This is a genomic window from Vibrio sp. T20, from assembly GCF_007858795.1.
GTDB lineage: Bacteria > Pseudomonadota > Gammaproteobacteria > Enterobacterales > Vibrionaceae > Vibrio > Vibrio satsumensis.
Genome location: NZ_VFEB01000005.1, coordinates 1 through 57671 on the forward strand (window position 1 = coordinate 1; position 57671 = coordinate 57671).

Sequence of the window (57671 nt, forward strand, 5' to 3'; positions counted from 1 at the left end):
ATACCGGCCTGTCACGCCGGGGGTCGCGGGTTCGAGTCCCGTCCACTCCGCCACTTATTCAGAGTTTCAGCTCTTTAAAACTGAAAATAGGGGTGTAGCTCCAATTGGCAGAGCAGCGGATTCCAAATCCGCGTGTTGGGAGTTCGAATCTCTCCACCCCTGCCATATACGAAGCCTCAGCAGAAATGCTGAGGCTTTTTTGCATTTGTTGCTTCTACGAAGCAATGTTGAGAGCTGGATCGCCAGCCCGGTCGAATCTCCGGAGTGCCGGCCCAGTCCACCCCTGCCATATTTAAGGCTCTAGACTGCGCGTCCCGGCAGAAATGCTAGAGCCTTTTTACTTTCTGAATCTAACATACGCCATTAGCAGAGTAGCGGATTCTCCTACTTACCAAAACAGCGCGTGTTGGGAGTTCGAGCGCCAGCCCTGTCGAATCTCCGGAGTGCCGGCTCAGTCTCCCCTGCTATATTTAAGGCTCTAGACTTGCGCGCCCCGGCAGAAATGCTCGAGCCTTTTGCTTTCTATGATTTGAACATTACCCTCTCTCCAAATGAAAATCCCTCTTTATCTTCAAAATATCATCCTCGATATGCACCTATTTCCTAATGACGACTAGTATGAAAATAGAGATCATTTATTTGGAATTGTTATGAGGTTATTTTGTACATCAGCTCTTATCTTTTGTTCGTTTTACGTATCGGCAACCCCATGGGAAAAAGAAAAGAGCCCGACAAGAAATTCAACCTCATCTATCGGTAGTTACGCTAATGGCTGTCTAGACGGTGCGCAGGCTTTGCCAATTGACGGTCAAGGTTACCAAGTGATTCGTCCTCAGAGAGAGCGCTACTATGGACATACAGAGGCCATTCAGTTTATTGAAAGGCTAGGTGTGACCGCGAGCGAACAGCTCAACACTAATTTATTGGTTGGTGATATTTCTCTACCTCGAGGAGGGCGCTTTTCGTCTGGTCATTCAAGCCACCAGACTGGCTTGGATATTGATATATGGTTAAGGCTCACCGATAAGAGGCTGTCCGAAAATGAACTCGCTGTTCCTAAGCCAATCAGCGTTGTCGATCTCACCAACTACAAATTGCGCAAATCGAATTGGACTGATGATCACTTCCAAGTCATTCGCTATGCCGCGAAAGATGAAAAAGTGGTACGTATCTTCGTCCATCCTGTTATTAAACAAACTCTTTGTGACCAAGAAAGCTCTGACGCTAATGATAGAGCTTGGTTAGGCAAAATAAGGCCTTGGTGGGGGCATCATTCACATTTCCACGTTCGTTTAAAGTGTCCTGAAGGCAGTTCAAATTGTATAGCTCAAGCAAACCCTCCTCAAGGTGATGGCTGTGGAGATGAACTTGCCAGTTGGGCTCCAAAGACCATTCCAGTTCCACCTCCCCCAAAAGTAGCGAAAAATAAGAAAAAGAAAAAAGTTAAAGTGATGCCAAGTCAGTGTTTGGCCTTGATATCGAATAAGTAATCCTGTTAATCGAGGCTTTTTACAGTGGTACAGCCACTGGTTTTCTCGACTCTAAAACTGGAGAAATATCACACTTTTGTCTAGTGTTTATAAACACGAGATTAAGAACATCGTTTGATATTAATAAAACTAATAACGCTATCAGCAAGGGCGATGACGAATTTGACACGGCTTGGTCAAGGGTGGAGTGTTTTTGGGGTGAAAGATGCGGCTTATATGCAGTATGTAAAATCAGAGTCTGATACCCGTAGATAGATAATTCAAGGATAAGACTATGACTATGATTTGTGCAAAGGAATTTTCAGGATGGTTAAGACATAGGTTCAACGCTGAAAGTTCGGGTATTTCTATTTCGAGGGATGACATCACTCAATTGACGGGCAGACAACGTCTAGACCCTAGCTTCGTAAATGACGTGCACTATGAATTGATGCAGTATGGAATGGCATTTGTGACAGATACCAGCAGGGAAAACTTTTATCTTGTTCCTGTATCTCAGTCGATAAACTGGCGAGAGAGACTCGAGTACCAATTTGAAAAAGAGCTCTTCTGCAATATTTACCCAATCGAAAAATCAGGTTAAAAAAAAGGTTCAACTTATGGTTAAGTTGAACCTTTCTTCTTTTAGGTCAAGCCTTGAATGATAACAAACTTCTCTAGTAGCTCATCTTCAGTTTCAATATGGTTTGGATCAGTGATGATGCACTTGGTAATTGGGCATACAGACTGACACGTTGGCTTCTCATAGTGACCTTTACATTCAGTACATAAATCTGGGTCGATTTCGAAAATGCTGTCACCCATAGTTATTGCGCCGTTTGGGCATTCAGGGTCACACATATCGCAGTTTATGCACTTGTCAGTGATTAACAGAGCCATTGCTTTCTTCTCAGTTGAGTTTCTAAGTAAAGTTACTTACCTGAAGCGTTACGTGTATCTTGGCCTTCGCTCAAGTTACGCATCAGTAAGCCATACTCTAAGTCTAGATCTGCTGGTACCGGGATAAAGACAAAGTGACCGTTACCTTTTGCGTCTTCGACAGCTTCAGATTTACGGTTTTCCATAACTTCCAGTTTGAAAACAACGTTACCTTTCGGTGTCATCATTTCTAAGCTGTCACCAACTAGGAATTTGTTCTTCACTTCTACTTCCGCTAGGTCACCGCGGCGCTTACCTGTGAATTCACCAACAAACTGTTGAGTGTCAGAGATTGAGTAACCGTATTCGTAGTTTTGGTATGTATCATGAGTGTGGCGGCGTAGGAAACCTTCAGTGTAACCACGGTGAGCTAGGCTCTCTAGTGTGCCCATTAGGCTTTCATCAAATGGCTTGCCTGCTACGGCGTCATCGATAGCTTTACGGTAAACCTGAGCTGTACGTGCACAGTAGTAGAAAGACTTAGTACGACCTTCGATTTTCAGTGAGTGAACACCCATCTTCGTTAGACGCTCAACGTGCTGGATTGCGCGAAGATCTTTTGAGTTCATGATGTAAGTACCATGCTCATCTTCAAACGCAGCCATTTTCTCTTCAGGCTTGTGTGACTCTGAAAGTAGAACCACTTCATCTGTTGGTTTACCTAGACCTAGTGTGTTGTCTGGACGTTCGTCTTGAACTTCAACATCCTGAATCTCAACACCAGTAGGGTTTGCTTCAACAATCTGACCGTTTTCGTCTTCTTTTGCCGTTTCTGCTTTGTATTCCCAACGACAAGCGTTAGTGCAAGTGCCTTGGTTAGGATCGCGCTTATTCATGTAACCAGAAAGTAGGCAACGACCAGAGTACGCCATGCAAAGTGCACCGTGAACAAAGATCTCTAGTTCTGTTTCTGGACAGTGTTCGCGGATTTCTTCGATCTCTTCAAGTGATAGCTCACGAGATAGGATGACACGCTCAACGCCTTGTGTAGCCCAGAATTTTACCGTTGCCCAGTTTACAGCGTTAGCTTGAACTGAAAGGTGGATAGGCATTTCAGGGAATGCTTCACGAACCATCATAATAAGACCAGGATCAGACATGATAAGAGCGTCTGGGCCCATATCAACAACTGGCTTAAGGTCGCGAATGAAAGTTTTTAGTTTAGAGTTGTGTGGCTGAATGTTACATACAACATATAACTTTTTGCCTTGAGCATGAGCTTCATCGATACCGATTTGTAGATTTTCGTGGTTGAACTCATTATTACGAACGCGAAGGCTGTAACGTGGCTGACCCGCGTAAACTGCATCTGCGCCGTAGGCGAATGCGTAACGCATGTTTTTAAGGCTTCCTGCCGGTGATAATAGTTCAGGTACAAATGGTTTTTGTGTAGTCATTGCTTCGTTCTCTAATCTGATCTCAAGTCAGGTTGATACCACCAAGTGATATCAAAGGGGCGCAAATTTTACGCTAAAATGAGTTTGGTTGATAGCCCTAAAGATAGCAATGATATTAAGAAGAGAGTGAAGGGATAAATATACAGCGGGAAATGTAGGGAAAATAAGCTCAGGCACGGTGCACCTGAGCTTTGAAGTTACTTATTAAGCGTTTGGTTGAGTTAAGCCACCTAGTGATTCGAACAGGTTCGGAAGGAACACGCTGAACTCACCACATAGCAATGAGAAATCTGCATCAAAGCGTGCAGCTTGGTCCTCACGAGGAATATCGTCGTTTTCGTCTTTTAGTTCATCACTGAATTTTAGGCGTTTGATACTGCCATCTTCTGCAAGAATGAATTCAATACGGTCTTGCCAGTTGATAAGAAGTTTCGTCACCATCTTATTGGCTTCGATGTGGTTCTTAATTTCATCCGCTTCTAGTTCTTGCTTCTTAACTCGGACAATACCGCCGTCTTCTTGGATAGACTTTAACTCTGCTTCATCAAGCATAGTGATACCTTGAGGCGTATCGCCTGACTTAACCCATTCAGTTAACGTTGTTTCAATCGCTTGCTCTGGAATCGCAGGAACAACCGGTAGGCTACCCATTGTCTTACGTAGCAATGCCAATACATCTTCTGCTTTTTTATAGCTGCTCGCATCAACTACGATAAAGCCTTCTTTTGGCATGATCAGCGCGTAAGTGAAGTTGCTGCGGCTGAATGCGCGAGGAAGTAGATCAATGATGATGTCTTCTTTTAGGCTGTCTTTCTCTTTCTTTTTCAGAGGTGTGCCAGACTCTGCCTCAAGCGTTTCTACTTTTGCGTTCAATGATTCTTTGATCACAGAAGCCGGTAGCATTTTCTCTTCTTTCTTTGCACAGATTAGAATGCGGTTTTCTGATACGTGCGTCATCATATCGCCATGTCGACCCATTGCGTGTACCCAACCAAATTTCTGTTTGTCTTGGCTACCACAAGGAGTAAAACGGAATTCTTCAAGTTGTTTCTCTAGCTGATCTGCGTTGAAATCAATATCACGGTTGAAGCGATAGACTAGGCAATTTTTAAACCACATAATTTTTCTCATACCTTTTTAGAAGTGCTTCATGATATGAGATCTAATTCGATTTGTCCTTAGCTCTGTATCAAAAGTTATAAAGTGAAATGTTTGAGACAGTTATATGAAAATTTGTTTTCAAAGGTCACAAAAGTGTCATAATTAACTCAGATAATGCAATGCGTTGATTAAATACAAAGGCTATTCAATTATGTCGAGAAGGATTCTGGTTGTTGAAGATGAAGCACCTATTCGTGAGATGCTGTGTTTCGTGCTTGAACAAAAAGGCTACCAAGCAGTAGAGGCTGAAGATTACGATACAGCGGTAAACAAGCTATGTGAACCTTTCCCAGATCTAGTATTACTAGATTGGATGCTACCTGGTGGTAGCGGGATAAACTTTATCAAGCACATGAAGCGTGAAGAGTTAACTCGCAACATCCCAGTGGTGATGCTGACGGCTCGTGGCGAAGAGGAAGATAAGGTTCGTGGTTTAGAAGTGGGTGCTGATGACTACATTACCAAACCATTTTCACCCAAAGAGCTCGTCGCTCGTCTGAAAGCGGTTATCCGCCGTGTAACACCAACGGCATTGGAAGATGTGATTGATGTTCAAGGTCTTAAATTAGACCCAGTATCACACCGCGTTACCGCAAGCGAAGGTCCAGTTGATATGGGGCCAACAGAATTCAAAATGCTGCATTTCTTTATGACGCACCAAGAGCGTGTATACAGTCGAGAGCAGCTGCTTAACAACGTTTGGGGTACTAACGTTTACGTTGAAGACCGCACGGTTGATGTACATATTCGACGCCTGCGTAAAGCGCTTGAATCTGCAGGTCACGATAAGCTAATCCAAACGGTTCGTGGCGCTGGCTACCGTTTTTCTACAAAGGCTTAATGTGGCTTCGCTGCCCAGTTTACGGAGTCCTGAATGGTTGAAAAGTTAACCTGGAAAAAGCTGGCTTGGGAGCTGGCTTTTTTTTACGCACCATGGGTTTTAGTCGGATGGATATTCGGTTATCTACCTTGGTTACTGCTGGCTGCTACGGTATTGCAGCTCGGCTGGCATCTACACAACCAAATGCGTTTGTCCGCGTGGTTGTGGGATGAGAAGCGTCTAACACCACCATCAGGCTCTGGAAACTGGGAATCTTTGTTTAACGGTATTTATCGTATGCAGCAGAGACAGCGTCGCAAACGTAAAGAACTGACCAACCTTATTCGCCGTTTCCGCAACGGTGCAGAATCCCTTCCCGATGCCGTTGTGGTATTTCGTGGCGAAGGCAATATCGTTTGGTGTAACAAACTGGCTCAGTATTTGTTGGGCTTTCGTTGGCCAGACGACTCTGGACAACCGATCTCGAATTTGATCCGCACTCCAGATTTTATTAAGTACCTGAATAAGCAAGATTTCTCTGAGCCATTAGAGATGCCTTCTCCACTGAATGTGGAGCGTATGCTCGAACTGCGTATTGTGCCGTATACTGAGGGTGAACACCTGATGGTGGTGCGTGATGTCACTCAGCTTAAGCAGTTGGAGGGCATGCGTCGTAACTTCTTCGCTAACGTATCTCATGAGCTACGTACTCCAATGACCGTACTTCAGGGCTACCTTGAAATGACGGAAGATCCAGATATGATCGTTGGGCCTATGTGGCCTAAAGCTCATGGTGTGATGACCGAGCAATTGAATCGCATGAACAGTCTGGTTAATCAACTACTCACGCTTTCTAAAATTGAAGCTGCGCCAATGCATGAGCTCGATGAAGTGGTCAACGTTCCGGCGATGCTTGAGGTTCTTGAAAAAGAGGCTGCAAGCCTAAGTGGTGAGCGTGAGCATAAGCTGGAATTTGATATCGATAAGAGCCTACGAGTTTTAGCTGATGAAGATCAACTGAGGAGTGCGATATCTAACTTGGTGTACAACGCAGTGAAATACACACCACCGGGCGCTACGGTTAAGGTACGTTGGTATCAGACTAGTCAAGGTGCCTGCTTAGACGTGTCAGATACGGGGGATGGTATTGAACCTCAGCATTTACATCGACTCACAGAGCGTTTCTATCGTGTAGATAAAGCACGTTCACGTGATACTGGTGGTAGTGGTCTTGGATTAGCTATTGTGAAACATGCGCTTAGTCACCATGACTCACATTTAGAAATTCAAAGTGAAGTGGGTGTCGGTAGCCGCTTCTACTTCACGCTTCCAAATCGATTGACTGTGTCATGATTTCTCTCATACGCAGGGTGCGTTTCCCCGTCAGTTCATTGTTAGCGTTGGCTTTGGTTAACTCTGTCCATGCAGAACAAGGTGTCGATTCTCTTCCTGATTATTCTAAGGTTCCAGGCATTTCCGGGAGTTTATTGTCGGTAGGTTCGGATACCTTGGCAGGCATGACAACGCTATGGGTGGAAGAGTTCAAGTCTTACTATCCGAATGTAAATGCTCAAGTCCAAGCATCTGGCTCTTCTACCGCTCCTCCAGCCTTAACCGAAGGTACTGCTCACTTAGGGCCAATGAGCCGACCGATGCGCCTAAGAGAAGTCGAAGCATTCGAAAGAGAGCATGGTTATAAGCCGACGGCACTGCGAGTTGCTATCGATGCCATTGGCATTTTTGTGCATCGTGATAACCCTATTGAAGGGCTCAATTTTCGCCAAATTGACGGTATATTTTCAGAGACACTGCGTTGCGGTGCAACGAAACAGCTAACCGATTGGCAAGATTTAGGAGTCGATCAGCCATGGGCAAAACATCGATTCCAACTGTTTGGTCGTAACTCCGTTTCGGGAACCTACGGCTATTTCAAACAAAACGCCTTATGCGGTGGTGACTTTAAGAACCGAGTCAATGAACAGCCAGGTTCTGCATCGGTTGTACAGTCGGTCGCTTCATCAATCAGCGGGATTGGCTATTCGGGTATTGGCTATCGAGTGGCTGGCGTTAAGTTAATTCCTATTACCGAGCATGGTTCTGATTATGTAGAGCCGACTCGAGCGAATATCTTGAGTGGTGATTACCCTCTATCACGCTTTCTTTATGTATACGTGAACAAACACCCAGATAAACCGCTTTCTCCTGTTGAGAGAGAGTTCCTCACTTTTGTGTTCTCAAAGCAAGGGCAAGAACTGGTAGAGAAAGATGGCTATTTAGCGATACCGTCTGAGTTCGCAGAGCAAGAGTTGGCAAAAGTCGGGCTCTGATTGAGGCTACTACAAACTTAGAAAAGAAACATATGAACAGCTTGCGATGCCGCAGGCTGTTTTTATTTTGATGGTTCGTTATTTTAGCTTCAACAACCATCCAGCATTTTGCCAACGTCGTTGCTCTTCTCTGAGTTCACAATCAAGCAGTTGGTTATGGGCCAACCAATCGCTGTTAGATCCTTTCAATTCCCAGTTATCTTGTTGTTTTATAGTTAGCGATACGTCTGGGGCCTGTGCTTGATTTCGCTGACGGTTGAGTAAGATAGCGAGTCTCAATACACGAATCAGCAGGGTGATTTGTTGCAGGGTAAACAGAGAAAGTTCCGGCAAATCTTGTAGCTTGAGCGCTTTTCTTTGATAGCGAACCAATGTTGATATAAGACGTTGTTGCTCAGTATTAAAGCCTGGCATTGTCGTGTGCTTAAGTAGATAAGCCGAATGGCGATGATAGCCTTGGAATGCAATACTTTGTCCTACCTCATGAAGTAATGCAGCCCAACTAAGCAGATCATACAGCTCATTAGTGACCGCCGTTGTCACTTGAGGTTGTATTTGTTTCAGCAATGAAAGAGAGAGTTCTTTCACTTTCTTGCCATGAGTTACGTCTACATGGTATCGAGAGATGAGCGTTTCGGCAGTTCTTGTTCGAACACCTATATCTTTAAATCGATCCTCCATGTCATAAAGAACACCTTCTCTCAGGGCTCCATCAGAAACATGTAACTCTTTGATGTCTAGCGTATCCATGGCTGCTGAAAGAATGGTAACGCCAGCAGCAAACACTGGCTTTCTCTCATCACTTAAACCTGAAAGATTTAAGGTTTTGGATGATGAAAATTCACATAAGTGATTCTTTAAATAGGACAGGCGTTGGGGCGTAATGAGGCCATCGGTGAACCCTAAGCCAATGAGTACCTCTTTTATTGATTTAGCCGTCCCTGATGAGCCAAAGGCGATTTCCCAAGGGGCTTTTGTATATTCTTCAATTAATGGCATCAATAGACGAGTAGCCGCGGTATTAGCATCTGAGAAGTGTTTTGAGGTTAGTCCTCCGTCAGCAAAGAAACGTTGAGTGAAACTGACGCATCCCATAGGTAAACTGCGCATAATTAAGGGAGTAAAACCTTGTCCTGCGACGAGTTCGGTACTCCCTCCACCAATATCAATAACCAATTTAGATTCTGAGGCGGTTTGAGTGTGTTCTACGCCGTTATAGATTATTCGAGCTTCTTCTTGACCGGAAATGATCTCGATTGGAAAAGGGAACAATGGTTTAGCTTGCTCTAAGAAGTCTTTAGCGTTTTTGGCTTTTCTTAGAGTATGAGTCGCAACAACTCTGACATCATCAAGTTCAAAATCTGCTAGTCGCTCTGCGAATACTTTAAGGCATTCTAGGCCTCGCTCGATAGCGCTTTCGGATAGGAAGTTACGTTCATCCAATCCATTACCTAATCTCACTTTCTGTTTGTGTCTGCTGACTAATTGCAGGTGTTGATCGAATACTCGGGCAACTACCATGTGAAAGCTGTTCGAGCCCAAGTCTATAGCGGCAATACATCGAGAATGTCTGTTATCAATTAGCGGCATGATTTCTTCTCTTGTTTGTACTTCTTGCGAGCAAGTTTCTCCATACGTTTAATATAGTGGTAAGTGGAGAGTTGTGACGTCGGGTAATCAAGTGGGTTAGCTGGTGGTTGTATGTAAGGGTTGCTCATCGATTGGTCTAACACTCGAGCTTTGTTACTGTCATCGAAATGAAACTCGGTGATATCGATGATGGTTTGCTTGATCTTTGGATCTAAAATTGGGGCTGCAACTTCGATGCGGTGATCAAAGTTTCGTGTCATCCAGTCAGCAGAGGAGATATAGACTTTCGGCTTTCCAGCGTTACTAAATATCATCACTCTCGGGTGTTCGAGAAAACGATCGACCACACTGACAATCTCAATATGGTCACTGATGTTGGGTATGCTAGGGACAAGAGAGCACATGCCGCGAATGACCATTCTCACTTTTACATTGGCTTGGCTGGCCTGATAGAGTTTTTCAATGATCTCTCGATCAACCAAGTTGTTGAGTTTTAGAGTGATGCTTGCGGGCTTACCTTCTAACGAATTTTGTATTTCATTATCTATCAACTGGTAGAGGCGTTTTCTTGTATTCTTTGGTGACACAATCAGTTGTTTGAACTGTGACTTTTGATAAGGGTTTTCAATATATTTAAAGACTTGTCTCACCTCTTGAGTCAAATCTTCATTCGCAGTGAGCAGAGAAAAATCGGTATACACGCGCGCTGTAACTTCATGAAAGTTACCGGTGCCAATATGGGTATAATACTCTGTATGCTTGCCTTCTTTTCGTTTAATGAGCAGCAGCTTGGAGTGAATTTTTAAGCTCGGGATGCCATGGATGACTTTTACACCCGCTTCTTGAAGTTTCTTGGTCCATTGAATATTGGCTTGCTCGTCAAAGCGGGCTTGCAGCTCGACAACCACGGTGACCTTTTTACCATTGTGCGCAGCGTCGATGATCGAGCTGAGGAGTTTTGAGCCTTCCGCAACACGGTAAACATTTATTTTGATGGAGGTTACCTTGGGATCAAAGGAAGCCTGCCTAACAAGTTCAGTGATGTGATTAAAGGTGTGATAAGGGTAATGGAGTAAGATGTCACGCGCTTTGATTGCTTCGAAATAGTTTGGGTAGTGGTTGAAATGCGCGCACTTAATCGCGGGTAGTGGGCGATTAACTAAATCACGTCGGTTAAGGCTTGGGAACTCAGAGAAATGTTTGAAATTATGATAACGACCACCTGCAATGACACTATCATAGTCAGACAATTTAAGCCTGATTTGTAAGAAGTTGAGCATTTCAGCTGGCATTTCTGATTCATAGATCAGACGTATCGGCAGTGCCGTTAAGCGCTGTTCTAAACCTAAAGACATCGATTCTAATAGGTTATTTTTATTGTCCTCTTGAAGGTCATAATCGGCATCACGCGTCATTTTTATCGCAAAACAACGCAATGAGTCATACTCAAAGAATCCTTTAAGCAAGTCATCCAAACAAAATCGAACTATATTATCTAACAAGATCAAAGTCATACGCTGCGAACCCGAAGCTTCCGGTAGCTTTACAAATCGAGGGAGTTCCTCTGATGGGATTTCGAGTAAGACATATTGAGAAGATGCCTCATGCCCGATGTCGATGGCTAAGTAGCTTTGTTCGTCTTTGAGAATATTGAGTAACTGGCTATCTTCGTTCAAGAGAAACGGAGTTAAGTGTGGTAGCACTTTTTTCTTAAAGTACTTTTTGATCCAGTCACTTTGCTCTTCGCTGATTTGCTGTTCGTTGACCAGAAAAATACGATTGCGCGCTAGTTCCAACAATAGGTCGTTATACAGGTCATGGAATTGAGCATCGAGCTTGCTCGCTTTACTCTGCATTTGAGTCAGTAAAGTTTTCGGCGAGTTGGAGAGTAGCTGTGGATCTTGAAGTAAGATCTTTCGCTTCACATCAGCAAATCGAACTTTGTAAAACTCATCGAGGTTTTTCGAGTAAATACCTAAAAAACGAACTCTTTCGATTAATGGTACTGACTTGTCTGCCGCTTCTTGGAGCACTCTTTCGTTGAACGATAACCAGCTAAGTTCTTTTGTGACATAGTCTTTTTCCATCGAGATGAGAATCCTTGAGTACTGGCTATAGAGCTGATTACTTTAATTTAGAATAGCAAAATTCACAAAATCTATGATCTTACTTTAAGAAATATGGCTAACAAACTTGTTATTAGTTTCAGTTGTTTAACGTAACTTGTAATATAATTGTCATCTAAGGTACATATTATGTCAGTAGCTAAAAAAAGGTAGATAAACAGATGGCTTCAGCCCAATTTTCATTGAAAGAGCGCGACAAAAAAAGATGGTTGAAAGATCGTCTCGTCCGTTTTTCGGTGACATGTGGTGCGGTCAGTGTTCTCGCTGCTCTGGTATTGATCTTTGTTTACTTGGCGATGGTCATTTTACCTGTGTTTTCTGACACTGGTTTAGATACTGACCAAGCCGTGAAGACCGTTGCCGTAGAAAAGCCTATCGTCTTATCAGTTGACGAATATGGTCAGCATGCATTTACTATCGAAAAATCCGGTTTGGTACAGTTTTGGGATTTAGAGGCCCAAAATACACACTCTTACTTTGAGCGTAATGTTGTAGCCAACCCAGTCGCCTTTTCTCGAAATACCCCATCTGAAAACTGGTTTGCTTTTGCCGACAGCGCCAGCAACCTTACTCTTTTCTATCCTGAGTATAGTGCGCCTGTGCTGAAAAAGGGCAGCGAAGCCGAACCTAAAATTGAGCAAATCGATCTTCCTGAACCGTTTTTAAATGATGAATCCTCAAACGGGGCAACGATCGACAAATTTGCGTTCTCAAAAAATGGACGCGGTATTACGGTTGCTGCTCAGTTAAGTGACCAGCGAGTCTTGGTTAAGTGGTATCAGAGCGACCTTACTGGTCAGTATGTTTTTCAGCAGAGCCAATGGCTGTCGGATAAATTGGGCTTGCAGCAGCAACTGCTCGTCACACCTGATGGGCAAACTTTATATCTCCGAGCACAATCGGATTTGGTTGTTTTAAAACTATCAGATAACGGCTTTGGTGTTCGTGAAGTGATTGACCTTAGCTTAAACGATGCGAAGCATTCCGTAAAAAGCATCGATTTACTGTCTGGGGCATACTCGTTGTTGGTCACGCATGAGGACGGACAGGTTTCTCAGTGGTTCGATGTACTCAAAGATGAAAAGCGTAGTCTGACCCATATTCGAGATTTCCAACTTGCCGAACAAGTGCAATTTATCCTGCCCGATACTTATAGAAAGGGTTTTTACAGCTTCTATAAAAACGGCACATTACAAAGCCATTATACAACCAGTGAAAAGCTGTCGTTGTTTGAACGAGCGTTTGATAAGTCACCACAATTAGCCGCTATGTCTGCCAATGAACTGCATCTGGCGACGTTGATTGATGGCACTATCAGTGTGGCTAAAGTCGACAATGAATACCCACAAATATCATTCTCATCACTTTGGCAAAAGGTCTGGTACGAAAGTTACCCTGAGCCACAATACGTTTGGCAATCAACGTCGGCGAACGATGACTTTGAAGAGAAATTCAGTTTAGTACCTATCACGTTCGGTACCATTAAGGCCGCTCTGTTTGCGATGATGTTTGCCGTGCCGGTTGCTGTGCTCGGAGCCATTTACACTGCCTACTTCATGTCTCCACGAATGCGAAGAGTGGTTAAGCCTTCGATAGAGCTGATGGAAGCACTTCCGACCGTGATCATCGGATTTTTGGCCGGGCTTTGGTTTGCTCCAATTGTTGAAACGCATTTAACTGCAGTCTTCTCATTAATGGTTTTATTACCACTAAGCACATTATTTACGGGGCTTGTTTGGTACTGCTTACCTAAAATGGTGACGAGTCGCTTCTCTAATGGCTGGCATGCTTTAATATTGATACCGGTATTGATGATTACGGTGGGCGCTGTGTTTGCTGGTGGAAACAGCATCGAAGCCTTGTTGTTTGGTGGTGACATTCGTACTTTTTTGGCTAATTATGGCATCGATTTTGACCAGCGCAATGCGCTGGTGGTTGGTTTTGCTATGGGCTTTGCGGTTATCCCGACAATCTTCACTATCGCCGAAGACGCTATTTTCTCTGTACCTAAACACTTATCAGATGGTTCATTGGCGTTGGGCGCAACAGCGTGGCAAACCCTTATTTATGTAGTGTTATTGACGGCTAGTCCGGGTATCTTTTCAGCCATCATGATGGGGTTAGGACGAGCGGTTGGCGAAACAATGATCGTCTTGATGGCTACAGGTAACACACCTATTCTCGATTGGAATATTTTGGAAGGGATGAGAACGCTATCAGCAACGATTGCAGTTGAACTGCCTGAATCAGAAGTTGGCGGTTCTCACTTCCGCTTATTGTTCTTAGCAGCATTGTTGCTGTTTATTTTCACGTTTGCGGTGAACTCAGTTGCAGAGTGGGTTAGACAAAGACTGAGAGATAAATATCGTGCGCTGTAGTTTTAAAGATTTACTTCAATATGCATCAATGACTGTTAGCTGTTTGACTAGCCTATCTCGTGGCATTTTCTGTTCCTTGAGCCCGCTCGTCAAGAGTAAGGTAGATCGTGATGAATAAATTTAAGTCATTAATATTTTGGTTTAGATCGGGCTCTCCGTGGATATGGCTAACGGGTGGGGCGGTGAGCATCAGTATGCTTTCTGTCCTTGGTCTCATGCTGTTGATTGGCTGGAAGGGCCTAACCTATTTTTGGCCAGCTCCTTTATACCAATGGCAAGTTGATTCCAAAGACTTATCGTTAGTGGTCGACCTTGACGAAACCGTATCAAAACAAGATTTATTGATTGGTCAGTTATATGAACGAAAGTACATTCCGATAGAGCAAGTTCCACAAGTCCATGACCTTCTGTCGCCTCAAAATTTGTCGACAGGGCTAATACAGCGCTTAAGCATTAAAGTCGCCAACAGAGAACTGTACTCTGCGGACTTTGTTTCGATTCTGGATGTTAACTTACGTGAACCAACCACTCCGTCTGAGTGGGCAGTGATTGAACGAAGTCGTGGTGGTTATTTCTTTGGTAAGCCGGTGGGCTTTAAGACCGCTTCTGGTACATTCGATTCGAACATTGACCAAAAGCTCGAACAAGGCTTGGCATTCGCTGATACGTTACGCGAAGAAACATCACGTGTTGTAAGTCAAGAAATCCGTAATATCAGCTGGCAATTAGAAAACTTGCGTTTAGAAAGGCGTAAGCTTGAACTCAATGAGTCAGTGAGTGATGAATACCTTAAAACCTATACTCAAACTAAACTGGAATTAAGCCGTCAGTTAGATGAAGCAGAAGTAAAGCTTGAGCATCTCAGAACACAGCTCAATGTAGAAAGTTTACTTGTGGAGGATATGACGGGCGAAAAGGTTGAAATACCACTCAGTCATATTCTAGATTATTGGTATCCCAACAAGATGTCTTACCCTGAGAAGGTAGGGCATTGGGGTAAACAAGTTTGGAAATTCTTATCAGAGAACCCACGAGACTCAAACTCTGAAGGCGGTGTGTTTCCTGCGATTTTCGGCACTGTATTGTTGGTTATTCTTATGTCGATCGTAGTGATGCCTCTTGGCGTAGTTGCTGCAATATATCTTCATGAATATGCAAAAAACAACGCCCTGACGCGCTTGATTCGTATTGCCGTAATTAACTTGGCGGGTGTTCCGTCGATTGTATACGGTGTTTTTGGTTTAGGCTTTTTTGTATATACCATTGGTGGCTCGATTGACACGCTGTTTTATGCTGAGCGATTACCTGCTCCGACATTTGGTACCCCAGGCCTATTATGGTCTGCTCTAACCTTAGCGGTATTGACGCTTCCAGTAGTTATCGTAACCACCGAAGAGGGCCTAACGCGGATTCCTAGCTCTGTGAGGCACGGTTCATTAGCCCTTGGTGCGACTCAATTTGAGACGCTTTGGCGTATTGTTTTACCGATGGCAAGTCCTGCGATTATCACGGGTTTAATTTTGGCAATCGCGAGAGCCGCAGGGGAAGTGGCTCCACTAATGCTGGTGGGTGTTGTGAAATTAGCTTCAAGCTTGCCAGTAGATGGTCAGTTTCCATATCTACATTTAGACAGAAAGTTCATGCATTTAGGCTTTCATATCTATGATGTTGGGTTTCAAACCTCTAATATTGAAGCGGCACGACCTTTAGTGTATGCCACTTCATTTTTATTGGTTACGGTGATTGTTGGATTGAATTTAACAGCCATCAATATCCGTAATAACTTGCGTGAAAAATACCGAACCTTAGGACAAGATTAAATGTTCTCGATTAATGAAACCTTGGGTTACCAAGCACCACTAGATGTTCATAACCTGAAGGATGAGCAAGTTGCTATCTCAATTGAGGGGCTAAATCTTTATTATAAAGAGAGCCAAGCACTCGATGATATTTCAATGCAAATTCCAAAGGGGCAAGTGACGGCTTTTATTGGCCCATCAGGGTGTGGTAAATCGACCTTGCTGCGCTGCATTAATCGCATGAATGACTTAGTTGAAGGGTGTAAGGTTTCTGGGAAAGTGAAGCTTCATGGCAAGAATATCTATCACCCTGAGGTGGATGTTGCGACCTTACGGCGTCGTGTTGGTATGGTATTCCAGCGCCCGAACCCTTTCCCTAAATCTATCTATGAGAATGTGGTTTATGGTTTGAGGCTGCAAGGTGTTAGCAACAGCCGAGACCTTGATGATGCGGTTGAGCGCTCTCTTCGTGCTGCAGCGCTATGGGATGAAGTGAAAGATCGACTGCATGAGAACGCCTTTGGCTTATCTGGCGGCCAACAGCAGCGTTTGGTTATTGCTCGTGCGGTCGCGATTGAGCCTGAAGTACTCTTGTTGGACGAACCGACATCTGCACTCGATCCGATTTCTACTTTGACGATTGAAGAGCTGATCAACGATCTCAAAACACAATACACAGTGGTGATTGTCACCCACAACATGCAACAAGCCGCGCGTGTGAGTGATCATACTGCCTTTATTCATATGGGAAAATTGATCGAGTACTCAGATACGGACTCAATTTTTACGTCTCCATTGAAAAATCAGACGGAAGACTACATTACTGGTAGATATGGCTAACCTCTACAGAGGTGTCATCTAGAGCTAAGTCACTCTATAAAAATGGCTTTCTTCATTTCTTTCAAGGAGCAGGTATGCATTTCGGTCGCCACATTTCAGGGCAATTCAATGTCGAGTTAGAGTCGATCCGTACTCATGTATTGACCATGGGCGGGTTAGTGGAGCAACAACTCTCGTTTGCAATGCAGGCGCTTCATAAAGACGATGTTGAATTGGCTAAAAAAGTGATTCGTGACGACCATAAAGTGAATGCGATGGAAGTGTCGATTGATGAGGCGTGTACTCGAATCATTGCAAAGCGTCAGCCGACAGCGAAAGATTTGCGTCTGATTATGGCGATCATCAAAACGATTACCGATCTAGAACGTATTGGCGATGTTGCCTCTAAAATCGCTCAAGGTGCGATAGAGATCCCTTCGACCAAAGAACAAAAGTTCCATGTTTCGTTAGAGCCTCTTTGCCGTCAGGCTATCACCATGCTTCACCAAGTATTAGATGCTTTTGCTCGTATGGATGTCGATGCGGCGGCAGAAGTTCACAAGCTTGATGATAAGTTGGATGCGGAATACGAGGCTGTCATTCGTCAGTTAATGACTTATATGATGGAAGACCCTAATAACATCCCAAATATTTTACAGGTGATGTGGTCGGCTCGTGCGATTGAGCGAGTGGGGGATCGTTGCCAGAATATCTGTGAATACATTATTTACTTTGTGAAAGGGAAAGATGTACGCCATTTAGGCGATCAAAGCCTAGATGACGCACTGAAGTAGGGGACTCTTTAAAAGCTAAGAATTGCACCAAGATTGAAATTGATCGTCGTGTCGTAAGGCACAAAGGTTTTATTGTGATCAAAAATATTCATATCAACACCAGCACGCAGTCCAAGCATTGGTGTCGCTTGGTAAACGTAGGCACCGCCTAGGCTTAACCCGTGTGTTGTCTTTTCTTCTACTTCGCCTGAGCGTGTTTTTGTACCATCATAACTTGCCACACCTATCTCAGCCTGAAAGCCGTGGTTTTGGTTTCTTCCAAACATATTTTGGATACCAACACGATATGCATCGACAGTTTCATCATATCGATCGCTGTCATACCAAAGGTGAGAATAACTTAGGTAAACGGCACCTAAATTTGCCACATCAGTAACCCCCGCCTGTAACCCGAAGCCATGATAAGAACCAATTTTTAGTTCAGGGGATAAATGAAGACCACTTGAAAATGCAGAGGTTGAGAATAAAGCCGAAGTTAGAAGAAGTGTTTTTAGTTTCATGGTACCACCGAAGTAAATTTTGCTCTCCTTAGCATTAGGTCGATCCATGAATGAACCCAGAGAATTAACTGGATAACGGTAATCATTATATGGACTTTGAAAGAGCAGGCTAATTCGCATTGGTTATCTCTGTAATAACGTGTACTTATCAATGGTTGTTATCGTTATTTAGCGAGTGCTTTGTCTTACGTAGCCTTACAAAACGAGTTTGATAGATAAACGTCTACTTAACCTTATGTTATTTAGTGTATTTGTTTCGATGTAATGATGAAAATGACGATAATGTCGATGTGGCTCATTAGTGTTTACTATATTCCGATTAATCTTTAATTTATTCTCTTGCTGAATTTATCCTCCACATTTATTTTTCAGGTAGATATCAGTATGAAAAAGTTTCTTTTAGTTTTGTCCCCTCTTTTCACGTTAACAGCGTGCGGCAGCGTTGCCATCATGGACAAATCAGAAGTGGTTAGTAAGCAACCGCAACTTATTATTAAAACAGATGGTGACTTCTGGGGATTGGGACAAGAAGGAACGTTTGATATTGCAGGTATGTATCAAGGCAAATACAGTCGAAACTCATCAAGTTCAACATGGTTTGATACTGTCTCTTTTAAAGACGGAGAGCTTGCAGCTGAGATCACTAGAAACGACAATGGTCAGGTGTGGAACTTAATTTGTTCTGGCGGTGGGACTTCAGTTAACTATATGGGTGTTGATTTCGGTGGCAATAAGCCTTATCGCTGCTCTGTAACCCAAAGAAATGAGAAAGTAGGAGAGTTCGTCTTAGAGCCTCAATCTGGGATGATTAAAGTTAGTTTAGAGAAGAAAGAAGCTGGCTACATACGAGTTGGGTCGAGTAAATATGATGTAGAAACTGTCCACTCAAGCAAAGACCTTTTGATGTCAGTTGAAAAACCTTTAGGGTATAGCTTTAAACAAGTTTCACAAGAGGTAGCAGCCGCTCAGACGAATGGAATGCTAACTTTACAGATGATGCCTGAACTTAATGATGATGAGAAAGATACGCTAGTTATTGGTACTATCGCGAGTGCATTGAGTTGGCGTCCAGAAGACTAGGGTTCAATATATACCTTGTAACTGAGCTTACTTTTGAAGCTGTTCTGATAAAACTTGTTTAATGAGTTTTGAAAGCCAATTTGTCAAAGGCGAGTTTCGATTTTTAATGTGTATATAGCTATAGATTGGCTTTGTATGTACATGTCCCTGAACTAAAACGTCAATTCCACGTAGGTTCGGATAATTCTCTACTGGGAATAGGTTGGAATGGGGCATGTACATATCAGTATGTTGAATGACATCGATTAGAGCCATGACCAATTCGCTGCGGAAACCTATACTATGCTCGATGGAAAGGTCGGTTAGAATCTGAGACGCTAAGCTAAAATTGTCATTCCAACCTGGTGTGACTAATGAAGCGATATCGTACCCTGCCATATCATATGGAGTTACGGTATCTTGCTTTAAAGGGTGATCTTGCCTAACAAATATACGTCCTGTTAATTCAATGAGCTGCCTTGTATAGACTTCTTTACTTGTCTTTTCTCCTAAATAGCTTACTCCCATCAAAACCTCATCTTTTTGTATATCTGAGACAGACGAGTTTGACCATGGAACAAGCTTTAGTTTAGCGTTTGGTGCTTGTGCTCTTATATCTTTAAAAAGTGAGCCGGACAGACAAGAAAGTACCACTGGAGATAGGGCTATTTTCAACGTGTAGTCAATCTCTTTCGGGTCAAAAGCGTTCGATGCATTAATCGCGATAGATAGACCGTCCATGAACGGTTTGATTTGATTAGTGAGCTGTTCTGAGAAAGCGGTAGGCTGCAAACCTCCATGAACTTTAACGAAAAGGTCATCATTGAAGTGGTATCTTAGCTTCTGTAGGGCTTGGCTAACTGCTGGCTGAGAAACGAATAAACGTTCTGCCGCCTTTCTGGTGTTTTTTTCTTGATAAACAATCAGAAAGGTACGTAACAAGTTTAAATCGAGAGAGCTGAATAAGTCTTTAGCCATATCTGTCCATGAAAGGTTTACTGCGTTATTAAATCTAATATACGTCAGTCAGTTAGATTAGTCAGCGTGGTTCTTTTCGATTTTTGGTAGCGACTATTGTCCTAAAGCGGTAAGGGCAGCTCTTACATCGGATATCTTATTCGCATCAGTCACGGGGATCTGATAATCATCAATATCATCACTGCCCATTTGAGCACTTGAGTTGCTTTCCATTAGGCTCGGTCTTGTCGATTTACCTGAAAGATGAAGTGCAGGTACTTGGGTGGTGCTATGAATCATTTTCGCATTCGTTGCGTTGACGCCAGCCCCTGCCATGATGTCGACTCGACTATCGGCCTGTTTAACCATCTCTGCCAAGATATTGATGCCTTGCTCAGCATTAACAGCAAGCCCTGATGTCAGGATCCTTTCACATCCAAGTGCGATGACCTGTTCTAAGGTTGTTTGGTAATCAGAGCTTTGATCAATGGCTCTGTGAAACGTAATCCCAAGCTTTAATGAGTGCGCTTTGTCAGCCAGTTGCTGCATTTTTGGCATATCAATACTTCCATTAGGCGCTAACACGCCAAGTACGACCCCATTCAATCCTGCACTCGCACAAGCTTCAATATCTTCAAGCATACAGAGCATATCGTCATCATCGAAAATGAAGTCGCCTTGTCTTGGTCGTATCATAGCGTAGACAGGAACGGACGAAACTCTTGCCGCTTGTTTCATCATACCGAAGCTAGGAGTTAACCCGCCAAGTGCTAGTGAGGAGCAAAGTTCAATGCGATTTGCGCCGCCAGACAGCGCGTTGTGTAGAGATTCTAAGTTATCGATACAGACTTCAATTTCGATGTTCATCATGTTTATCCGTTTAAAAAGATACTGATGAAATCATAGCAATCTTGGGATGATTCTGAATAGGTAGAGATAGAGGAAAATAGAGGTAAAGTTTGGCTTTGCGGTTACCTCTATTCATAGTGGATATGAGCGAGGAATAAATCATTATTGAAGCAATAGATGCAAAAAGCCCGAAGCGTGAACTTCGGGCTTTGAATAAGACTTTACTTCTTAACTGATTGGCGGTGCGCTTTGCGCTATTAGCTTATGCTTTATTTCTCTTTATAGAGAGTCTTCCAACCATTAACCCGCGTTGAGTTCGGGCTTAAGAGGTAATTACTTGCTTAGGTCGTCAGCGTGCTCAGATAGGAATGCTGCAACACCTTTTGGAGATGCGTCCATACCTGATTTACCTTCTTCCCATTGTGCAGGACAAACTTCACCGTTCTTCTCGTGGAAGTTTAGTGCGTCTACCATGCGTAGCATTTCGTCGATGTTACGACCTAGTGGAAGGTCGTTAACTACTTGGTGACGTACAAGACCGTCAGCATCGATTAGGAAAGAACCACGGAAAGCAACGCCTGCTTCTGGGTGCTCAACATCGTATGCTTTGCAGATCTCGTGCTTAACGTCAGCAACTAGAGGGTATTTAACTTGACCGATACCGCCATCAGCGATAGCAGTGTTACGCCATGCGTTGTGAGAGAATTGAGAATCGATAGAAACACCGATTACTTCAACGCCTTTAGCTTGGAAATCTTCAAGACGGTTGTCGAAAGCGATTAGCTCTGAAGGACAAACGAAAGTGAAGTCTAGTGGGTAGAAGAAAACTACAGCTTTCTTACCTTTAGTGAATTCTGCGAAGTTGAAGTTATCAACGATCTCACCGTTACCTAGAACAGCTGCTGCAGTAAAGTCAGGGGCTTGACGACCTACTAGTACCATTTTGGAATCTCCTAAAAAATTAGTTGGCCCAACACATCTTTGTTTGGGCTCCGTTTCTACGCGACAAACTATAGTACAATCGGTACTATAGAAAAAAGCGAATTAAATAGATTAAGTTAATCGAAAAAAGCGATAAGCTTATTCTTTGTCCTTTTCTCAGGTCTTATGACCTTCGTGTAACTTATCCTACTCATATTACAAAGTAATTTCATGAATAAATGGCCAAGTCTTAAGCAACTTCACTATCTTGTTACTCTTCACGAAACACGCCACTTTAGCGACGCAGCTGATCGCTGTTTCGTTAGCCAGTCTACTCTAAGTAAAGGTATTCAAAACCTAGAAGAGCTTATCGGTTGCCCTCTTTATGAGAAGAAAGATAAAAAGAGTCCATTGGTCTTCACGCAAGCGGGTGAGCTGGTGGTCAAGCATGGACGAGAGCTATTGGCGAAAGGGCAAGATCTTGTCGAACTCGGTAACCTATGTAACGGAGATGCGATGCAAGGGCAGCTGCGAGTAGGGTGTATTCCTACCATTGCACCGTTCCTTTTGTGCGATTTGGTACAAGAAGCGAACCAACGCTTTCCACAGTTGAATTTACTGTTACGTGAAGACACGACAACCAATCTGTTGGCTGCACTACGTCATGGTGAGTTAGATGTACTGATTTTGGCCTTGCCCGTCGATATCGACAACATGGAAAGCAAAGTTGTCGGGCAAGATCCATTCAGAATGGTGATCAGTCGAACTCAAGCCGATGGTATTCGTGTCCCGATTAAATATGATGACCTACCAGACGAGTCTGTATTCTTATTGGAAAATGAACACTGTTTAACCGAGCACGCAGTATCAGCCTGTAAGCTAACAGATAAAGAGAAGATAAACCCGTTTACAGCGACGAGTCTTCATACATTAGTGCAAATGGTAGCTAATGGTTTAGGAACCACCTTTATTCCGCAAATGGCGATTGATCACGGCTTGTTGGAAAATCAAAACCTAGTGGTGATTGATCCCCCAGGTCAGCAAGCGTATCGAGATATAGGCCTTGTTTGGCGTCCAAGCTCGTCACGTCGTGAAACCTTCCATCAATTAGCAGATGTGGTTTCTGAGTTGCTTTAAAATCTCAGTGTACGAATAGATAAAAATCTACCTTTGAGCGGCTATGTAAGCCGCTCTTTTATTTTTACGAATAATTGAACAAAACATCATTTCTAATTGTATATTTCGGGGGCGACTTTTTCATTATCTATTTAACCTTCGATTTTATTATCCTTTTTGTCACTCTATTTGCTAGGAAATGTGAGCCTAATTAAGTTAATGATAATTGTGTTTTATAAAAGTTGATGTTGCATTCTCTGTATGGATAGTAAGCCTAGCTAATAATAAATAACTTTTATTGTTAGCTAGGTAAAGTAAATGACGATGATGTTATTTACTAATTAGTCAAAAATAAAATCAAAAGAATAATTATGAATGATACTAAACAACGTTTGGTAGGGCTTGTTGCACCCTTCTTTTTATTGTCAGGAATGGCTAATGCTTCAGGTGATAAAAACGGGAACGATTTGTTCGATGAGGTAAATTTAGAGCGAAATTGTTATCAGGAATTTATTGAAGGTGAACCTTGTTGGTCAACCCTACCTCAACTTTCTAATCAGCATGCAGTCATCGAAGAAACTTTATCGAAATTGTATCCTCAGTATGCCCAAAGTATTGAAAATAAGGACTTAACAGCTTTTCGTTATTTGGAACGTATGTTTACTCTCGATCCAAAAAGTGGCGAGATTATCGTTGCACTATCTGCAGTTAGAGAAGGAGTACCCTTCGATTCTTTATGGGGTGTTGCAGAAAAACGTCAAGCTGACGATGCAGTTGAAACTATTGAAAACCTCGTTGTCGAAATTTCCGACATGGAAGATTTAGAAGCGGTACTTTTTGATATTTATTATGATCGCGCTACAGCCGATTTTATTTTGGCTAATCGTTCTACTGACCAAGCTAGAATACAGTGGATTGAGCAAGCGAGTACCTCAACTGTAGAAAAATACCGTCAACAATCTTTCGATATTCTATTAAATGCTTTTGATGGCTATTGGAAGTTGATCGAAAACCACCCTCAAACATTTGCTAATGCGCAGCCATTTCGTGATGTAAAAAGTGCTCGATATCTAAATGACAAAGGACAGTCATTACCGGTATATCAAGAAGACCTTTTAATTACAGGTTATAAAGATGCTTTATTAGCTTATCAATTAATGAATGAGTTATTGTCTCAGCAATTACAACTCAGTAAATTAAAGGCAGTATCGGCGAGCTCTGCAGAGCAAAAATCTAAGCTTGCATATGAAGCAAGCTCACTGCTTGAGCGAGTTTCTTTACAAGAGAAGCAGCTACGTCGTTTGTTAGGCGCTGATTCCTATACCCATATAATGTTGTCCTCTGAGCTTGATAAATTTAAAGGCAACATTGTTGATTTGAAATCTGTAGCTAATTGGCTCGAAGGTGGAGCTAACTATTTAGGGCTGCCTGATGATTTTGTTTTGTTGATGCCAGATTACAACTCGCAAGATAATATTGGGAACAGCTCATTCGAGTCTTTGGAAAAAGTGTTAGGTGGGATGTCACACTCATTAGAGTATTCATTGAATAAAGCTCAAAAAGAGCGTGTTGATTACCACTACCAATTGGATTCATTTGCACGAAACTTCGCTCAAGAAAATGACCGATTAAAGGCAAGATTGTTTACTTTACTCGGATGTTCGGTCGACTCGGATGTTAGACCTTGTAAAGAACAGACCGAGAGTCAACGTCAAGGAAGCTTAATCGGCTACCAGTTGAAAAGCGTTCAAGCTACAAAGACCGAAGTTGAACGAGCCTATAGACTTCATAGTGAGGTATTGAAAAACATATCGAAAGAAATTGAACGTATTGAGCAAGATAAGGATGTTAACAATGCGATCGATGAGATTACGGTTAAGTTGGGTCTTAATGATATTCCTTTCAAAAGCTTAATTGATGAAAGCCGAAAGTCGACTTTGGATATGAATTTAGTGCTGTCTTCCGAAGACGTTAAGCGCTCTCTTGATATCTTAGGCCGCTTTTTGAACGATATCGGTTCCACCGACTTGTCATCGACATTTTCTGCTATTGAAAGCTTACAAGGCGCTTTGAAGGGAAGCTCTCTTGAAGCTGAATTATATATTCAGAAGTTGGCTTTGCTCGAGCGTTCAAGAATCAAAGGCTTACGAGCAGAACAATTAGATGTCTTTACAGAAGGTCGGATTAAGGAACTAACGTTAGAGCTAGAAACTGCTAAAGCTGATATGGCTAAGTCGCTTTCTAATTTAGTTGATGATGCCGATAGATTGGTAGCCTTTAGTGCAGAAGCTCAGCGTTTGGTTGCTCAAATAGAACAAAATGAACATCTTAAATCTGAACGCTCTTATGCTAATCCGCTGAATTTCAGTGCGTTGACCGTTGAAACATCTCGAGCTGAATCAGAGTTCTCTAACCTTAAAGAATGGCTTTTTTATGCTGTACAAGCACTTGAGTATAAATGGCAGGAGTCGTTTTATGATCGCCTTGAGGGTTTTGATAAAAACTTTGTGTTTAAGCTCCAAGATAGACAGCGATCAACCGCTTACTTAGATGCATTAAAGCGTTTTGACGATAAGATGTATACGCCATTCGGCCAGAAAGTGACGGATGTTATTTCCCTAAAGGAACATGTTTTTGGTTACATCGATAATCATGGTGGGAAAACCATTTACTACCCTGCTCCTGATGGTAGCGGAGATATGTTGACTGCAGATGAAGCGTTTAACGCAAAGTTAAAGCTGCTTTCTCGTAACTTTGGCTTTGATAAATGGTTAACTGTAGAGTTCAGTACCGTGAAACACTTTCCTAAAACGAACCTTTTTCATGGCCCGATACTTGGCAACGAAGATGATGTGATGTGTTTAGAAGTTGCTGGGAATTACTCCGATAAAATTGACGGGATTTCGATTAACCTTGCAATCAATTATGACATATCGGGTGAATCTGCAACTCGCGCACTTCTTACTTATGGTGGTAATAACTACATGCGTAGCCGTATTCCAGGAATGTTAACTGATGATGGCGAAGGGCTTAAAGAAGATTTGATTCCCTATTCAACACGTTTTTCAGATATTTCCAATAACGGTGTTGTATCTAAAAGCAGTTTTAAACAGCATATGAGCGCTAATATCATGACTAGCTATCATGATAATAAAGAGCTCCTTAACCCAACTTATTCATTTAAAGAGAGAAGTGTAGCAGCTTCAGGGTGGAGGTTGTCTCTTCAGTTAGGTGACGAATATGGTGACATTGTTGAAACTGAAGCGATTGATGATATCCGAATGATAGTGCAGCACAACCTGAAGGCTCGACGTGCCTCAATTTGTAGCGGCGAATCTGGTCCTTTATAACAACATAAATAACTTAACTTTGAGCCTCATAGTTTTATGAGGCTCTTTCTATAGCTTCCGAGCGTTACTCTACTTCCGCTTCTTCTGGCTCGACTTCTTCTTGTAGCTCTAACAAATTGATCGCTATCGTGACGAAATCGCTGTCTGTAATAATCCCCACTAGTTCATGGTTTTCTACGACAGGTAAACAGCCCACTTTGTGTTTCTGCATATAGATAGCCGATTCTTTCAATCCTGCACGAGGTTCTACAGACATAACACTTTTGTGCATGATGTCGTTGAGGGGGGTGGCAAGAGTAAAAGATTGAGCTTGTGGGATATTTTGTAGGCTGGATTCTTGAGCTGCGAGAACATCTCGCTGAGTCACCACACCAAGCAGCTTTCTGTCGGAATCAACGACCGGAATATGGCGGATATCAAGTGCTTCCATCATGTGCTTAGCATCGGCCAGTGAGTGTGAGCGCAATAGAGTATGAGGGTTGCGAGTCATCATATCTTCAACCTTGATCATACGAACCTCCTTCTTTTTTTATTTGTTACTATTACTATAGTTTTTTATCCCAAAAATAACTGAGATCTGACGCATTTTTGAGTGAGTTTTATGCAACTAATTTTTTAGTTTAAGGAGGTGAATCAGTAGCATTATTTTACGCCTCTTTACAATAATCCATTGCTGTAAACCTTGCTATTGCGGCTCGTGTGCCTATACTAGCCCACTGCGAAAATTTTAGTCGTGTTTGCGATGTGTTTCCGGTAACGATTGACTTACCGTAACCATTGTTCAGCAACTACGATTTATAGTTCGTTAATGGCACAAATCTCATCAACTAAGACAAGACTAGACACATGCAAGTTTCAGATTTTCACTTTGACCTACCAGATGAACTCATTGCTCGCTACCCTCAAGAGGAGCGTACAGCAAGCCGCCTGCTTAAATTAGATGGCAATAGCGGTAACCTAGCTGATGGTTCGTTTAAAGACGTTTTAGACTTAGTTGAGCCAGGCGATCTTGTCGTTTTCAATAACACTCGAGTAATTCCTGCTCGTGTATTTGGTCGCAAGGCATCCGGCGGTAAGCTTGAAGTGTTGGTTGAACGTATGCTTGATGAGAAAAGCATTCTTGCGCATGTTCGTTGTTCTAAATCACCGAAGCCGGGCACCAAGTTGTTCCTTGGTGAGAACGATGAGTATGAAGCTGAAATGGTGGCGCGTCACGATGCGTTATTTGAAATCCATTTCACATCTGATCAAAGCGTTTTAGAGATTCTTAACAGTGTTGGTCACATGCCACTGCCTCCTTACATCGATCGTCCTGATGAAGATGCAGATAAAGAGCGCTACCAAACTGTCTATAATGAAAAGCCGGGTGCGGTTGCAGCGCCAACAGCAGGTCTTCACTTTGATGACAAGCTAATGGCTGGTATGAAAGAGAAAGGTGTCGAGTTTGCTTACGTGACACTTCACGTTGGTGCTGGCACGTTCCAGCCGGTAAAAGTCGATAATATCAATGATCACCACATGCATGCTGAGTACGTTGAAGTACCGCAAGAAGTGGTTGACGCTGTAGCTGCAGCAAAAGCTCGTGGCGGCCGTATTATCGCTGTCGGCACAACATCTGTACGTTCACTCGAAAGTGCGGCTCAAGATGCACTGAAAAACGGCACTGAGTTAGTTCCTTTCTTTGGTGATACAGAAATCTTCATCTTCCCTGGTTATGAGTACCAGTTGGTGGATTGCTTGATTACCAATTTCCACTTGCCAGAATCAACGCTGATTATGTTGGTAAGTGCATTTGCTGGCTACGACCATGTGATGGGCGCATACGATCACGCGGTGAAGAGCGAATATCGTTTCTTCAGCTACGGCGATGCCATGTTCATCAATAAGAAAACGAGCTAATTTAAGCTGGTTATAAACGATATAAACAGAATTTACGGGTGCTAGCAGTAAGCTAGGAGTCGGGCAGGGTGTCTGTCTAATCTCTCGCAAGGAATACGCGACCGCTCCTCATAGAACCCACTAAACTGAACTTTTGTTTGGCTTAAGGTTCTGAATTAACAGTCAGATTGTTTCTCTGGCATATTGGAGGCTTCGTGAAATTAAAATACGAACTTAAAAAAACTAATAGCGGCGCACGTCGTGGTCAACTTCAGTTTGAACGCGGTACCGTTGAAACCCCAGCATTCATGCCTGTAGGTACTTACGGTACTGTAAAAGGTATGACACCTGAAGAAGTGAAAGACACAGGCGCTGAAATTCTATTAGGTAACACATTCCATTTATGGCTACGTCCTGGTCAAGAAATCATGAAAATGCACGGCGACTTGCACGATTTCATGAACTGGCACGGTCCTATCCTGACTGATTCAGGCGGCTTCCAAGTGTTCAGCCTAGGTGCAATGCGTAAGATCACTGAAGAGGGTGTTCACTTCCGTAACCCTGTAAACGGTGACAAGATCTTCATGGACGCTGAGAAGTCTATGGAAATCCAAAAAGACCTAGGTTCAGACATCGTAATGATCTTCGATGAGTGTACGCCGTACCCAGCGACACACAAAGAAGCAAAAGACTCAATGGAGATGTCTCTTCGTTGGGCTGAGCGTTCACGCAACCACTTCGACAAGCTTGAAAATCCGAACTCACTATTCGGCATCGTTCAAGGTGGTGTGTATGAAGACCTTCGTGATGTATCTGTTAAAGGTCTAACTGAAATTGGTTTTGACGGTTATGCAGTTGGCGGCCTAGCAGTAGGCGAGCCAAAAGAAGATATGCACCGCATTCTTGAGCACACATGTCCTCAACTGCCTGAAGATAAGCCACGTTACCTAATGGGTGTAGGCAAACCAGAAGACCTAGTTGAAGGTGTTCGTCGTGGTATCGACATGTTTGACTGTGTAATGCCAACGCGAAATGCACGTAACGGCCACCTGTTTGTGACTGAAGGTGTGATCAAGATCCGTAATGCGAAGCATAAAACCGATACAACACCACTAGATTCAGAGTGTGACTGTTACACTTGTAAGAACTACAGCAAGTCGTACTTACACCATTTGGATCGTTGTAACGAAATCCTAGGTGCTCGACTGAACACGATTCATAACCTGCGTTTCTATCAACGAGTAATGTCAGACATTCGTCAGTCTATCGATGAAGATCGCTTTGAAGAGTTCGTTGCAGAGTTCTACGCAAGAATGGGGCGTGAAGTGCCACCACTAGGTAAAGAATCTTAGTATTTCTTTTTTGCGAGCCCTATCTCTCTTCCGAGTGATGGGGCTTGAAAATAAAGGGATGCGACCCAATTAGACAAACAATTACGAAAATATAAATAGAGGATGTTTTAAATGTTTATTTCTCAAGCTCACGCAGCAGCAGAAGGTGCACCAGCAGGCGGCGGTTTCGAAATGCTTATCATGCTAGGTATGTTCGCTGTGATCTTCTACTTCATGATCTACCGTCCACAAGCTAAGCGTGTTAAAGAACACAAGAACCTTATGTCTTCTATGGGCAAAGGCGATGAAGTTCTTACAAGCGGCGGCCTAATCGGCAAGATCACTAAGATTGCTGAAGACAGCGACTACGTTGCTATCGAACTGAATGCAAACAACGAAGTAGTTATCAAGAAAGACTTCGTTACAGCAGTGCTACCAAAAGGTACTCTGAAATCTCTATAAACAGCTAGAGGATCCTCGCTGTGCTAAACCGTTACCCGTTATGGAAGTATTTGATGGTGGTGTTTGCCATCGCTATCGCTGCGTTGTACGCTCTTCCAAATATATACGGTGAAGATCCGGCAGTTCAAGTTACAGGGGCGCGCGGCGCCTCTGTAGATATGTCTACGCTGGATGCTGTCACCAATGCTCTTGAAGCAGAAAACCTTTCTACTAAATCCGTTGCTCTCGAAAACGGTTCCATTCTTGTTCGCTTTAACGACACAGATACGCAAATTAGTGCCCGTGATATCATCACAGAAGCACTAGGCGATGACGTTATCGTTGCTTTAAACCTAGCGGCTTCAACTCCTGATTGGCTTGAATCTATTGGCGCAGCGCCAATGAAACTTGGTCTTGACCTACGTGGTGGTGTTCACTTCTTAATGGAAGTGGATATGGACGCTGCGATGCAAAAGTTGGTTGGCCAACAAGAAGAAGCATTCCGCAGTGAACTTCGTGAAGAGAAAATCCGTTACCGTGCGATTCGCCCATCTGGTAAAGATGCGGTTGAAGTGATCCTACGTAACGAAGAACAGCTTGCTGAAGCGAAATCGCTACTGCAATCTAAGCACCAAGATATGACGTTCGTAGATTCTGAATCTAACGGTCGCTTCTCTTTGGTTGCAAGCTTTACAGAGGCTCGTCTTCAAGAAATCCGTAACTACGCGGTTGAGCAAAACATTACTATTCTACGTAACCGTGTAAACGAACTTGGTGTTGCTGAACCTTTGGTTCAACGTCAAGGTTCTAGCCGTATCGTAGTGGAATTGCCTGGTGTTCAAGACACGGCTCGCGCTAAAGAAATCCTTGGTGCGACTGCGACACTTGAGTTCCGTGAAGTGGATAGCAGTGCTGACTTAGCCGCTGCCGCTTCTGGTCGTGCCCCTGCGGGTAGCGAAATCAAGCAAGATCGTGATGGTCGCCCTGTGGTACTTAAGAAACGCGTTATTCTTGGCGGTTCGAGTATTACGGATGCAAGCTCAAGTGTTGATGAATATGGCCGTCCTCAAGTTAACATCTCGCTAGACAGCGAAGGTGGTAGCAAGATGTCTGCATTCTCTCGTCAGAATATCGGTAAGCTAATGGCAACGGTATTTGCAGAGTACAAAGACAGCGGTCGTAAAACACCGGAAGGTCGAGTTATCTTAAGTAAGCACGAAGAAGTAATTAACCAAGCGACGATTCAATCTGCGCTAGGCCGTAACTTCCGTATTACGGGTATCGACTCAACGGCTGAAGCTCATAACTTGGCACTTCTACTACGTGCTGGTGCATTGATTGCGCCTATCTCGATTTTAGAAGAACGTACGATTGGTCCATCTATGGGGCAACAAAACATCGATATGGGTATCATGGCGATGGTTTGGGGTATGGCTGCAGTAATGTTGTTTACTCTGCTTTACTACCGTACTTTCGGTTTGATTGCGAACGTTGCGCTAATGGCTAACTTGGTGTTGATTATCGGTGTTATGTCGATGATTCCGGGGGCTACCATGACCCTGCCAGGTATTGCCGGTATCGTATTAACGGTCGGTATGGCAGTTGATGCCAACGTACTGATCTTTGAGCGTATACGTGAAGAACTTCGAGATGGACGCAGTCCACAACAAGCGATTCACCAAGGTTACGCGAACGCATTCAGCACAATCGCCGATGCCAACATCACCACACTACTAACAGCAATCATTCTATTTGCTGTGGGTACTGGTGCTATCAAAGGCTTCGCGGTAACGCTGTCTATCGGTATCTTGACTTCAATGTTTACAGCTATTGTCGGAACACGTTGTATCGTGAACCTGATGTATGGCGGTAAACGCGTTAAAAAACTGTCGATCTAAGGCTAGGAATTAATATGTTTCAGATTCTAAAAGCAGACAAAATGATCGACTTTATGCGTTGGTCAAAGGTTGCCTTTGTTTTTTCTATCTTGATGATTGGTACTGCTATCTTCACCCTAACAACGAAATCGTTGAACTGGGGGCTAGATTTTACTGGCGGTACTCTGATTGAAGTTGGTTTTGAACAACCGGCACATCTTCCTGATATCCGTAGTGCACTAGAAGCAGAAGGCTTTGGTGATGCAACGGTACAGAACTTCGGTTCAGCTCGTGATGTAATGGTTCGTTTACGTCCACGTGATGGCGTAGCGGGCGAAACACTTGGTAACCAGATCCTTTCTGCTATTGAGAGCGGTACTGGTGAGCAAGTTGAAATGCGTCGTATCGAGTTCGTTGGTCCTAACGTGGGTGACGAATTAACAGAAGCGGGTGGCCTTGCCATTCTTGTTTCTCTTATCTGTATCCTGATCTACGTATCTGTGCGATTCGAATGGCGTTTGGCGGCGGGTGCGGTATTAGCATTGGCGCACGATGTTATCATCACACTGGGTGTGTTCTCGATGATGCAAATCGAAGTGGACTTAACCATTGTCGCGGCATTGCTAACGGTAGTTGGTTATTCCCTCAATGATACCATCGTTGTATTTGACCGTATTCGTGAGAACTTCCGTAAGATGCGTAAAGGCGAAGCACCTGAAGTACTAAACAGCTCAATCACACAAACATTGAGCCGTACATTGATCACTTCTGGTACAACGTTATTCGTAGTTATCGCACTGTTCGTTCAGGGCGGCGCTATGATTCACGGATTCGCAACTGCACTTCTACTCGGTATTACTGTTGGTACTTACTCTTCTATCTACGTTGCATCTGCACTAGCAATGAAGTTGGGTATTACGCGTGAACATCTAATGCCACCACAAGTAGAAAAAGAAGGTGAAGAGTTTGACGAAATGCCTTAGGCCTTGGCTTAACAAGTTTCGCTAAACCAGAAAAACCGCTAGGTAACTAGCGGTTTTTTTACGTCTGTATTCTACGGGGAAGCTCAATGCAATTTAACGTTGAAGTGAGTTGTACTTCATTTCACTAAGAGACATTCGGATCGTATCTCGCATCTTGGAATCGCAGATACAAAAAAGCCTCGCAATCGCGAGGCTTTAGAATTTCTACGCTCTGCTATAAGAGAGCTTTAACGTAAGGTCTGAATTACTTCAGCATACCTTCGTTAGCGTTCTCACGAACGTGCTTAAGAATAGACTTAACACCACGTGCGCTTGAAGCAACAACATTACCAGAAGTCATGTAATCAGTACCGCCAGCAAAGTCAGTCATGATAGCACCAGCTTCACGAGCGATTAGGTCGCCAGCTGCTAGATCCCATGGCTTAAGGCCAAGTTCTAGGTAACCATCAACACGGCCAGCTGCTAGGTAACATAGGTCAAGAGCAGGAGAACCTGTACGACGGAAATCAGCACAGTCAATGAATAGACCAGAGATGATCTTCATGAAAGATTCAGAGTGTTGTTTTTGCTTGAATGGGAAACCAGTCGCTAGAACAGTACCTTGAAGGTCTTTTAGTTGAGTAACACGCATACGAGCGTTGTTAAGTTGAGCGCCAGCGCCACGTTGAGCTGTGAATAGCTCGTTTAGCATTGGGTCATAAACACAAGCAACTTCTGTACGACCGTTCATACGAACAGCGATAGATACAGAGAAGTGAGGGAAACCTTTTACAAAGTTGTTGGTGCCATCTAGTGGGTCAACGATCCATTGTACGTCAGAGTCTTTACCTTCAGTCAGGCCTTTCTCTTCAGAAATAATGCTGTGCTCTGGGTAAGATGCTTTGATTGTCTCAATAATCATGTACTCAGCTTCTTGAGCAATGTTAGTAACGTAATCGTTGTTACCTTTTAGAGACGATTCGATCTTATCAGTTGTTTCTAGAGATTTAGCAATATGGTTGCCAGCTTTACGCGCAGCGCGTATCGCAATGTTTAGCATTGGATGCATATGGTTTTTCCCACAAGATGTTAAAGAACAATTTAAAGCGGCGGCGAGTATACCAAAGTTTTACCAAAAGGGAAGTGGTTATTTTTTGAACTCTTGGTTTCACATTCCGCGAAGGGTCTGACCATTTTACTTTGCTATGTGTTAATATCTCGCGATTATTTTTAAAGTGGTGTCATATAGCATGTTAGACAATGTAAAAGTCGTTCTGGTTGGTACGTCTCATTCGGGAAATATCGGATCAGCAGCTCGCGCAATGAAAGTGATGGGTTTGAGTCAATTAGTTCTTGTAGACCCTCAATGTGAAGTTGACGAGCAGACCTTAGCACTGGCTGCTGGTGCAGGTGACATCGCAGAAAACGCGATGATTGTTTCTACTCTTGAAGAAGCAGTAAAAGACTGTGGCTTGGTTGTGGGTTCAAGTGCTCGCTCTCGTACGCTTGAATGGCCAATGCTTGAGCCTCGTGAGTGTGGTGAAAAGTTTGCGGTTGAAGGTCAGAAGCACCCAGTAGCATTAGTATTTGGCCGTGAACGTACTGGCTTAACTAATGATGAACTTCAGAAGTGCCACTTCCATGTATGTATCCCAGCTAACCCTGAATACAGCTCGCTAAACCTAGCAATGGCAGTGCAGACTCTGAGCTATGAAGTGCGTGTAGCTCACCTTGATATGGTCGCTAGCCAATATCAGCCACAGCAACAAGATGAGTACCCTCGTCACGAAGAACTAGAAATGTTCTACGAGCACCTTGAAAAAGTGATCATTGATACCCAATTTATCTCTAAGGATAAGCCAGGTCAGGTGATGAATAAGCTACGTCGCCTATTTAGTCGTGCTCGTCCAGAACTGCAAGAAATCAACACGCTTCGCGGTATTTTGACTTCGATTGAGAAGAGCAAAAACGACAAATAAAGCCCATACAATAGTTAAGGGTGAATACCTGACTAAAATAGTCAACTAAATACTTGACCAATTTAGTCGGGTATGGGAAGATTCCAACCACATAAACAATGTGGATACGGTGTGATATGAAACTTACATCTAAAGGAAGATATGCGGTAACAGCTATGCTAGATGTAGCACTGCATTCGCAAAAAAGCCCAGTTCCTCTGGCTGACATTTCAGAGCGACAAGGCATCTCGTTATCTTACTTAGAGCAACTATTTTCTAAGTTACGTAAAGCTGGCTTAGTTGCTAGTGTTCGCGGCCCTGGTGGTGGTTACCGTTTAGGTGCTGAAGCGAGCGACATCGCTGTCGGAACTGTGATTGCAGCAGTAGACGAATCAGTGGATGCGACTAAGTGTCACGGTCGAGCAGATTGCCAAGGTGGTAGTCGTTGTTTAACTCACACTCTATGGCGTGATTTAAGCTCCCGAATCAGCAGCTTCTTAAACGACATTACGCTCGGTGAGCTAATGAAAGATAACGAAGTTTTAGAAATTTCTGATCGCCAAGATATCGATCTTGCGGTTAATAATGGTTTTGCACATAAAAATACGAGCACTACAACGATTAGTGCAGCACCTCACGGTGTTAATGCCCGCTCTTAGCGGTCAGTTTTTACATTGGAGTAGAAAATGAAACTGCCTATTTACTTTGACTATTCAGCTACATGCCCAGTCGATCCACGAGTTGCTGAGAAAATGGTTCAGTGCATGACGATGGACGGTAACTTCGGTAACCCTGCATCTCGTTCACACCGTTACGGCTGGCAGGCAGAAGAAGCAGTAGATAATGCTCGTGAGCAAATTGCTGACCTACTAAATGCAGACCCACGTGAAATTGTTTTCACTTCTGGTGCTACAGAGTCAGATAACCTTGCTATTAAAGGTGCAGCGCACTTCTACGAGAAGAAAGGTAAGCACGTAATTACGTGCAAAACAGAACACAAAGCGGTTCTTGATCCATGTCGCCAACTAGAGCGTGAAGGTTTTGAGGTAACTTACCTTGAGCCAGAAGCAAACGGCATCATCGATCTAGACAAGCTACAAGCTGCAATGCGTGAAGACACTGTTCTAGTTTCTATCATGCACGTTAACAACGAGATTGGTGTAATCCAAGATATCTCTGCAATCGGCGAACTATGTCGTTCACGCAAGATCATCTTCCACGTTGATGCGGCTCAGTCTGCGGGTAAAATCCCACTAGACGTACAAGAGATGAAAGTTGACCTAATCTCACTTTCAGCTCACAAAATGTATGGCCCTAAAGGTATCGGTGCACTTTACGTTCGTCGTAAGCCACGTATTCGTCTTGAAGCACAAATGCACGGCGGCGGTCATGAGCGTGGTTTCCGTTCAGGTACGCTTGCTACTCATCAAATCGTGGGTATGGGCGAAGCTTGTGCTGTTGCTAAGCAAGACATGCAGAAAGATTACGATCACGCACTAGCACTTCGTGAGCGCCTATTGAAAGGTGTTCAAGATCTAGAAGCGGTAACGGTAAACGGTGACTTAGACCAACGTGTACCCCACAACCTAAACGTGAGCTTTGCTTTCGTTGAAGGTGAATCTCTGCTTATGTCTCTAAAAGACCTAGCAGTATCATCAGGTTCTGCATGTACATCAGCAAGCCTAGAGCCTTCATACGTTCTTCGTGCTCTTGGTCTGAACGATGAACTGGCACACAGCTCAGTACGTTTCTCATTCGGCCGTTTCACAACGGAAGAAGAAATCGACTACGCGATTGCACAAATCCGTGTAGCGGTAAACAAATTACGCGACATGTCTCCTCTATGGGATATGTATAAAGAAGGGATTGATTTGAACACTGTTGAGTGGGCTCATCACTAATCTCACGGAAATAGAGGATTCGAGGTAACTATCATGGCATATAGCGAAAAAGTAATTGATCACTACGAAAACCCACGTAACGTAGGTTCGTTTGATAAAGAAGACCCAAGTGTAGGTAGCGGCATGGTTGGCGCACCAGCTTGTGGTGACGTAATGAAACTGCAAATCAAAGTATCTGCAGAAGGTATTATTGAAGACGCAAAATTCAAGACTTACGGTTGCGGTAGCGCAATCGCTTCTAGCTCACTAGTAACTGAGTGGGTTAAAGGTAAAAGCATTGATGAAGCAGCGGCTATCAAAAACTCTGAAATTGCAGAAGAACTAGAGTTGCCACCAGTGAAAGTTCACTGTTCAATTCTTGCTGAAGATGCAATCAAAGCAGCAGTTGCGGATTACAAAAAGAAGCACTAATCGCTTCTACAAGGTAATCACTTCAAAAAGTAATATTTGGGAGCACCCTTTGTGCTCCCCCTGAGTTCTCAATTTATATAAAACACAAGGTTGTAGTATGGCCATCACCATGACAGATACGGCAGCAAGCCGAGTTCAAGCTTTCCTAGATAACCGAGGTAAAGGTATCGGGTTGCGCTTAGCGGTAAAAACTACTGGCTGTTCGGGTATGGCGTATGTACTGGAATTCGTTGACGAGCTTAACGAAGAAGACGAAGTGTTCGAGCATTCAGGTGTTAAGGTCATCATTGATCCAAAGAGCCTAGTTTACCTAGACGGTACTGAGCTTGATTACGTAAAAGAAGGCCTAAACGAAGGTTTTGAATTCAACAACCCGAACGCGAAAGGCGAATGTGGTTGTGGTGAGAGCTTCAACGTATAAACGCTTCAATCGTTAAGCGTTTATAGTGAGCGAAGAATAAAATTAGGCTCTGATTGAAGAGCCTAAACTTAGGACCACCGTTACATGAATCATTTCGAATTATTTGGGCTACCACTTCAGTTTCAACTGGATGGTAGCCTTCTTTCTTCTCAGTTTAGAGATCTGCAACGCCAATTCCACCCTGATAAATTTGCCACTGCTTCTGAGCGTGATCGCTTGCTAGCCGTGCAAAAAGCTGCGCAAATCAATGATGCGTATCAGGTATTGAAGAATCCAATCAGCCGAGCTGAATACCTGTTAGTGCAACATGGTGAGGATATTCGCGGCGAGCAGCAGACCATGCAAGATCCTATGTTCCTAATGGAGCAAATGGAATTGCGTGAAGAGCTTGAAGAGATCGCCGACAGTTCTGAACCTGAAGATGCTTTGTTTGCATTTGAAGGAAAGGTTAGCAAAATGTATAAACAACAATTAAGCGCTATCCAACAAGAACTCGACAGCGAAGCTTGGTTAGAAGCTGCAGACCGAGTAAGAAAGCTTAAGTTTATTGCAAAATTAAAGAATGAAATCGAATTAGTTGAAGATCGTTTGATCGGCTAGTTCGTATAACAAGGACACATCCATGGCACTACTTCAGATTGCAGAACCAGGGCAAAGCGCCGCTCCTCACCAGCACAAGCTTGCTGTGGGTATTGATTTAGGTACAACAAACTCATTGGTTGCGGCAGTGCGCAGTGGTGAGGCGAGCACACTGGTTGATCAACAAGGTCGCAGTATTCTGCCTTCCGTTGTTCACTATACGTCAGAGTCGTACACGACTGGTGATGAAGCTCGTGCAAATGCACAGACTGATCCTAAAAATACCATTATCTCGGTGAAGCGATTAATCGGTCGTTCATTGTCAGATATCCAACAGCGATACCCGTCTCTGCCATATCAGTTTGAAGAAAGTGATAATGGTCTGCCTGTGATTCGCACAGAACAAGGCAACAAGAACCCAATTCAAGTATCAGCAGACATTCTGCGAGCGCTAGGTCAACGTGCTGAATCTACATTAGGTGGCGAGCTATCTGGCGCTGTGATTACCGTTCCTGCGTACTTTGATGATGCACAGCGTGCAGGTACGAAAGACGCGGCGCAACTTGCTGGTCTTCACGTGTTACGTCTTCTTAATGAACCCACTGCAGCTGCGATTGCTTACGGCTTGGATTCAGGTAAAGAAGGAGTAATTGCTGTTTATGACTTAGGTGGTGGTACGTTTGATATCTCTATCCTACGCCTTTCTAAAGGTGTCTTCGAAGTTTTAGCAACAGGCGGCGACTCTGCATTAGGCGGCGATGACTTTGACCATTTAGTTGCGGATCATTTCCAAGAGCAAATGGGCTTATCAGAGCTAACTGCAGAACAGAATCGTATTCTTCTCGACGCCGCAACAGAAGCGAAGATTGGCTTATCTGAAACGGAAAGCGTTGAGGTTGACGTACTAGGTTGGTCTGGTTCATTAACTCGTGATGAGTTCGAAGCGATCATTAAACCTCTAGTTAAGAAAACACTGCTTTCATGCCGTCGTGCACTGAAAGATGCGGAAGTTGACGCGGATGAAGTACTAGAAGTCGTGATGGTCGGCGGTTCTACTCGCACATTGCTTGTACGTGAAATGGTGGGTGACTTCTTTGGTCGTATGCCATTAACCAGCATTAACCCTGATGAAGTGGTTGCGATTGGTGCATCGATTCAAGCGGATATCTTAGTCGGTAATAAGCCTGATTCTGAAATGCTGCTACTGGACGTTATCCCCCTGTCTCTTGGCATCGAAACCATGGGCGGCTTGGTCGAAAAGATCATCCCTCGTAACACCACAATCCCAGTTGCTCGCGCACAAGAATTTACCACGTTCAAAGACGGTCAAACTGCAATGACAGTGCACACCGTTCAAGGTGAACGTGAGATGGTTGATGACTGTCGTTCACTGGCTCGATTTGCTCTTAAAGGCATCCCGGCGATGACTGCTGGTGCGGCGCATATTCGTGTGACTTACCAAGTAGATGCAGATGGTCTACTATCGGTCACCGCTATGGAGAAGAGCACGGGTGTTCAAGCTGAAATCCAAGTTAAGCCTTCTTATGGCCTAAGTGATAACGAAGTAGCGAGCATGCTGAAAGACTCGATGACGTTTGCAAAAGAAGACATGCAAGCGCGTGCTCTTGCTGAGCAACGCGTAGAAGCGGATCGTGTTATTGAAGGCCTAATTGCTGCAATGCAAGCTGATGGCGATGAGCTGCTGGATGAGCAAGGTAAACAACAACTGGTTCAAGCGATTGAAGCACTGATTGAAGCGCGTAATGGCGATAATGCCGATGCCATTGAACTAGAAATTAAGAATACCGACAAAGCGAGTCAAGACTTTGCTTCTCGTCGTATGGATAAATCAATTCGTGCTGCACTGTCAGGTCAGTCAGTCGATAATATTTAATAGTTAGAGAATAGATAAACATGCCAAAGATTATTGTTTTACCTCACGAAGATCTATGTCCAGAAGGCGCTGTTTTAGAAGCAAAAACTGGTGAGACGGTTCTTGATGTTGCACTGAAGGCCGGTATTGGTATTGAACACGCATGTGAAAAATCGTGTGCATGTACGACATGTCACGTTGTGATTCGTGAAGGTTTTGATTCTTTAGAAGAGAGTGATGATCTAGAAGATGACATGCTAGATAAAGCATGGGGCTTAGAGATGGAATCTCGCCTTGGTTGCCAAGCAAAAGTGGCTAATGAAGATCTTGTAGTAGAGATTCCAAAGTACACATTGAACCTAGCGTCTGAAGATCACTAAGAACTTCTCTATGGTCATGGTGGTTTCGCCATGACTGATATTACGGTTTAACAAAACTGGCCTAAAATATAGATCATAAAGGTGACCAAGCGTCGCTAATAAATATAAGGAAGTGTTATGAGCTTGAAGTGGATTGATTCGCGAGATATCGCAATTGAGCTATGTGATTTGTACCCTGATACTGATCCTAAAACGGTACGTTTTACCGATCTACACCAATGGGTATTAGACCTTGAAGAGTTCGATGACGAGCCTAACCACTCGAATGAGAAAATCTTAGAGGCTATTATTTTATGTTGGATGGATGAGATGGATTAATCCTCTTGTCTAATTACTTGGTCGCGGGTTGGTATCAGTCAAATATAAAACGCAGCCAAGTTAACAATTCTTACCAAAAAAAGCGGACCTTATGGTCCGTTTTTTTATCAAAATGACATTTTCCTCCTACATAATGCTAACATCAGTGCGCTAATAAAAAATAATCAGAATCACACACTCAAAGTGGTTCATGACAAGGAGAAATCATGTCTACACAGATGTCAGTATTTTTAAGTCAAGAAGCTGCCCAGCCTCAGTGGGGAGCAAGAGCTATTTTATCGTTCTCAGAAGCAGGAGCGACCATTCACATTGGTGAAGGCCACGATCTAGGCGCAGTTCAACGTGCTGGTCGTACGCTTGACGGACAAGGTATCGCATTCGTTTCACTTCGTGGTGAAGGTTGGGATCTAGAAAGCGTTTGGGCTTTCTATCAAGGCTACCGTGGACCAAAGAAAAAGAATGCATTGGAATGGGATGCTCTTTCAGAAGCTGATCAAACTGAGCTTGAAGCTCGTATTCGTGCAACTGACTGGACGCGTGACATTATCAACAAAACCGCTGAAGAAGTGGCGCCTCGTCAATTAGCGACGATGGCAGCTGAATACATCAAATCAGTGGCGCCTGCGGGCACAGTAAAAGCAAAAATCGTTAAAGACAAAGATCTCCTAACTGAAGGTTGGGAAGGCATCTACGCGGTAGGCCGTGGCTCTGAGCGCACATCAGCAATGCTGCAACTGGACTTCAACCCAACAGGCGATGAAAACGCACCTGTATTTGCTTGCTTAGTGGGTAAAGGTATTACGTTCGATTCGGGCGGCTACAGCATTAAACCAGGCCAATTCATGACAGCGATGAAGGCTGACATGGGCGGCGCAGCAACGATTACGGGTGGTTTAGGTCTAGCGATTGAACGTGGTCTGAATAAGCGTATCAAGCTTATTCTATGTTGCGCAGAGAACATGATCTCTGGTCGCGCATTGAAGCTTGGCGACATCATTACTTACAAAAATGGTAAGACAGTTGAGATCATGAATACCGATGCGGAAGGTCGCTTGGTACTTGCTGATGGTCTGATGTACGCAAGTGCACAAAATCCTGAGCTGATCATCGATTGTGCAACGCTAACAGGCGCTGCTAAAAATGCATTAGGTAACGACTACCACGCACTATTAAGTTTTGATGATGAGTTATCTCACCAAGCGCTAACGGCGGCAAACCAAGAGAAAGAAGGCCTATGGCCACTGCCTCTTGCTGACTTCCACCGTGGTATGTTGCCTTCAAACTTTGCTGATCTGTCAAACATCAGCACGGGCGATTACACACCGGGTGCAAGTACAGCGGCTGCGTTCCTTTCTTACTTTGTAGATGACTACAAAAAAGGTTGGATTCATATGGATTGCGCAGGTACTTACCGTAAGTCAGCAAGTGACAAGTGGGCGGCAGGCGCAACGGGTATGGGCGTTCGCACACTGGCTCGTCTTCTTATCGACCAAGCAAAATAATAATAAGGGTGAGCGGTATTTTGTGCCGCTCATTCATAAAGCTAAGATCGAAAGATCTCAGTAATTTCAGTATTTAATAACAAAAAAATGAAGTGAAGGAATCCCTATGGCTCTAGAAAGAACGTTCTCAATTGTTAAGCCGGATGCAGTTAAGCGTAACCTTGTTGGTGAAATCTACCACCGTATCGAAAAAGCAGGCCTAGAAATTATTGCTGCTAAGATGGTTCGTCTTACTGAAGAGCAAGCGAGTGGCTTCTACGCTGAACACGAAGGTAAAGAGTTTTTCCCAGCTCTTAAAGAGTTTATGACTTCTGGACCTATCATGGTTCAAGTGCTTGAAGGCGAAAACGCGATCGCTCGTTACCGTGAACTAATGGGTAAAACTAACCCAGAAGAAGCGGCGTGCGGCACTATCCGTGCTGATTACGCAATCAGCATGCGCTACAACTCAGTACACGGCAGCGACAGCCCTGAGTCTGCAGCTCGCGAAATCGAATTCTTCTTTCCAGAATCTGAAATTTGCCCACGCCCAGCTCAATAATCGGCACAGCAAATAATTCTAAAGGCTTCACTTCGGTGAGGCTTTTTTCGTTTCTGATGGGGAGTGGGAAAAGATGTGTAGTGAAAAGCGAGATTCCAGATACCTCGTCCCTTGGTTCTGGAATGACGGGGAGCTTTGGAGAAAAAATATCGTAATAAATATTGTGAGCTGTCGGTGATTGTCTACGTCATTCCCGCAAGCGACGAAGGAGTGTAATCGGGAATCTTTTCTTTAAATGGGGTAATCTCAGGCTAATAAATATATTTGTTCAAATTTTAATCGCTTAAGTTTGAATGTCTTAATAAACACAGGGTTTTACAATGCTTGTTGAAGTTGCGTAAAGCCTGTACAATTCGCGCCCTTAATTATTGTTCCGTCATTGAGAGGCATCATGACCACAGCTAAAGTCAATCTACTCGATTTTGATCGTAAAGGTCTTCGTAAATTTTTCACAGAAGAACTGAATGAGAAAGCGTTTCGAGCAGAGCAAGTGATGAAGTGGATTTATCACTTCGGTGTCGATGACTTCGAACAGATGAACAACATCAACAAAAAATTACGTGAGAAACTTCAACGTCGCTGTGAGATTGTTGCACCTGTTGTTTCTGAAGCTCAACACTCTTCAGATGGCACAATTAAATGGGCGATGAGCGTTGGCGATCAAGACGTTGAAACGGTATACATCCCAGATGGTGACCGTGCGACGCTGTGTGTGTCTTCACAGGTTGGTTGTGCACTTGAATGTAAGTTCTGTTCTACAGCTCAACAAGGCTTTAACCGTAACCTAAAAGTTTCAGAGATTGTTGGCCAAATCTGGCGTGCATCTCGTGAAATCGGTCTAGAAAAAGAAACCGGTCGTCGTCCAATTACTAACGTTGTAATGATGGGTATGGGCGAGCCTCTATTGAACATGAAGAACCTAATGCCATCATTAGAAATCATGCTTGATGATCTAGGTTTCGCACTGTCTAAGCGTCGTGTAACCGTATCAACTTCTGGTGTTGTTTCTGGCCTTGACCAAATGACAGACAACATCGATGTAGCATTGGCTATCTCTCTACACGCGCCAAACGATGCACTACGTAGCCAAATCATGCCGATCAACGACCGTTGGGATATCCAAGACTTCCTAGCATCTGTTCGTCGTTACATTGCATCTTCAAATGCTAACCGCGGTAAAGTAACGGTTGAGTACGTGTTATTGGACCATGTGAATGATGATATGGACCATGCACGTGAACTTGCAGAGCTAATGAAAGAGACGCCTTGTAAGATCAACTTGATTCCATTCAACCCTTACCCGGGGTCGCCTTATAAGAAGCCAAGCAACTCTCGTATTGATCGCTTCCAAAAAACGCTGATGGAATATAACTACACAGTAACGGTTCGTAAAACTCGTGGTGATGATATTGATGCCGCGTGTGGTCAGTTAGTCGGTGATGTTATTGACAGAACCAAGCGCACTAAAATGCTTAAAGCAGCCTCTGAAGCGAACTTGATTGCCGGTGATGTGATTGAAGTAAAAGCGGTATAAAACGCGATTAGAACCTAAACAAGCCAGAAGTCTTACTTCTGGCTTGTTGCTTTTCTGGGATACAGTTTTTGATTTTTTGGACTTCTTGCCCACGCTTTCTTACATTTTTCGTCAAATTTTGGACAAAACCATGAGCTGACGGTAAATTTTGTTTAAAGTGTTTTTGCCTTGTAATGGCATTAGCTTATGATTAACTAATCTTAAATTAATTTAAGTGCTCGCTTGCTTCTGATCGTCAATATGTCTATTTAGGTTGGCTACTTGATAAACTAGCTTCCTGAGAAGGTCATCCATAATAAATGAATGATGTTCGTCTTTAAGGGTTGATGATTTAGATAGCAGGAAAAATTCCACATAACGTGGGCTGTTAGATTGAGCTTAAACGACAATAAAAAAACGCTCTCCTCAACCTGCGATAATACTTTAGAAGTTCACTCTCTATGAACACAGAACAAGATACACAGACGCAAGAAACCGTAGCTCCAGCTTTGGAAGCAGGAACGCTGCTTAAGAACAAACGAGAATCTCTTGGTTTAACGCAAAAGCAGATTTCTGATCGCTTAAAACTTCGCGTTACGCTGATCCAACAAATTGAAGAAAACCAATTCGAGTCAGATCAAGTGGCGACGTTTATGCGTGGCTACATTCGTTCATATGCGAAATACGTCAATCTTGACGAAAAAGTCGTATTGAGTGCTCTGCATCATGCCGGTGATGCTCAGCATCAAGAGCAAGAAATGCTGAGCTTTTCTCGTAAGACTAAAACCGAGAAGCACAACAGCCGTATTATGATCCTGACTTGGAGCATTTTTGCGGTCATTGCGGGTATCTCCTCACTTTGGTGGTGGCAGAACCAACAGCAAGACACCCTATCTCAATCTTTAGCGAATACTGAAAGCTCAGAAGAACTAGCGGTAGAAGAATCACTTGCCCCTGAATTCAACTCTTTAGAAGTGATTGAAGCTGAACAAAACGAAGCGGGTGCTTCTGTTGTTGAAGGTACTGAAGACCTTGCTGCGATAAGCGATGCGGAAGATACTTCTGATGCAGTTACTCCAGCTGACGAAACTCCTGAACAGCAAGCAACAGAGACAGAACCAACTGCTGAAGTTACTGCAAATGCAGAAGCTGTTGAAGCAAACACAACTCCTGAAGCTGTGACTAAAGAATTAGTGATGCAGTTTTCTGCTGATTGCTGGATCCAAGTAAAAGATGCAACGGGTAAAACCTTGTCGACTGGCATTAAAAAAGCAGGTCAGTCGCTAAATCTTTCAGGAACTGCGCCATATAAAGTGATTCTAGGTGCGCCAGAGGGCGTATCAATGACATTTGCAAGTGAACCTGTCGACCTTTCTGGGTATACTTCAGGCAAAGTAGCTAGAATAACCTTACCTTAGAGTTAATATGCAACACGAATCTCCTATTATTCGTCGCAAATCAACCCGTATTTATGTGGGTGATGTGCCGATCGGTGATGGTGCACCAATTGCTGTGCAATCCATGACCAACACAAGAACAACAGATGTAGCCGCTACCGTTGCTCAAATTAGAGCTCTGGAAAAAGTTGGCGCTGATATCGTTCGCGTATCCGTACCGACTATGGATGCCGCTGAAGCCTTTAAGCTAATCAAGCAGCAGGTCTCTGTTCCTTTGGTTGCTGATATTCACTTCGACTACCGTATCGCACTTAAAGTGGCTGAATACGGCGTTGACTGTCTGCGTATCAACCCAGGCAACATCGGTAACGAAAGCCGTATCCGCTCAGTTGTTGATTGCGCACGTGATATGAATATTCCGATTCGTATTGGTGTTAACGGCGGTTCTCTAGAGAAAGAGATCCAAGAGAAATACACAGAACCTACAGCAGAAGCGCTTGTTGAATCAGCAATGCGTCACGTAGATATCCTCGACCGTCTGAACTTTGATCAATTCAAAGTCAGCGTTAAGGCGTCTGATGTATTCCTTGCCGTCGGTTCTTACCGCTTGCTTGCTAAGCAGATTGACCAACCTCTTCATCTTGGCATTACCGAAGCGGGTGGTGCGCGTGCTGGTTCTGTGAAGTCCGCGGTAGGTTTAGGTATGCTTCTTTCTGAAGGTATCGGCGACACGCTGCGTATCTCGCTAGCGGCTGATCCTGTTGAAGAGATCAAAGTTGGTTTTGATATTCTTAAATCTTTGCGCATTCGTTCGCGTGGCATCAACTTCATTGCGTGTCCGAGCTGTTCTCGTCAAGAGTTCGATGTTATTAACACTGTTAATGCCCTTGAAGAGCGCTTAGAAGACGTGATCATTCCAATGGATGTGTCAATCATCGGTTGTGTGGTTAATGGCCCAGGTGAAGCTGAAGTGTCTCATTTAGGTCTTGCAGGTAGTGCACGCAAGAGTGCTTTCTACGAAGACGGTAAGCGTCAGAAAGAGCGATTCGACAACGATGACCTTGTCGACAAACTTGAAGCTAAGATTCGTGCAAAAGCATCAGTGCTTGATCAAGCAAATCGCATTGATGTAGAAAACTTAGAAGATTAATACAACGCGATGGGGTGTGATTGTCTATTCGCACTAACACCTGGTCGTGAGAAATTACGGAATAAATACTGTGGCTAAAAATATCCAAGCAATTCGAGGCATGAACGACTGCCTTCCAACTCAATCACCACTGTGGCAGAAAGTAGAAAGTGCAGTTAAAAACGTGGTGAGCGCATACGGTTACAACGAAGTACGTATGCCTATCGTTGAAGAAACAAACCTATTTAGCCGTGCAGTTGGTGAAGAAACTGACGTTGTTTCTAAAGAGATGTACACCTTTGATGACCGTAATGGCGACAGCCTAACGCTGCGTCCAGAAGGCACAGCTGGTTGTGTACGTTCATGTATTCAAAACAGCCTTATCAACCGTGATGAACAGCGCCTATGGTACATGGGCCCGATGTTCCGTCACGAGCGTCCTCAAAAAGGTCGTTACCGTCAATTCCACCAATGTGGTGTTGAGGTGTTTGGCCTAGACGGTCCAGACGTTGACGCAGAACTTATCATGATGACAGCACGTCTATGGCGGGAGCTAGGTATCGATAAGCACGTTCGCCTAGAGCTAAACTCAATCGGTTCTCAAGAAGATCGCGTAAGCTACCGCACTGCGTTAGTGGCTTTCCTTGAGCAACACATTGATGTGCTAGATGAAGACTGTAAACGTCGCATGCACACTAATCCTCTACGTGTACTTGATACTAAGAACCCTGATGTTCAAGCTATCTTAGGTGACGCACCTCGACTATCTGAATATCTAGGTGAAGAATCGAAGCAACATTTTGCTGGTTTATGTGAACTTCTTGACGCTGTTGGTATCGAATACCAAGTTAATGAGCGTCTAGTTCGTGGCCTAGATTACTACAACCGCACCGTATTTGAGTGGATCACTGATAGTCTTGGTGCTCAAGGTACAGTATGTGGCGGCGGCCGTTACGATGGTCTTGTTGAGCAACTAGGCGGCAAAGCAACCAATGCAGTTGGCTTCGCAATGGGTCTAGAGCGTCTGGTTCTGATGATGGAAACGCTAGAGCTAACAGAAGTTCGCCGTAGCGTTGATGTATACGTAGTTGCTGCTGGCGAAGGTACTATGATCGCGGGCATGCAGTTAGCGAATCAATTACGCGACACCGTTGAAGGCGTACGTGTAATGAACCACTTCGGTGGTGGTAACTTTAAGAAGCAATTCAAACGTGCTGACAAAGTAGGTGCTGTTGTGGCGTTGGTACTTGGTGAGAACGAAGTTGCTGACAATACAGTTGTGCTAAAAGATCTGGTTGGCGGCGAGCAAGAAACCGTGTCTCAAACGGAAGTTGCAGAGAAAGTTGCTGCGCTAATCTAATTAGCTATTGAGCAAACGCTCATAATGAATACTAACGTCAGCACTATGCTGGCGTTTAAAGAATTAAAGAGGACAGGAAGTGGAACTTTACGATAGCGAAGAGCAACAAGTTGAAGCCATTAAAGATTGGTGGAAAGAGAACGGTAAAGCCGTAATCTTTGGTGCGGTTATTGGTTTAGGTGGTCTATTTGGCTGGCGCTATTACCAAGATTCAGTCGTTGAAGCGCGTGAAGCTGCTTCAGAAAGCTACACCTCTGTAATTTCAGCTCTTGATGCTAAGGGCGTTGATGCTCAATCTGATATTCAAGCTTTCATCGACGCAAACAAAGATGCTGAGTACTCAGTACTTGCTGCTATGCAATTAGCAAAAGTACAAGTACAAGCGGGTGAGCTAGCAGCAGCACTTGAACAGCTAGAGTGGGCAAAATCGGCAACTAAGGACGCGGCACTTGCGCCACTACTTACTTACCGTGTTGCACGTATTAAAGCTGAGCAAGGTGAATTTGACGCAGCACTGGCTGATCTTGCTGCTATGACAGATGAATCTTGGAAAGGCCGTGTTGCCGAACTGCGTGGTGATATCTCACTTCGTAAAGGCGACACTGACGCAGCATACAGTGCTTACACAGAAGCACAGCAAGCTGTTGACGCTAGCCAAACGCTTCAAATCAAACTTGACGACCTAGCTAAATAAGGCGCTTTGAATGAAGAAGATGTTTCCAAAAGCGGCGTTGTGTGCGATTGCTCTTGGCCTACTAGCTGGCTGTGCGGGTGAAGAAGACACCGTAATCATGGCTCCAGTACCAACGGTAAACAGCGAGTTCACTCCTAGTCAGGAATGGTCTACGTCGGTTGGTGATGGTGTTGGTCACTACTTTTCAAAACTATCGCCAGAATTGGCTTACGACAAAGTATTTGTTGCGAGCCGTGAAGGTATGGTTAAAGCGCTTGACCCTGAAACAGGTAAAGAGCTGTGGAAAGTCGATCTTGAGAAAGACGTACTGGCTCGTTTATCGGGTGGTTTAACGGCGGCTTACGGCAAAGTATTTGTTGGTTCTGAAAATGGCGAAGTGATCGCGATGGATGAATCAACCGGTGAAGAGCTGTGGCGTGTATCAGTGAATGGCGAGGTGCTTGCATCCCCTGCAACTGATAGCAACATGGTTATTGTTCATACCAGTCGCGGTATGTTGATCGCGTTAGATCAAGTAAGCGGCGAACAAAAATGGACCATCAGTACTGAAGTACCAAGCCTAACACTTCGTGGCGATAGCTCGCCTGTTGCGGTTTCTGGCGGTGTATTCTGGGGAACTGCAAATGGTCGTCTAGCTGCAGCTATCGTTGACCGTGGTCAGCTTATTTGGCAACAGCCAGTAGGTACGCCAAAAGGTGCAACGGAAATCGATCGTTTGGTTGATGTTGATGCATCTCCAATTGTTCTTGGTGGAACCCTGTATACTGTAGGTATCAACGGTCAGCTGATTGCAATCGATCTTCGTTCTGGTAAGCCAATTTGGAAACGTAACTATTCGTCAGCGATTGATTTAGCAAGTGATGGCAGCCGTTTGTTCGTTGTTACCGACAAAGACCATGTGGTTGCAGTTGATGCTCGTAGTGGTACTGAACTTTGGAGCACTCCATTGTTAGAAAACCGCTTACTGACAGCTCCTGCTATTATTAATGGGTATGTAGTCGTGGGTGATACAGAAGGTTATCTGCACTGGTTAGATCGTTCATCGGGTGAGTTTGTTGCTCAACAGCTTGTCGATGATAGCGGCTTTGCGGTTGCGCCAATTGAACTGCCTGAAGGCTACTTAGTGACGACTCGCAATGGCGATGTAAAGAAACTAACGATTAGCCAATAAAAGCGTGATATAATTCACAGTCGGCTCCTGGTTGGTAACAGCCAGGAGCCGTTTTGTTGTTAAAAATTAATAAACCGTGTGGTTATAGGTAAGAGTTTAAACTTGCGAACAAGTGCTTACCTATAACTACATTTAGAGAAGAAATTGTAGAGGTTGTTATGGTACCTGTTGTTGCTCTAGTAGGGCGTCCGAACGTAGGTAAATCTACGTTATTTAACCGATTGACTCGAACTCGTGATGCATTGGTTGCGGATTTCCCTGGCTTAACGCGTGACCGTAAATACGGTCATGCTCATTTTAGCGAGCATGACTTTATTGTTATTGACACTGGCGGTATCGACGGTACTGAAGAAGGTGTTGAAACTAAAATGGCTGAACAGTCGCTAGCGGCGATTGATGAAGCTGATGTCGTTCTATTTATGGTAGATGGCCGTGCGGGTCTAACACCTTCAGACGTGGCGATTGCTAAGCACCTACGTCAACTAGAAAAGCCTTCAATGCTAGTAGTAAACAAGGTTGATGGTATCGACCCTGATGCTGCAAGTGCTGACTTCTGGCAACTAGGCGTAGAAGATATGTACCAAATCGCTGCGGCGCACGGTCGTGGTGTTACTGCACTTATTGACCTTGCTCTTAACCCATTCGCAGAAGCGCTAAAAGCGGAAAATGGCGAAGTAAGCGATTTGACTGAGTTTGAAGACGAAGAAGAAGAGCAGGTTGAGTTTACAGAAGAAGAAGCTGAAGAAGAATTCAAGCGCCTTCAAGATCAACCGATCAAGCTAGCGATCATTGGCCGTCCTAACGTAGGTAAATCAACGCTAACTAACCGTATTCTTGGTGAAGAGCGTGTGGTTGTTTACGATATGCCAGGCACAACTCGTGACTCTATCTACATCCCAATGCAACGTGATGAGCGTGAATACGTTTTAATCGATACTGCGGGTGTTCGTCGTCGTAAAAACATCAACGAAACGGTAGAAAAGTTCTCAGTGGTTAAAACACTGAAAGCGATTGAAGATGCTAACGTTGTATTGCTGCTTATCGATGCTCGCGAAAACATCTCTGATCAAGATCTAAGCTTGTTAGGCTTTGCGTTGAACGCTGGTCGTTCAATTGTTATTGCTGTAAACAAGTGGGATGGCCTAGATAATGACGTTAAAGAACGCGTTAAGAAAGAGCTAGATCGTCGCTTAGGCTTTGTTGATTTCGCACGTATTCACTTTATCTCTGCACTTCACGGTACAGGTGTTGGTCACTTATTTGAGTCTGTACAAGAAGCTTACAAGTCAGCGACGACTCGTGTTGGTACTTCTGTTCTAACTCGTATCATGAAAATGGCAACTGATGATCACCAACCGCCTATGGTTCGTGGCCGTCGTGTGAAACTGAAATACGCGCACGCTGGTGGCTATAACCCACCGATTATCGTTATCCACGGTAACCAAGTACGTAACTTGCCAGATTCATACAAACGATTCTTGATGAACTACTACCGCCGTTCACTAGAGATTATGGGTACACCAATTCGCATTCAATTCCAGAACAGCGAGAACCCATTTGAAGCTAAGACTAACAAGCTGACAATCTCTCAAGAGCGTAAACGTAAGCGTATGATGAGCATGGTTAAAGGCCGTAAATAGTCCTTTCCAATAGATTTGATACCCGAGCCTGTCTCGGGTATTTTTTTAAGCAAAATTCACGTTAATCCACAACGGCACATTTTTGTTTCGCTGTGGCTTAACGAATCAGACTAGATTCCAAAAGAAGAACGATATGACCACTAGCGATTTGATTACACAAGCTCAAGCAATCACGCCAACCATTACTCAATTCTGTCATCAAGCGTGGCAACTGACGGCGAAAGCGTTGTATGTAGAAAGTGACAGCAGTAAAACCTACCTGATCACTGATGTGACGCCTTTTCACCCTGTAAGTCATATTTGGCCTGATCACCCGGCAGACCAAGGGTTTGTGACTGTTGGTGACGTTCAATATTCAGTGGAAGACTGTCTTGTTGGTGCAATAGAACAATCTACTGGCAAGCTTCATGTCGCAGCAGATATTCCTGTTAAGCGTGATGCGGAAGGCTGGGCGTTTGTGGTTGTCCACCAGCTATCCGCATCTGCTTCTATGATTAATGTTAACGACGAAGTGGTGTTGTCGGTAGATAAAGAGTATCAAGCAAGCTTGAGTCGTGGTCACAGTGCGGGGCACATTGCTTTCTTAGCGTTGAATAAAGTATTGGCTGAGAGCTACTGGCGTAAAGATGCCGACAGAAAAGATCCGCTCGGAAGTTACGACTTTAATAGCTACGCACAAGTGACCAGCTTTGTGACTCCTGAGCTATGTACTGATAAGTATCGTTTGGGTAAAACTCTGAAGAAGCGCGGCTTGAACGTTGCAGACATGCTTGCAAACCTTGAAGGTATCGAAGCCGACATTAACCAGATGATTTCAGGTTGGCTCACACAGTCGACTCCAGTCGCGATGAGACTGGAAGGTGAGGCACTCACTGACTCTCGTTACTGGGAGTGGCAACTGGATGCTGAGACGTTGGTTTCGATTCCGTGTGGTGGTACTCACATAGAGAACACCTCAGAGCTTAATGCATTATCGGTTAAATTAACCCAGCTAGATGACCAACACATTGAAATGCTGACGCATGTAATTCGATGATTTAGGTTACAGATCGAAATTACTTGTGCTGTTTATTTTGTTTTCGGATGTCACTTTCAATATAAATGACTATTTAAAATTGAAATGCAGCACATGTAACTTATGCTTTCGGTGTGTGGTGATATAAATATTCTTTTTGGGGTAGATCGCTGATCAAAATAGATAAAGCGAAAGATCAACCTATGATCTTCGATTGTGTGTGGTACTAATTTAGTGTGTTATTATTAACCAATAACAAGCTTGCATAAGAACAAGCTGTACCCGATTACACAATTGAAAGCCTTAGTGAATGGAACAACAATTTTTATTAGAAGGCCATCGAGCCGTTAATAGTTTGCTGCGGAAGCTTGCTCTTGGGATGGATCGCAAAGATTTAAATCACAAGATTATTCAGCTTACCGAGCAGCTTTTTGGGCAGCGTATGGCTTCAATCTTGCTGCTCAACTCAGAATCTAAAACTCTACACCTTGAATATGCCCCTAACCTGCCTGATTTTTACAATCAACAGATAGAAGGGGTGGGAATTGGTGCTGGGATTGGTTCCTGTGGTGAGGCCGCTGCGCTTAAGAAAGCAGTGATGGTCTCCAATATAAATGCACACCCAAACTGGGCACCTTTCTTAGTGTTAACCAACAAAGCTAACTTGCATGCTTGTTGGTCGGTGCCAATTATCTCATCGCGCGGTAATGTATTAGGTACCTTTGCCATTTATAGCCAGTACATCTCAGAGCCACATGAATTTGAGCTCGAGATCTTGGAACTATTGGCTTCCCTATATTCGGTAGCACTAGAAAAGTTTGAGTTGGAGAATCAGCTTAACTTTTTCGCCAATCGTGATTCTCTTACCCATTGCTTGAATCGTCGGGCACTGTTCAATGAAGCCGAAAAAGTATTGGCTAAACGATGTTTTTCAGAAAAGGTGATGGCGTGTTTGTTTGTCGATGTCGATAAATTCAAATCGATCAACGATACCTATGGCCATAGCTTTGGTGATGATGTGCTGTTAGCGGTTGCAAAAGTCCTTGATGATGCTACCTCTGCATGTGCCAAGATAGGTCGTTATGGTGGTGATGAGTTTGTGGTGTTCTCTTGTTTTGATGATCAAGAAAGCGTTGTTAACTTTTACCACAGCTTAGAGAAAGCACTACAGCAAGCGCTTTACATTAATGATGTGCAGTTCTCAGTGAGTGTTGGCCTTGCTTGTGAAAAAGATCCTCAAGGATTAGACCAGTTGATCGCACAAGCTGATAAGAACATGTATCAAATCAAGCAAGCTAAGTCTCAGCAGTAGTAGATTGTCGAAATAGTAGTGAATTAGGAAATGCTAATGAGTGAAAATATCTGCCCTAAGTGTCAGTCAGAGCTAGCTTGGGATGGCAAGTATCACTGTGAAAGTTGTCAGGCTCACTTTACTAAAGTTGGGTTTTGTCCTGAGTGCAGTAGCCAACTTGAGAAGCTTCAAGCCTGTGGTGCCGCGAGCTATTTTTGTAATGGCGATTGCAACGAGCTTAAGTCTAAATCGAGAGTAAAATTCGAATTCCAAGCTGCGGACTAGCTTGAAAGCGATAACAGTAAGTATCGTAACCATAGCTTTCATTAAGAGGCCCAATACCTATGTATTGGGCTTTTTTGTGCCCACTCTAGGGTTATGTATCATCTTGGGTCATTCTTATCGCCACTGCACCAGTATGAAACATAGTTACATGATTGCTATGCACTCTATTGGTGTGATTTGTTTTTAAATTCTATAAATACAATGACTTATAAAATTATTAGTTAATTTTTAAGTTTGGCACTCTTCTTGTAGCTCTGTAATTGAATAACAAAAATACAATTATGGAGTACTATCATGAACAAGGTGTTCAATTTATCGCTAGCTGCACTGTGTACAACACTTTCATTTTCTTCTGCATCAGTGCTTGCGGCTGACGAGACCATCAAGGTCGGCGTTCTACATTCACTGTCCGGCACCATGGCGATCAGTGAAACCACGCTAAAAGATACCGTGCTAATGCTCATCGAAGAGCAGAACAAAAAGGGCGGCTTGCTGGGTAAAAAGCTAGAGCCTGTGGTTGTCGACCCTGCGTCAAACTGGCCTCTATTTGCAGAAAAAGCCCGTGAGCTGATCGAAAAAGAGAAGGTCGATGTGGTCTTCGGTGGTTGGACATCGGTATCGCGTAAATCGATGCTGCCGGTATTTGAAGAGCTCAACAGCATCCTCTTCTACCCAGTTCAATATGAAGGTGAAGAGTCTTCGAAAAACGTTTTCTACACCGGCGCTGCGCCAAACCAACAAGCGATTCCTGCAGTGGATTACTTGATGGAAGAGCTTGAAGTGGAACGTTGGGTACTAGCAGGCACCGATTACGTTTACCCACGCACGACCAACAAGATCCTCGAAGCCTACCTAAAAGATAAAGGTGTCGCGGAAGAAGACATCATGATCAACTACACGCCATTTGGTCACTCTGACTGGCAATCTATTGTTTCAGACATCAAAAAATTCGGTGAAGCAGGTAAGAAAACCGCAGTGGTTTCTACTGTGAACGGCGATGCGAACGTCCCTTTCTACAAAGAGCTTGGCGCTCAGGGCATTTCATCTGAAGACATCCCAGTTATTGCATTCTCTGTTGGTGAAGAAGAATTGTCAGGTATGGATACTGAACCACTGGTTGGTCACCTAGCGGCTTGGAACTACTTCATGAGCGTTGATACCGAAGCCAATGAAGAGTTCGTTGAAACGTGGCAGTCATTCATCAAGAGTGAAAAGCGTGTCACCAACGACCCAATGGAAGCGCACTATGTTGGCTTCAACATGTGGGCGCAAGCGGTAACCAACGCGGGCACAACCGATCCTGAATCTGTGCAAGATGCCTTGATTGGTGTGTCTGTTCCTAACCTTTCTGGCGGCTACTCTACCATGCTGCCAAACCACCACATCACTAAACCTGTCTTGATCGGTGAAATCCAAGACGATGGTCAATTCGATATTGTTTGGGAAACCACAGGCCTTGTTGCGGGTGATGCTTGGTCTAGTTACTTACCTGAATCAGCGAAGCTGTTCTCTAGTTGGTCTAAGCCATTCTCATGTGGTGCGTTTAACGTCGAAACCAAGAAGTGTTCTGGCGGTAACTAGAGCGTTGATTTAGGAATATTGAGCCTTCTTGTTTGGGAAGAACGTCTCTCTGTATGAGGTGTAGCAAACGGAAGGCTCATCGTTTCAACTAACAATAATTCTCCACATGTCCATTGAGCAAAAATAACAATATCTAGCTAGGTGGATTAAGGAAGCAGGGATGAAAAACGTATTGAACGTATTTAAGGCGCTATTGCTTATGGCAGTCAGTGCTCAGTTGGCTTTTGCTGGAATAACGGATGAAGCTAGCTTTACCAAGGCGCTAGTTGGTAAGAAAACATCGGATAAAGAATTGGCTATCGATTGGGTCATTGAGGCACAAACGGAAGACGTGTCGAAACCTATTTTGGATGGCTGGTTAAACGGAAATCTCTATTACTTTAATGACAAACAGAGCGAGCAATATAAACAGCTCTACCTGATTCAAAGCATTAAAACAGCAACCTCGGCTCAGTCGGTGTGGGATGAGTCAAGCCTCAGTATCGAGAATGCTAGGCAGTTTAAGAAGGTTCGCGTGAACAACAAGCTTCGCGGGATCTTGCGTGGGGAAATTGCCTCGATTGGACTGAACAGCAGTAACCCAGATACACGTTATAAAGCGGTTCTGGATCTGCTCGGTACCAAAGATCCTGACATTATCGATCGTTTAGCTGTGCTGAGAACCAGTGAGTCAGAGGGCAAAGTCGCTGAGTTGATGGACTTGTCGTTAGCCATTTTCACCTCTCTTGATAAGAGCGCCACAATTGAAGCTCGTGTGGCTTCAATTGAACGAGTTGGCGACTTCAAACAATCCGTCGTGCTAAAGACGCTAAACCAGCTGCTCAACAGCGAACAAGCTCCAAAGGTCTTGGCTGCAACTGAACGTGCAATGGACGATTATCAACAGAGCCAAGCACTCTATTCGGGTGTTGAGACCGTGTTCTTTGGCTTGAGTTTGGGCTCTGTGTTGGTGTTGGCAGGCATAGGCTTGGCGATCACTTTTGGTGTGATGGGCGTAATCAACATGGCCCATGGCGAGCTGATCATGATTGGCGCTTACACCACCTATGTACTTCAGTTGCTAATGCCGAACCACATCGGTTTAGCGCTGATTCTATCTATTCCGGCTGCATTTATTGTGTCTGGTCTGGTCGGTATTGCGATTGAGCGCAGTGTGATTCGTCATCTCTACGGCCGTCCACTGGAAACCTTGCTCGCGACCTTCGGTATAAGCTTGATCTTGCAACAAGCCGTTCGCTCTATTTTCTCTCCACTTAACCGCTCAGTGAGCACGCCTGAATGGATGTCTGGCGCACTTCAATTGAACCCAATGTTATCTCTGACCTACAACCGACTTTATATCATCCTGTTCTGTGGTTTGGTGTTCATGGGCTTGTTGATGGTTCTGAAAAAGACACCACTAGGTTTACAGGTTCGTGCCGTTTCTCAAAACCGTGGTATGGCGCGTGCGATGGGTATTCGATCTGAACGAGTTGATGCGATGACCTTTGGTTTAGGTTCTGGCGTAGCGGGTGTCGCGGGTGTGGCACTGTCTCAGTTGACTAACGTTGGCCCGAATATGGGGCAAGCGTACATCATCGATTCTTTCATGGTGGTGGTGTTCGGCGGAGTCGGCAACTTGTGGGGAACACTCGTCGCAGGCTTAAGCCTTGGTTTATTCAATAAGATCTTAGAGCCCTGGGCTGGCGCAGTACTCGCTAAGATTTTAGTACTGGTTTTCATTATTCTATTTATTCAAAAACGCCCACGCGGATTGTTCCCGCAACGTGGTCGTGCAGCTGAAGGTTAAGGACAACATCATGCAGTCTAAATCATTTGTACTTTCGGCGATGCGTGGTGATAAAGGTGGCC

At 43.9% G+C, this 57671-nt stretch carries 52 protein-coding genes and 1 tRNA gene (1 of these 53 running past the window's edge); 42 read left to right on the forward strand and 11 right to left on the reverse strand.

From position 1 onward, the window contains the following. Positions 1-88: 88 nt before the first annotated feature. From FTW16_RS00065 to FTW16_RS00075, 3 genes are all read left to right on the forward strand, one after another. Positions 89-165, forward strand: a tRNA-Trp gene (locus FTW16_RS00065). Between the two features lie 485 nt (positions 166-650). Next, a complete protein-coding gene (mepA, locus tag FTW16_RS00070) occupies positions 651-1490 on the forward strand; it encodes a penicillin-insensitive murein endopeptidase (RefSeq protein WP_146489656.1) in 840 nt (279 codons plus the stop codon). A gap of 274 nt (positions 1491-1764) precedes the next feature. Beyond that, complete coding sequence (locus tag FTW16_RS00075; protein ID WP_060983276.1) at positions 1765-2073, forward strand: hypothetical protein; 309 nt, start codon at positions 1765-1767, stop codon at positions 2071-2073. A gap of 41 nt (positions 2074-2114) precedes the next feature. Here the strand turns inward: FTW16_RS00075 and FTW16_RS00080 are convergent, their stop codons facing one another. The 3 genes from FTW16_RS00080 to rdgC all read right to left on the reverse strand — a co-directional run bounded on the left by FTW16_RS00080 (position 2115) and on the right by rdgC (position 4924). Beyond that, positions 2115-2369 carry a YfhL family 4Fe-4S dicluster ferredoxin gene (locus FTW16_RS00080; RefSeq protein WP_004740368.1) on the reverse strand — a complete coding sequence of 85 codons (255 nt, stop codon included), beginning with the start codon at positions 2367-2369 and terminating at the stop codon, positions 2115-2117. A gap of 32 nt (positions 2370-2401) precedes the next feature. Further along, on the reverse strand, positions 2402-3805 hold the full coding sequence (gene yegQ, locus FTW16_RS00085) for a tRNA 5-hydroxyuridine modification protein YegQ (RefSeq protein ID WP_146489657.1): 1404 nt from the start codon (positions 3803-3805) through the stop codon (positions 2402-2404). 204 nt (positions 3806-4009) lie between these two features. Beyond that, entirely contained in the window at positions 4010-4924 is a 915-nt protein-coding gene (gene rdgC / locus FTW16_RS00090) for a recombination-associated protein RdgC (protein WP_017062534.1), read from the reverse strand. Positions 4925-5117: 193 nt separating this feature from the next. Here rdgC and phoB point away from each other — a divergent pair, with 193 nt between their 5' ends. From phoB to FTW16_RS00105, 3 genes are read left to right on the forward strand one after another with little or no spacing between them, the layout of a single operon-like run. Next, the gene (gene phoB / locus FTW16_RS00095) at positions 5118-5807 is read left to right on the forward strand and encodes a phosphate regulon transcriptional regulator PhoB (RefSeq protein ID WP_004735064.1); all 690 of its coding nucleotides are present in this window, start codon (positions 5118-5120) and stop codon (positions 5805-5807) included. Between the two features lie 33 nt (positions 5808-5840). Further along, complete coding sequence (gene phoR, locus FTW16_RS00100; protein WP_060983278.1) at positions 5841-7139, forward strand: phosphate regulon sensor histidine kinase PhoR; 1299 nt, start codon at positions 5841-5843, stop codon at positions 7137-7139. Then, entirely contained in the window at positions 7136-8113 is a 978-nt protein-coding gene (locus FTW16_RS00105) for a PstS family phosphate ABC transporter substrate-binding protein (protein ID WP_146489658.1), read from the forward strand. The genes phoR and FTW16_RS00105 overlap by 4 nt, the downstream gene beginning before the upstream one ends. A 78-nt stretch (positions 8114-8191) precedes the next feature. On the opposite strand, the gene ppx is transcribed toward FTW16_RS00105, so the two are convergent. Beyond that, a complete protein-coding gene (gene ppx / locus FTW16_RS00110) occupies positions 8192-9703 on the reverse strand; it encodes an exopolyphosphatase (protein WP_146489659.1) in 1512 nt (503 codons plus the stop codon). Beyond that, complete coding sequence (gene ppk1, locus FTW16_RS00115; RefSeq protein WP_146489660.1) at positions 9694-11790, reverse strand: polyphosphate kinase 1; 2097 nt, start codon at positions 11788-11790, stop codon at positions 9694-9696. The genes ppx and ppk1 overlap by 10 nt, the downstream gene beginning before the upstream one ends. Positions 11791-11990: 200 nt before the next feature. Here ppk1 and FTW16_RS00120 point away from each other — a divergent pair, with 200 nt between their 5' ends. From FTW16_RS00120 to phoU, 4 genes are all read left to right on the forward strand, one after another. Next, positions 11991-14207: an ABC transporter permease subunit gene (locus FTW16_RS00120; protein ID WP_146489661.1), complete on the forward strand. Its 2217-nt coding sequence runs from the start codon at positions 11991-11993 to the stop codon at positions 14205-14207. 110 nt (positions 14208-14317) lie between these two features. After that, positions 14318-16027 carry a phosphate ABC transporter permease PstA gene (gene pstA, locus FTW16_RS00125; RefSeq protein WP_146489662.1) on the forward strand — a complete coding sequence of 570 codons (1710 nt, stop codon included), beginning with the start codon at positions 14318-14320 and terminating at the stop codon, positions 16025-16027. Further along, on the forward strand, positions 16028-16846 hold the full coding sequence (gene pstB / locus FTW16_RS00130) for a phosphate ABC transporter ATP-binding protein PstB (protein WP_146489663.1): 819 nt from the start codon (positions 16028-16030) through the stop codon (positions 16844-16846). Between the two features lie 74 nt (positions 16847-16920). Then, complete coding sequence (phoU, locus tag FTW16_RS00135; RefSeq protein ID WP_146489664.1) at positions 16921-17619, forward strand: phosphate signaling complex protein PhoU; 699 nt, start codon at positions 16921-16923, stop codon at positions 17617-17619. A gap of 8 nt (positions 17620-17627) precedes the next feature. Here the strand turns inward: phoU and FTW16_RS00140 are convergent, their stop codons facing one another. Then, positions 17628-18119, reverse strand: coding sequence for a hypothetical protein (locus FTW16_RS00140; protein ID WP_146489704.1), 492 nt, complete (start codon positions 18117-18119; stop codon positions 17628-17630). A gap of 384 nt (positions 18120-18503) precedes the next feature. On the opposite strand from FTW16_RS00140, the gene FTW16_RS00145 reads away from it, so the two are divergent. Next, positions 18504-19199 (forward strand): hypothetical protein, encoded by a 696-nt coding sequence (locus FTW16_RS00145; RefSeq protein WP_146489665.1) that lies wholly within the window; start codon positions 18504-18506, stop codon positions 19197-19199. Positions 19200-19226: 27 nt separating this feature from the next. On the opposite strand, the gene FTW16_RS00150 is transcribed toward FTW16_RS00145, so the two are convergent. The 3 genes from FTW16_RS00150 to FTW16_RS00160 all read right to left on the reverse strand — a co-directional run bounded on the left by FTW16_RS00150 (position 19227) and on the right by FTW16_RS00160 (position 21926). Further along, complete coding sequence (locus FTW16_RS00150) at positions 19227-20156, reverse strand: LysR family transcriptional regulator (protein ID WP_146489666.1); 930 nt, start codon at positions 20154-20156, stop codon at positions 19227-19229. A gap of 93 nt (positions 20157-20249) precedes the next feature. Further along, a complete protein-coding gene (locus FTW16_RS00155) occupies positions 20250-21002 on the reverse strand; it encodes a copper homeostasis protein CutC (RefSeq protein ID WP_146489705.1) in 753 nt (250 codons plus the stop codon). Positions 21003-21317: 315 nt separating this feature from the next. Then, positions 21318-21926 (reverse strand): peroxiredoxin C, encoded by a 609-nt coding sequence (locus tag FTW16_RS00160; RefSeq protein WP_004740353.1) that lies wholly within the window; start codon positions 21924-21926, stop codon positions 21318-21320. Positions 21927-22136: 210 nt separating this feature from the next. Here FTW16_RS00160 and FTW16_RS00165 point away from each other — a divergent pair, with 210 nt between their 5' ends. Beyond that, positions 22137-23042 carry a hydrogen peroxide-inducible genes activator gene (locus FTW16_RS00165; RefSeq protein WP_146489667.1) on the forward strand — a complete coding sequence of 302 codons (906 nt, stop codon included), beginning with the start codon at positions 22137-22139 and terminating at the stop codon, positions 23040-23042. Positions 23043-23392: 350 nt separating this feature from the next. Next, complete coding sequence (locus FTW16_RS00170; protein WP_146489668.1) at positions 23393-26371, forward strand: hypothetical protein; 2979 nt, start codon at positions 23393-23395, stop codon at positions 26369-26371. A gap of 64 nt (positions 26372-26435) precedes the next feature. Here FTW16_RS00170 and FTW16_RS00175 read toward each other — a convergent pair whose 3' ends face one another. Beyond that, on the reverse strand, positions 26436-26882 hold the full coding sequence (locus tag FTW16_RS00175) for a CBS domain-containing protein (protein WP_017070674.1): 447 nt from the start codon (positions 26880-26882) through the stop codon (positions 26436-26438). Positions 26883-27217: 335 nt separating this feature from the next. Between FTW16_RS00175 and queA the strand changes: the two genes are divergently transcribed. The 5 genes from queA to secF all read left to right on the forward strand — a co-directional run bounded on the left by queA (position 27218) and on the right by secF (position 32881). After that, positions 27218-28270, forward strand: coding sequence for a tRNA preQ1(34) S-adenosylmethionine ribosyltransferase-isomerase QueA (gene queA / locus FTW16_RS00180; protein WP_108020768.1), 1053 nt, complete (start codon positions 27218-27220; stop codon positions 28268-28270). 194 nt (positions 28271-28464) lie between these two features. Beyond that, complete coding sequence (gene tgt / locus FTW16_RS00185) at positions 28465-29601, forward strand: tRNA guanosine(34) transglycosylase Tgt (RefSeq protein WP_017056177.1); 1137 nt, start codon at positions 28465-28467, stop codon at positions 29599-29601. 111 nt (positions 29602-29712) lie between these two features. Beyond that, a complete protein-coding gene (yajC, locus tag FTW16_RS00190) occupies positions 29713-30042 on the forward strand; it encodes a preprotein translocase subunit YajC (RefSeq protein ID WP_010440492.1) in 330 nt (109 codons plus the stop codon). A 20-nt stretch (positions 30043-30062) separates the two neighbouring features. Then, on the forward strand, positions 30063-31919 hold the full coding sequence (gene secD / locus FTW16_RS00195; protein ID WP_146489669.1) for a protein translocase subunit SecD: 1857 nt from the start codon (positions 30063-30065) through the stop codon (positions 31917-31919). A 14-nt stretch (positions 31920-31933) separates the two neighbouring features. Beyond that, a complete protein-coding gene (gene secF, locus FTW16_RS00200; protein WP_146489670.1) occupies positions 31934-32881 on the forward strand; it encodes a protein translocase subunit SecF in 948 nt (315 codons plus the stop codon). Positions 32882-33125: 244 nt separating this feature from the next. Here the strand turns inward: secF and suhB are convergent, their stop codons facing one another. After that, positions 33126-33929 carry an inositol-1-monophosphatase gene (gene suhB / locus FTW16_RS00205; protein WP_017062836.1) on the reverse strand — a complete coding sequence of 268 codons (804 nt, stop codon included), beginning with the start codon at positions 33927-33929 and terminating at the stop codon, positions 33126-33128. Positions 33930-34110: 181 nt separating this feature from the next. Here suhB and trmJ point away from each other — a divergent pair, with 181 nt between their 5' ends. The 24 genes from trmJ to urtC form a co-directional block, all read left to right on the forward strand. After that, positions 34111-34839 carry a tRNA (cytosine(32)/uridine(32)-2'-O)-methyltransferase TrmJ gene (gene trmJ, locus FTW16_RS00210; protein ID WP_146489671.1) on the forward strand — a complete coding sequence of 243 codons (729 nt, stop codon included), beginning with the start codon at positions 34111-34113 and terminating at the stop codon, positions 34837-34839. 116 nt (positions 34840-34955) lie between these two features. Beyond that, complete coding sequence (iscR, locus tag FTW16_RS00215) at positions 34956-35477, forward strand: Fe-S cluster assembly transcriptional regulator IscR (protein ID WP_010440512.1); 522 nt, start codon at positions 34956-34958, stop codon at positions 35475-35477. 27 nt (positions 35478-35504) lie between these two features. Beyond that, the gene (locus FTW16_RS00220) at positions 35505-36719 is read left to right on the forward strand and encodes an IscS subfamily cysteine desulfurase (protein ID WP_017629866.1); all 1215 of its coding nucleotides are present in this window, start codon (positions 35505-35507) and stop codon (positions 36717-36719) included. A 33-nt stretch (positions 36720-36752) separates the two neighbouring features. After that, positions 36753-37130: a Fe-S cluster assembly scaffold IscU gene (gene iscU / locus FTW16_RS00225; protein ID WP_004735094.1), complete on the forward strand. Its 378-nt coding sequence runs from the start codon at positions 36753-36755 to the stop codon at positions 37128-37130. A gap of 97 nt (positions 37131-37227) precedes the next feature. Then, entirely contained in the window at positions 37228-37551 is a 324-nt protein-coding gene (iscA, locus tag FTW16_RS00230) for an iron-sulfur cluster assembly protein IscA (RefSeq protein WP_010440519.1), read from the forward strand. An 84-nt stretch (positions 37552-37635) separates the two neighbouring features. Continuing rightward, positions 37636-38151: a co-chaperone HscB gene (hscB, locus tag FTW16_RS00235; protein WP_146489672.1), complete on the forward strand. Its 516-nt coding sequence runs from the start codon at positions 37636-37638 to the stop codon at positions 38149-38151. 22 nt (positions 38152-38173) lie between these two features. Next, positions 38174-40024 carry a Fe-S protein assembly chaperone HscA gene (gene hscA / locus FTW16_RS00240; protein ID WP_146489673.1) on the forward strand — a complete coding sequence of 617 codons (1851 nt, stop codon included), beginning with the start codon at positions 38174-38176 and terminating at the stop codon, positions 40022-40024. A gap of 20 nt (positions 40025-40044) precedes the next feature. Next, positions 40045-40383 carry an ISC system 2Fe-2S type ferredoxin gene (gene fdx, locus FTW16_RS00245; protein ID WP_017629863.1) on the forward strand — a complete coding sequence of 113 codons (339 nt, stop codon included), beginning with the start codon at positions 40045-40047 and terminating at the stop codon, positions 40381-40383. A 117-nt stretch (positions 40384-40500) separates the two neighbouring features. Beyond that, positions 40501-40701 carry a Fe-S cluster assembly protein IscX gene (iscX, locus tag FTW16_RS00250; protein ID WP_004740335.1) on the forward strand — a complete coding sequence of 67 codons (201 nt, stop codon included), beginning with the start codon at positions 40501-40503 and terminating at the stop codon, positions 40699-40701. A gap of 206 nt (positions 40702-40907) precedes the next feature. Further along, a complete protein-coding gene (pepB, locus tag FTW16_RS00255) occupies positions 40908-42203 on the forward strand; it encodes an aminopeptidase PepB (RefSeq protein ID WP_146489674.1) in 1296 nt (431 codons plus the stop codon). A 106-nt stretch (positions 42204-42309) separates the two neighbouring features. Beyond that, positions 42310-42744 carry a nucleoside-diphosphate kinase gene (gene ndk / locus FTW16_RS00260; protein ID WP_016797173.1) on the forward strand — a complete coding sequence of 145 codons (435 nt, stop codon included), beginning with the start codon at positions 42310-42312 and terminating at the stop codon, positions 42742-42744. Between the two features lie 391 nt (positions 42745-43135). Beyond that, positions 43136-44278, forward strand: coding sequence for a bifunctional tRNA (adenosine(37)-C2)-methyltransferase TrmG/ribosomal RNA large subunit methyltransferase RlmN (locus FTW16_RS00265; RefSeq protein WP_060983298.1), 1143 nt, complete (start codon positions 43136-43138; stop codon positions 44276-44278). A gap of 440 nt (positions 44279-44718) precedes the next feature. Further along, positions 44719-45675, forward strand: a complete 957-nt coding sequence (gene rodZ, locus FTW16_RS00270) for a cytoskeleton protein RodZ (RefSeq protein ID WP_132942343.1) — start codon at positions 44719-44721, stop codon at positions 45673-45675. A 7-nt stretch (positions 45676-45682) separates the two neighbouring features. Continuing rightward, positions 45683-46804, forward strand: a complete 1122-nt coding sequence (ispG, locus tag FTW16_RS00275; RefSeq protein WP_146489675.1) for a flavodoxin-dependent (E)-4-hydroxy-3-methylbut-2-enyl-diphosphate synthase — start codon at positions 45683-45685, stop codon at positions 46802-46804. A 70-nt stretch (positions 46805-46874) separates the two neighbouring features. Next, on the forward strand, positions 46875-48143 hold the full coding sequence (hisS, locus tag FTW16_RS00280) for a histidine--tRNA ligase (protein WP_017062514.1): 1269 nt from the start codon (positions 46875-46877) through the stop codon (positions 48141-48143). Positions 48144-48222: 79 nt separating this feature from the next. Next, entirely contained in the window at positions 48223-48837 is a 615-nt protein-coding gene (locus FTW16_RS00285; protein ID WP_061019465.1) for a YfgM family protein, read from the forward strand. A 10-nt stretch (positions 48838-48847) separates the two neighbouring features. Further along, positions 48848-50008 (forward strand): outer membrane protein assembly factor BamB, encoded by a 1161-nt coding sequence (gene bamB / locus FTW16_RS00290; RefSeq protein WP_060983301.1) that lies wholly within the window; start codon positions 48848-48850, stop codon positions 50006-50008. Between the two features lie 158 nt (positions 50009-50166). After that, the gene (gene der / locus FTW16_RS00295) at positions 50167-51648 is read left to right on the forward strand and encodes a ribosome biogenesis GTPase Der (protein WP_017629857.1); all 1482 of its coding nucleotides are present in this window, start codon (positions 50167-50169) and stop codon (positions 51646-51648) included. Between the two features lie 133 nt (positions 51649-51781). Then, positions 51782-52684, forward strand: coding sequence for an alanyl-tRNA editing protein (locus tag FTW16_RS00300; protein WP_146489676.1), 903 nt, complete (start codon positions 51782-51784; stop codon positions 52682-52684). A gap of 289 nt (positions 52685-52973) precedes the next feature. Next, complete coding sequence (locus tag FTW16_RS00305) at positions 52974-53975, forward strand: sensor domain-containing diguanylate cyclase (RefSeq protein ID WP_146489677.1); 1002 nt, start codon at positions 52974-52976, stop codon at positions 53973-53975. Positions 53976-54011: 36 nt separating this feature from the next. After that, positions 54012-54239 carry a zinc ribbon domain-containing protein gene (locus tag FTW16_RS00310; RefSeq protein ID WP_123322653.1) on the forward strand — a complete coding sequence of 76 codons (228 nt, stop codon included), beginning with the start codon at positions 54012-54014 and terminating at the stop codon, positions 54237-54239. 294 nt (positions 54240-54533) lie between these two features. After that, positions 54534-55820, forward strand: a complete 1287-nt coding sequence (gene urtA / locus FTW16_RS00315) for an urea ABC transporter substrate-binding protein (protein ID WP_017629853.1) — start codon at positions 54534-54536, stop codon at positions 55818-55820. 160 nt (positions 55821-55980) lie between these two features. Next, on the forward strand, positions 55981-57609 hold the full coding sequence (urtB, locus tag FTW16_RS00320) for an urea ABC transporter permease subunit UrtB (protein ID WP_146489678.1): 1629 nt from the start codon (positions 55981-55983) through the stop codon (positions 57607-57609). A gap of 10 nt (positions 57610-57619) precedes the next feature. After that, positions 57620-57671, forward strand: the beginning of a protein-coding gene (gene urtC, locus FTW16_RS00325) for an urea ABC transporter permease subunit UrtC (protein WP_146489679.1). It continues 1121 nt past the right edge of the window; 52 of the gene's 1173 nt are visible here — the first part of the coding sequence; its start codon is at positions 57620-57622; its stop codon lies beyond the right edge, outside the window.

What these genes read in the sequence shown, in the direction of transcription:
- trmJ (WP_146489671.1), top strand. Translation starts at nt 34,111, where the DNA reads ATGTTAGACAATGTAAAAGTCGTTCTGGTTGGTACGTCTCATTCGGGA.
- pstB (WP_146489663.1), top strand. Translation starts at nt 16,028, where the DNA reads ATGTTCTCGATTAATGAAACCTTGGGTTACCAAGCACCACTAGATGTT.
- FTW16_RS00075 (WP_060983276.1), top strand. Translation starts at nt 1,765, where the DNA reads ATGACTATGATTTGTGCAAAGGAATTTTCAGGATGGTTAAGACATAGG.
- queA (WP_108020768.1), top strand. Translation starts at nt 27,218, where the DNA reads ATGCAAGTTTCAGATTTTCACTTTGACCTACCAGATGAACTCATTGCT.
- hscB (WP_146489672.1), top strand. Translation starts at nt 37,636, where the DNA reads ATGAATCATTTCGAATTATTTGGGCTACCACTTCAGTTTCAACTGGAT.
- ppk1 (WP_146489660.1), bottom strand. Translation starts at nt 11,790, where the DNA reads ATGGAAAAAGACTATGTCACAAAAGAACTTAGCTGGTTATCGTTCAAC.
- FTW16_RS00150 (WP_146489666.1), bottom strand. Translation starts at nt 20,156, where the DNA reads ATGGCTAAAGACTTATTCAGCTCTCTCGATTTAAACTTGTTACGTACC.
- phoU (WP_146489664.1), top strand. Translation starts at nt 16,921, where the DNA reads ATGCATTTCGGTCGCCACATTTCAGGGCAATTCAATGTCGAGTTAGAG.
- rodZ (WP_132942343.1), top strand. Translation starts at nt 44,719, where the DNA reads ATGAACACAGAACAAGATACACAGACGCAAGAAACCGTAGCTCCAGCT.
- urtA (WP_017629853.1), top strand. Translation starts at nt 54,534, where the DNA reads ATGAACAAGGTGTTCAATTTATCGCTAGCTGCACTGTGTACAACACTT.
- yegQ (WP_146489657.1), bottom strand. Translation starts at nt 3,805, where the DNA reads ATGACTACACAAAAACCATTTGTACCTGAACTATTATCACCGGCAGGA.
- rdgC (WP_017062534.1), bottom strand. Translation starts at nt 4,924, where the DNA reads ATGTGGTTTAAAAATTGCCTAGTCTATCGCTTCAACCGTGATATTGAT.
- ispG (WP_146489675.1), top strand. Translation starts at nt 45,683, where the DNA reads ATGCAACACGAATCTCCTATTATTCGTCGCAAATCAACCCGTATTTAT.
- der (WP_017629857.1), top strand. Translation starts at nt 50,167, where the DNA reads ATGGTACCTGTTGTTGCTCTAGTAGGGCGTCCGAACGTAGGTAAATCT.
- iscR (WP_010440512.1), top strand. Translation starts at nt 34,956, where the DNA reads ATGAAACTTACATCTAAAGGAAGATATGCGGTAACAGCTATGCTAGAT.
- FTW16_RS00160 (WP_004740353.1), bottom strand. Translation starts at nt 21,926, where the DNA reads ATGGTACTAGTAGGTCGTCAAGCCCCTGACTTTACTGCAGCAGCTGTT.
- phoB (WP_004735064.1), top strand. Translation starts at nt 5,118, where the DNA reads ATGTCGAGAAGGATTCTGGTTGTTGAAGATGAAGCACCTATTCGTGAG.
- FTW16_RS00175 (WP_017070674.1), bottom strand. Translation starts at nt 26,882, where the DNA reads ATGATCAAGGTTGAAGATATGATGACTCGCAACCCTCATACTCTATTG.
- FTW16_RS00120 (WP_146489661.1), top strand. Translation starts at nt 11,991, where the DNA reads ATGGCTTCAGCCCAATTTTCATTGAAAGAGCGCGACAAAAAAAGATGG.
- FTW16_RS00105 (WP_146489658.1), top strand. Translation starts at nt 7,136, where the DNA reads ATGATTTCTCTCATACGCAGGGTGCGTTTCCCCGTCAGTTCATTGTTA.
- FTW16_RS00165 (WP_146489667.1), top strand. Translation starts at nt 22,137, where the DNA reads ATGAATAAATGGCCAAGTCTTAAGCAACTTCACTATCTTGTTACTCTT.
- FTW16_RS00305 (WP_146489677.1), top strand. Translation starts at nt 52,974, where the DNA reads ATGGAACAACAATTTTTATTAGAAGGCCATCGAGCCGTTAATAGTTTG.
- ppx (WP_146489659.1), bottom strand. Translation starts at nt 9,703, where the DNA reads ATGCCGCTAATTGATAACAGACATTCTCGATGTATTGCCGCTATAGAC.
- hscA (WP_146489673.1), top strand. Translation starts at nt 38,174, where the DNA reads ATGGCACTACTTCAGATTGCAGAACCAGGGCAAAGCGCCGCTCCTCAC.
- pstA (WP_146489662.1), top strand. Translation starts at nt 14,318, where the DNA reads ATGAATAAATTTAAGTCATTAATATTTTGGTTTAGATCGGGCTCTCCG.
- FTW16_RS00300 (WP_146489676.1), top strand. Translation starts at nt 51,782, where the DNA reads ATGACCACTAGCGATTTGATTACACAAGCTCAAGCAATCACGCCAACC.
- mepA (WP_146489656.1), top strand. Translation starts at nt 651, where the DNA reads ATGAGGTTATTTTGTACATCAGCTCTTATCTTTTGTTCGTTTTACGTA.
- ndk (WP_016797173.1), top strand. Translation starts at nt 42,310, where the DNA reads ATGGCTCTAGAAAGAACGTTCTCAATTGTTAAGCCGGATGCAGTTAAG.
- FTW16_RS00220 (WP_017629866.1), top strand. Translation starts at nt 35,505, where the DNA reads ATGAAACTGCCTATTTACTTTGACTATTCAGCTACATGCCCAGTCGAT.
- fdx (WP_017629863.1), top strand. Translation starts at nt 40,045, where the DNA reads ATGCCAAAGATTATTGTTTTACCTCACGAAGATCTATGTCCAGAAGGC.
- iscX (WP_004740335.1), top strand. Translation starts at nt 40,501, where the DNA reads ATGAGCTTGAAGTGGATTGATTCGCGAGATATCGCAATTGAGCTATGT.
- iscU (WP_004735094.1), top strand. Translation starts at nt 36,753, where the DNA reads ATGGCATATAGCGAAAAAGTAATTGATCACTACGAAAACCCACGTAAC.
- secF (WP_146489670.1), top strand. Translation starts at nt 31,934, where the DNA reads ATGTTTCAGATTCTAAAAGCAGACAAAATGATCGACTTTATGCGTTGG.
- FTW16_RS00145 (WP_146489665.1), top strand. Translation starts at nt 18,504, where the DNA reads ATGAAAAAGTTTCTTTTAGTTTTGTCCCCTCTTTTCACGTTAACAGCG.
- FTW16_RS00155 (WP_146489705.1), bottom strand. Translation starts at nt 21,002, where the DNA reads ATGAACATCGAAATTGAAGTCTGTATCGATAACTTAGAATCTCTACAC.
- yajC (WP_010440492.1), top strand. Translation starts at nt 29,713, where the DNA reads ATGTTTATTTCTCAAGCTCACGCAGCAGCAGAAGGTGCACCAGCAGGC.
- FTW16_RS00265 (WP_060983298.1), top strand. Translation starts at nt 43,136, where the DNA reads ATGACCACAGCTAAAGTCAATCTACTCGATTTTGATCGTAAAGGTCTT.
- FTW16_RS00140 (WP_146489704.1), bottom strand. Translation starts at nt 18,119, where the DNA reads ATGAAACTAAAAACACTTCTTCTAACTTCGGCTTTATTCTCAACCTCT.
- FTW16_RS00310 (WP_123322653.1), top strand. Translation starts at nt 54,012, where the DNA reads ATGAGTGAAAATATCTGCCCTAAGTGTCAGTCAGAGCTAGCTTGGGAT.
- suhB (WP_017062836.1), bottom strand. Translation starts at nt 33,929, where the DNA reads ATGCATCCAATGCTAAACATTGCGATACGCGCTGCGCGTAAAGCTGGC.
- pepB (WP_146489674.1), top strand. Translation starts at nt 40,908, where the DNA reads ATGTCTACACAGATGTCAGTATTTTTAAGTCAAGAAGCTGCCCAGCCT.
- FTW16_RS00170 (WP_146489668.1), top strand. Translation starts at nt 23,393, where the DNA reads ATGAATGATACTAAACAACGTTTGGTAGGGCTTGTTGCACCCTTCTTT.
- phoR (WP_060983278.1), top strand. Translation starts at nt 5,841, where the DNA reads ATGGTTGAAAAGTTAACCTGGAAAAAGCTGGCTTGGGAGCTGGCTTTT.
- urtB (WP_146489678.1), top strand. Translation starts at nt 55,981, where the DNA reads ATGAAAAACGTATTGAACGTATTTAAGGCGCTATTGCTTATGGCAGTC.
- FTW16_RS00080 (WP_004740368.1), bottom strand. Translation starts at nt 2,369, where the DNA reads ATGGCTCTGTTAATCACTGACAAGTGCATAAACTGCGATATGTGTGAC.
- iscA (WP_010440519.1), top strand. Translation starts at nt 37,228, where the DNA reads ATGGCCATCACCATGACAGATACGGCAGCAAGCCGAGTTCAAGCTTTC.
- bamB (WP_060983301.1), top strand. Translation starts at nt 48,848, where the DNA reads ATGAAGAAGATGTTTCCAAAAGCGGCGTTGTGTGCGATTGCTCTTGGC.